The following is a 57671-nucleotide window of genomic DNA, read 5'->3' as shown; positions in this document are numbered from 1 at the left end:
AATTCAGTTGAAGCCATAGTTCATTCCTAATTCTTGAGACTTTTATCACGAAAATCCTTATTTCTTAAATCTACCTTTGGTAAAAAATAAAAGACGATGTTACAATTTATCAAAAATTTATTCGGAATAGGTCCCAAAGTGGATATAAACAAACTTTTGGCTTCCGGCGCAATCCTTGTTGATGTTCGCACCCCCGCTGAATACAAAGACGGTCACGTAAAAGGATCAATTAATCTTCCCTTGCAAACTTTGGGGAACCAAATGAACAAATTAAAGAAAGATCAAGTTATTATTACATGTTGCCGATCGGGTAGTCGGAGCGGTATGGCTCGTCGCCAACTCATTGCTGCCGGATTTACGCATGTTTATAATGGTGGGGCATGGAACTCCATAATGAGGTGAGAGGTTAGAGGTTAGAACTATGAGTTAAGAACTAAGAGTTAAGAACTAAGAGTTAAGAATAATTAAAGACTAGTGACTAGAGACTAGTGACTAGAGACTAAAGACTATATTATGAGCAAATTCGCCGAATTATTAAAATCCACCGAACCCGTACTCGTCGACTTCTCGGCGGAATGGTGCGGGCCATGTAAGCAATTAAAACCGATCCTCGAACAAGTCAAGAGCAAAGTGGGTACCAGTGCTAAAATCATTAAAATCGATGTAGACAAGAACCGCTCTTTGGCCGAAAAATTCCAAATACGTTCGGTACCTACATTAATTCTCTTCAAGGACGGAAAATCCGTTTGGCGACAATCAGGTGTCATTCCTGCCCATACGCTGGAAGGAATAATCAAGCAACATAGCAGTAGGTAGTCAGTAGTCAGTAGTCAGTAGTCAGTAGTCCGAAGTCCGAAGGACACTGTCTCGTTAATTTCTCTTAATTCTTAACTCTTCGTTCTCAATAAAATTTATCATGAAAAAAACACTCACTTCCCTACTCTTCTCGCTATCCCTGCTGGCCTGTTCTACGCAAGAAGGACATAAAGACCTTAGTGCAACCGAATTTCAAAGCGAAATCAAATCCGCAGAGACGGGTCAAATTCTAGATGTTCGTACCGTTGAAGAATACAACAATGGTCACATCGAAGGGGCCGTTTTAGCAGATATTTCAAGCAATTTGTTTCAAGAAGTTACGAGCAAATTAGACAAATCAAAACCCGTTTACGTGTACTGCCTCTCCGGCGGACGCTCGGGGGAAGCAGCTAGTCAGCTCCAACAAATGGGATTCAAATCGGTCATTAATTTATCCGGCGGCATGCTAGCATGGCAGTCGGCAAATTTACCTCTCGCCACCAATGCATCCGGCCCAACAGTATCCGAGGGAATCAGCTTGGCGGATTTTGACCAACAAATCAAAGGCAAAAAGCTAGTCATCGTTGACTATAACGCTACGTGGTGCGGCCCTTGCAAACAATTAAGCCCTGTGTTAGAAGCCTGGGTAAAAGCCCAAAACGGTCAAGTCGAATTAATTAAAATCGATGTAGATGCGAATCAGGGCTTAGCAAAAGCGAAGCAAATTGAATCCATTCCCTATCTAGAATTTTACAAAGACGGGAAATTAGCCGATAAACAAATTGGAATGGGTGAACCGAATGAGATGACGACTAATTGGGCAAAAATACTATTGTAACTCCCCTTTTCATTTTAGGTAAAGACGCGATACATCGCGTCTTTTTTTTGGCCATTAAAGGATAATCTCCCGACAGCTCATTCGTCGCCATACGATTATCGCTGAAGTAACAGTCAATAAGGCAATCACCCAAATTCCCATTTCATAACCAAAATAGTTCAGCAATACACCGGTCATCAAAGCACCCATCGCATAACCTAAATCTCGCCAGAAACGAAAAACACCTAAACTCTTGGCCCGGTCTAATGGATGCGTATAGCTCGAAATAGCGGTTAAAAAAGTGGGATAAACGATGGCTGTACCTAAACCCAAAAAGACCGATAAAATCGCATAATGCGTAAAACTAGACGCATATACAAAACCCATCAACGTGATGCCCTGCGAAAACATCCCCCATTGCAATAATGCCTTGGAACAAATCAAATCAGCCAAACCTCCCGTAAACAATTGAGCCACTCCCCAAACCAACGGATAAATAGCCGTTATCAAACCAATATCCACCAAAGAAAAGCCCTTGGCATGCAGTAACATGGGAAATAAACCCCAAACCATGCCATCATTCAAATTATTCATCAATCCCGCCTGTGTCACAGATCCCAGATTCGGGTGTCGCCACGTCGTATCCCATAAAACGGATTTCAAACGAGGTAAAATACTCGTTTCAGATGCTTGTTGCACGTGCGCACCCGTATCCTGAACAAATAATATGGTCAAAACCAACCCGAAAAAAACAAAAGCAATCCCCAGGTAAAATGGATAGGGTCGTAAGCCATATTGATCCGCCAACCAGCCTGTTAGAAACGCTACGATTCCCACCGAAACATAACCTGCAAATTCATTGATTCCCATGGCTAAACCCCGATTTTGATTCCCCACTAAATCAATTTTCATCGTGACCGTACTCGACCAAGTTAAGCCTTGATTAATACCCAATAAAACATTTGCAGCAACAATCCAGCTCCAAGATGGAGCCCACATGAAAATAAAAGGAATCGGAATGGCGAAAACCCAACCCAACATCAACACATTTTTCCGACCCATTTGATTGGCAAAATGTCCAGCTAAATAATTAAAAAGGGCTTTGGTGATCCCAAAAACGATGATAAAAGAAAAGATGGCTTGCGCTGACTGAATAGCAAAAACTTCATTTGCTAAGCGCGGAAAGATGGACCGTTCTAAACCGATCATTCCACCCACGAGCGCATTGATAAGAACCAATAAACTAAATTGTTGCCAGTTTTGACGTAAGCCGAGTAGATTTTTCATGGTATATTAAATACTCAAGCAATTTGAATATTCCTTACCAGTATCTATTTATCAAATGTTAAATTAGTTCTTCTTGGCCCGAATACGGCTTAAACTCACCTGAGTAATGCCCAGAAAAGAGGCGATGTATTTCAAAGGTGCTCGTCGTAATACCTCTGGCTGATCCTTTGCTAATAGTTCATAACGCTCCTCCGCTGTATGAAACTGTAAATTTTCAATCCGCTGAATCGTCTGTACATAAGAACGTTCAAAAAGACGACTAAATAACCGTTCTAAATCCCGATGATCTTCATATAGCGCAAACAATTGCTTCGTCGAAATTGACCAAACTTCCGAATCCTCAAGTACCTGAATCCCTTTCTTACTTGGAAGACTTCCAAATAAACTCTCAGCTCGAGCAATTAAGCAAAAGGGTTCATAAAAACCTTCCGTCACATCGATACCCTCATGAAAATAGTAGATTCTCGCCAAGCCCGATTTAAGGAAATAAAGCGTCTGACAGGTCTTACCTATCGATTGTAATTCCTCGTTCTTTGGGATAGACTGTAATTTAATCAGCGAATACAATAATTTTTCAGACTCCTCTGAAAGACTTGAAATTTGCTTGAAACGATCAACTAAGTCCTTAGGCATTGGGTAAATTAATTTTTCTCAAATCCCAAGGATACGGAATTGACACAATAACGTAATCCCGTCTCTGTGGGCCCATCATCAAAAACATGACCTAAATGTCCACCACACTTGGCACAGGTTATTTCGATACGTCGCATTCCCAACGTTAAATCGGGTGTTTCTTTGATTACACCTGCTTTGATTTCCTTATCAAAGGAAGGCCAACCACAATGCGAATCAAACTTGGAATCCGATTTGAATAAACGTGTTCCACAGCCTCTGCAGGTATAAAAACCGTTTTCATTATGCATCAAAAACTTCCCAGTATAGGGGCGTTCTGTGCCCTTTTGACGTAATATATAATATTCTTCCTCCGTTAGCTTTTGCTTCCACTCTGCCTCGGACGTAGGTAATTTAGCATCCATGTTGTTTGATGTTTTCGGCGCTTGGCTACACGCTTGGAATGCCAAGGCCATACTAATTAGGAAATAGGAAAATGATTTCATCGTTTTTCGTTTCAGAATAAACGAAATTTCTACCCAATTGTTTTACTCAATCAAATCACCCAAAAACATCAAATACGGTGTTTCTGCTGGCGCATCAATATCCTTGTAGCGGTGATAATTCCCCAATATCAGATTTTGAATCGTCTTTTTCAATCGCTTCCAACGCGCCTCGGGTAAATTGGCCCGACGGTCCCAATAATCAATTCGAGTGTCCAAAGGTTCAAACCGTTGATTCGGAAATTTCTCCGAAACCGCCTTCCGTAACTCAACCAAAAACTCCAATTTCTTTCGATAAGGCCCTACCTTGTCCTCATGGGGTCGCTGAATGCGTTCCCATAAGGATGGAGGTGTTCCTTGGTTGCCCTTTACACCTACCTGTTGCTCCGAATGTAGACGATATTGCACATAAGTCGCTGGAATAAAATCAATCTTATTTTCCAAAGCAGCTGCTAATCCCATCCAGGCATCATGCAAAAAATAGCTCGGTAAATTCGTTGGAAATGGCGTTATCCGATCCAAAAAGCGCTTACGTACGCCCATCGTACATCCCGTTACCCGATTCCCATCCAATAAAATATCAACAGATTTCCCCATCTTCCAATCTCGCTGTTGCTCCTCCCGAAAACGGAATGTAGACCATAATCGTTTCCCCGATATTTGGCCAAATTCATCCACCAAAACCGCATCCGTAAATACCACTTCGGCATTTTCATGGTGATTGAAATAAGTTGCAATTCGCTCGATTTTCTGGGGATCCCAAAAATCATCCTGATCCGCCGGGAAAATATAATCCCCCGTGCAAAGCGTTAATGCCTTCTGAAAATTTTGATAAGTACCTAAGCGTGTCTCATTTTGGTGTATCTGCAAAGGCAAACGATCCTTAAATTGCTCAAGAATCAATAGGGTACGATCCGAAGAACCCTCATCACACACAATGACCTCGTCGGGCGGTAAGGTCTGATCAACCAAACTACTCAACTGCGTACGGAGAAATTTTTCTCCGTTCAAGGTACAAAGTGCAACCGATATCTTCAAAACTTATCCATTAATGGGCCTCCAACCAGTTCATTCCAACCCCAATGCCCGTCTCAATCTTCACGCCTAAATCCAAGGCCTGACACATAATTTGATCAATATTCGTACGAAGGTAATCAATTTCTGAAACATGCGCATCAAATACCAATTCATCATGCACCGTCAAAATCATCCGAGATTTCAAATTCTCCTGCTCAATAAATGCCTGAATCTGTATCATCGCCACCTTAATCATATCCGCAGCCGAGCCCTGAATCGGTGCATTAATCGCATTTCGTTCCGCAAAAGAACGCTCATTCATGTTGGAAGACAGGATATCCCGTAAATACCGACGACGCCCTAAAACCGTTTCCACATAGCCTAACTCGCGTGCTTGTGTAATTGTATTGTCCATAAAGGCCTTCACGCCAGGAAACTCAACAAAATACTGGTCGATAATCTCCTTCGCTTCCGTTCGCGAAATTCCGAGTGAGCCCGATAAGCCGAAGGCCGACTGACCATAAATAATTCCGAAATTGACCGCTTTCGCACGTCGGCGTAATTCCGAAGTCACCTCATCCAAACTTACTTTGAATATTTTGGCTGCCGTGGCTTTGTGCACATCAATTCCCTGATTAAAGGCATTCAACATGGCCTCATCCTTCGCAAAAGCCGCCATGATTCGTAACTCGATCTGCGAATAATCGGCCGATAAAATCTGGAAGTTCTCGTCCCTTGGGATAAAGGCCTTGCGAATCTCCCGACCACGTGGTGTTCGAATCGGGATGTTTTGCAAATTGGGATCCTTCGAAGACAATCGTCCCGTCGCCGTAACCGCTTGCATGAAAGAGGTATGTATACGTCCTGTTTTCGGTGAAATCAGTTGGGGCAAAGCGTCTACATAGGTCGACTTCAATTTCTGCAATTCCCGGAAATCTAAAATCAAACGCGCAATCTCATGTTCAGTTTCCAATTTGGACAAAACCTCCTCACCCGTCATGTATTGACCAGTTTTCGTCTTCTTCGCCTTCGGATCTAATTTTAATTTTTCAAATAATATCTCACCCAATTGCTTCGGTGATGCTACATTAAATTCTTGCCCCGCCGCCTCAAATATCTTTTGTTGGACCTCCCGCGAATCCGCCTCCAAGGTCTTCGACATCTCCTGTAAAAAGGACACATCTAAATTCACCCCTTCACACTCAATCTTTGATAATACACGCGCCAAAGGCATCTCTACCTCGTTCAACAGTTCAATTGCCTTCGGGTTTTTGGTCAATAGGCCATCCAAAATCGGCTTCAATTGTAGCGTCACATCCGCATCCTCTGCTGCATATTCCTTGATATCTTCCAAGGCCACATCCCGCATGTTTCCTTGCTTAATCCCTTTTTTACCAATCAATGTCTCGATCGACAAAGGTTCATAATTCAGGTAAGCCATTGATAAAGCATCCATGTTGTGCCGCTTTTCGGGTTCGATGAGGTAATGGGCCAACATGGTGTCGTAACTGCTTCCTTTAATTTCAATCCCATAATTCGCCAAGACACTCAAATCATACTTGATATTTTGAGCGACTTTCTGAATGGCCTCATTGGCAAACAAATCCTTAAACAAATCGACCTGAGATTGCGCCTCCGCTTGGTTCTCTGGGAACGGAACATAGAAGGCCTCCCCTTTACGATAGGCAAAAGACATCCCAACTAATTCCGCCTCCACTGCCGTTAAACTCGTGGTTTCCGTATCGAAACAGAAAGTGCTTTGTCGGCCCAAAAACCCAATCAATGACTTAATCGCTGCCTCGCCCTGCACCAAATGGTATTGATGTGCCGTATTCGATAAATTACTAAAATGAGATACTTTTTCGTCTTCCTCTTCGGCCATCATGAAATCTGCTGGCGCTGCCGCAGGTGATCCAAACATGTCCATCTGATTTGAAGCTACTTTCGGACTTGCCTTCGCTTTCGGCGCGGAAGGTTCAGGGTCTTCGCCTAATATTCGTCGACGTAAGGTTCGAAATTCCAATTCATCCAACAAAGGTTCTAACAATTCCTTTTTAGGAGCGGTGATGACCAATTTATCTTCTTCGTATTCGATGGGAACTTCACATAAAATCGTCGCCAAATGGCGCGAAAGCATGCCTTGCTCCTGGAAATTCTCCAGGTTTTCACGCAATTTACCTTTGAGCTTATCCGTATTCTTAAATAGGTTCTCCATGGAACCAAATTCCTCGATTAATTTTTGAGCCGTCTTCTCCCCAACCCCCGGAACACCTGGAATATTATCCACCGCATCACCCATCAAACCCAGCATATCGATGACCTGTTCGACGTTCTGAATATTCCATTTCGCACAAACCTCTTTCGGGCCCAAAACCTCGACGCCTTTACCCATGAAGGCCGGCTTATACATTTTAATTCTTTCCTCGACCAATTGCCCATAATCCTTATCAGGAGTCATCATGTAGACCTCAATATCGGGATTCGCGCGCACTGCTTTCTTGGCAATTGTACCGATGATGTCATCGGCCTCATAGCCATCCATAATCAAAATGGGAATATCCATGGCCTCCACCAATTTCTTCACATAGGGAATCGCCACCGTAATATCCTCGGGCTGTTCTTGGCGTTGAGCTTTGTAAGGCGTATACTCGACATGACGAAAAGTTGGGGCAGAAGTATCAAAAGCTACCCCCAAATAATCCGGTTTTTCCTTTTGAATGACTTCCAAAATCGTGTTCGTAAATCCAAACACAGCACTTGTATTTAAGCCTTTTGATGAAATACGGGGAGTTTTAGCGAACGCAAAGTGGGCCCGATAAATCAGCGCCATCGCATCAAAAAGGAATAATTTTTTCATAGAAATTGACTAAATTTGAACGAGCAGAAAGCCCGCTCAAAGATAAGAAATAAATATTCTGAATTATGAATTTAGCTGCCCTTCGTGAGAATTATCAAAAAGGTGAACTCCTGGAATCCTCGGTGCATGTTGACCCCATCGAACAATTCAAAATCTGGTTCCAAGAGGCACAAAACTCCCAAGTTCTCGAACCGAATGCGATGTTTCTGAGCACGGTAGGGCATGACCATAAACCCGCAGGGAGGATAGTCTTATTAAAACACGTCAATGAAGGATTTTCCTTTTTCACCAATTACCATTCCCGCAAAGGCGCTGAACTCGCCCATCATGGCCATGCGTCCTTGACCTTCTTTTGGGGGGAATTGGAACGCCAAGTACGCATCGAGGGGAATGTTCATAAGATGTCGGAGGTACTTTCCACCGAATATTTCCACCAACGTCCCCGTGAATCGCAGTTAGGCGCCTGGGTCTCCGACCAAAGTTCACGCGTCGAATCCCGCGAATATTTGGAACAACGCTATGCCGAATTAGCCAAACAATACGAGGGAAAAGAAATCCCTAAACCTGCACATTGGGGCGGCTACGAACTCATCCCCGATTATTTCGAATTCTGGCAAGGTAGACCCTCTCGTTTGCATGACCGGATTGTGTATGAGAAAGCAGGGCAGCGTTGGGAACGGTATCGGATAGCTCCTTAAATAGGTTAGAGGTTAGAACTAAATTAGACTAGAGACTCCGGCCCACCTTCGGACTACTTTACTACTGCCCACTGACTACTGATTACTGACTACTGATTACTGATTACTGATTACTGACTACTGATTACTGACTTCTACACCCTCTCCCTCGGACTTCGGACTACTGACTACTGACTACTGATTACTGACTACTGATTACTGACTACTGATTACTGACATTCAACTTTTTATCAGTTTTTTAGTCATTTTCTGAATTAGACTTTTTTGCTTTTGCCACTATGTTTGTTTTCAAATAAACTCCTCATGCAAAAGCCCCCAAATTACTGTCCAAATCCGCTACTTAACATCAATAATCCGATATTAGAAGATCCACAACACCCGATGATACCTGGTTGGCACAAAATCATTGTCGCCGAACGCCTCCGGAATCGAAACAAACCCAATAACCTAGATATCCCTTGGGATGAAATAATCCAAAGACTTAAAGATCAACATGAAAATCTATAATATCATTTCGACACCTCAATTGTATGTCGAAATGAATGAAAGCATTTTGTGGTATAATAGTCATGTTAAAAATCTTGGTAGCCATCTTCTTAAGCAGATTTCCATATCCACTGAATTCTTAAGTCGATTTCCACATATAACATTCATTCGGTACGCTCCTTATATTCGATGCTGCATAATTTCTCAATTTCCTTATATGATCCATTACCAGGTTAACGAAGCAACACAATCTATTTACATTATTGCCATTCTTCATATGAGGCGGAGAAGCTTGAATTAGGTTAGAGGTAAGAACTAAGAGTTAAGAACTAAGAGCTAAAAGTTAAGAATTAAATTAGACTAGAGACTAGAGACTTCGCCTTCGGACTACTGACTACTGACTACTGACTACTGACTACTGACTACTGATTACTGACTACTGATTACTGACTAATGCCCACTGACTTACACCTCTCACTCTCACCTCTTACCTCTAACCTCTTAGCTCCTCCTCGGATCCACCCGCCAACCCAGCTTCCGTAATTGTTGTACCCGCAAACTACGGTGCCCAAACTCCTCCATCACCACCCCCTGCATCCAATACACTCCATTTCCCCGAAACGAATACTTTTTCAAATCCGCCGGAAAATGCACCGTATCAAAAAACTCCCCACGAACATCTACGAAATATCCGAAGTACATGCGGTCGCCCGACTTCGTGCGCGTCGGCTTCAAGGTCACCAAATAACCCAAAATATCCCCCCGATCATACCTAAAATCCGCATTCAATAACGTTTGGGGTAAATCCGACACCAAATCAAAAGGCGAACAAAGCGGAAAACCCAGAATCTCCCACTGATCGAAAGCATCCTCCGCCGGATCATGCACCAATTCCGGCAATACCCCCAAATCCGACACCTCATCCCCAAACAATTCCATCGACACCACCGGTGCCGCCTTGCCCTGAAAACGCGCATGCGCCTCCCACAACAAAGGCTTCTTCTCCATCCCCAAATTCCGAAAAGCCCCCACGCGAATCAACAACACCGCCTGCTCCAAACCCAAAGACACCCGATGCGCAAAATCCTCCCAAGACCGAAAAGGCCCTCCCTGCCTACGCGCCTCCAACAAATCCTGTATCACACGCTTCTCCAATCCCTTCACATGCACCCAACCCATCCATACCACCGACCCCCGAATCGAGGTTAAGTAATCACTCGCATTGATTTCAGGTGCCTCCACCTGTGCCCCACAACGCCTTGCCTCATGCACATAAAACTCCGTCCGGTAAAAGCCCCCAAAATTATTAATCACCGCCACCATAAACTCCAGTGGATAATAAGTCTTCAAATACAAACTTTGGAAACTCTCCACCGCAAACGACGCCGAATGCGCCTTCGAAAACGAATAACCCGAAAAACTCTCCATCTGTCGCCACACCTCCCGAGCCACTACCTCCTCATAACCCTTCGCCGCACAATTCACGAAAAAAGCCTCCCGGATTCGCTCAAACTCCATCCGCGAACGGGATTTGCCCGACATCCCCCGACGCAATACATCCGCCTCCGCTAAACTCAATCCCGCAAAATAATGCGCCACCTTAATCACATCCTCCTGATACACCATCACCCCATAAGTCTCCTTCATCAACTCCCCCATCAGCGGATGCACCGGCTCATACGAATCCGGCGCATGATAACGCTCAATATAAGCCTTCATCATGCCCGATGACGCAACACCCGGTCGGATAATCGACGAAGCCGCTACCAGAGTCAAATAATCCTGACACTCCAACTTCTTCAAGAGCTGACGCATCGCCGGCGATTCAATGTAAAAACAACCCATCGTCTCGTGCCGCATCAACTGCTTGCGCACCTCCTCATCCCGCATAAAATCCTGCACCCGATGAATATCCACATCCACCCCACGATTCGCACGAATAATATCCACCGACTCCTTGATATGCCCCAAACCCCGCTGCGACAAAATATCAAACTTCGCAAAACCAATCTCCTCCGCCACATGCATATCAAACTGGCATATCGGAAAACCCTTGGGCATCGGCTCCAAAGCCGTGTAGGCAAATAAGGGCTCATCCGAAATCAAAATTCCACCCGCATGAATGCTTAAGTAATTCGGGAAGTCCAACAACAAATTCCCATACTTCACAATCAGTCCCTGAATCTCCGAACTCACCTCCCGCATCGCCGTGGCAGGGTCTAACCACGCATCAATCTCCGCCTTCGGTAACCCAAAAACTTTGGCTAATTCCCGGTAAATCGACTTATCCCGAAACGTCACATAAGTCGCGAGCAAACATACGTGCTTCGCCCCATACCGCTTAAAAATATAATCGATGATGTCATTGCGCTCATCCCAAGAAAAATCGATATCAAAATCCGGTGGACTCGTCCGATGCGGATTAATAAAACGCTCAAAATACAAATCCAAAGCCACCGGATCCACATCCGTAATCCCCAGACAATAGGCCACAATCGAATTCGCCCCCGAACCCCGTCCCACATGAAAATAGCCCCGCGACCGCGCATAGCGGATAATATCCCAAGTAATCAGAAAATAGGCATCAAAATGCAATTCATGAATCACCTTCAGCTCCTTCTCCACCCGCACCTTCGCCTCCCGGTCCGAACGCGGATAGCGATAACGCAAACCCTCATAAGCCAATTTGGTCAATAAAGCCAAATCATCCTCCCGACTCGACCCAAAAAGCTTGCGGTTTTTCGGTAATTTAAAATCAAAAGAAAAGGTGCAGTCGGCCAACAAACGCTCCGCCTCCTCCAACAAACCCGGATAATCCCGGCAGACCTCCCGCAACTCCTCCGGACTGTAGAACCGTTCATCCGCCTGCGCCTGGTCCTTGGGCGAAAGCTTGCTCAACAAGACATTCTGGTCGATCGCCCGCAACAAACGATGCATCGAAAAACCCTGCTTGTTCAAAAAGGTAACCGGTTGGCACCACAGCATCCCACTCAAATCCTTCACATTCCACAGCGATTTCAGATCACTCCCGCGAACTCCCCAGCGTTCGTTTGGACCTAGGCTGCGTAAAACCTTTCGCCGACTGTACGGAAAGATGGTCCAAACATCCGCCCATTCCGGTGGACGATCGGGCCAATGACCGCCCGATAATAAGATTTGAGTCGCAAAAGCATTGATTTGAGCTAAACCCGTTGGATTACGGGCCAAGCAGATATAACCTTTGGAAAATTCCATCCCCACGACCGGCTTAATACCAGCCGCCGTGCAGGCCTGCACAAAATCGAAAATCCCGGATGTTCGGTGGATATCGGTAAGCGCCAACACACGTATACCACGCGCCACGGCCGCTTCCACCAGCTGCTCGGGCGAAAGCGTTCCGTAACGGAGGCTATAATACGAATGACAATTCAGGTACATAGCTATTCCGATTTGGGTCCTAAAGCATTCCGACGCTCCCCGCGTTCCATTAAACCACTGGCGCGCAACACCGACAAATCGCCATAACGATTCCGCAACAAATCCATCGCCCCATACAAAGGCACTAAACGCGCCCCATCATCAAACAGACTCAATTGCTCCTGCCCCTGCAATAATTTAGAAAAGCGCACCCCGATTAAGCGAATCAATAAACGACGGTCGTACAATTTCTCGAACAACTCATGCACCGCCGGAATCAAACGGTGATCACTCGCCGAAGCCGGAATACTGATTTGTCGGGTATGTGTATCGAAATTCGAATAACGTAACTTGACCGTGATGCAAGAGGTGCATTGCCCCATTTTTCGTAGGTCATAGGCTAATTGCTCGGTTAAGGAGCCCAGAATACGTCGGAGCAGCGTCACATCCGTCGTGTCTTGCTCAAAGGTAATCTCCTTGGAAAGTGATTTTTGCTCGGAATAAGGAACCACAGGTCGCGAATCGATGCCGTTCGCACGCTCCCACAACATGACCCCAGACTTCCCAAAGGTGCGCTCTAAAACCTTCAGTGGCATTTGACTCAGGGTACCCACATGCACGATGCCCATGTTGCGCAGAGTTTGGGCGGTGACGGCTCCGATCATGGGAATCTTCCCAACGGGCATCGGGGCCAAAAAGGCACGCTCTTCGCCCGGCATGACCTGAAACTGTCCGGCGGGTTTGACGTGATTCGTCGCTACTTTAGAAACCGTTTTATTGACGGATAGGCCAAAGGAAATCTGCAAACCCGTTTCCGTCTGAATCCGTTTCCGCAGATCGGTCGCAAACTGGTACGAACCAAAAAAGCGCTCCATCCCCGTCATATCCAAATAAAACTCATCAATCGACGCCTTCTCTACTACCGGGGCACGATCCATAATCATCCGCGTCACCCAATCCGAATGCTGCGCATAAGCCTCAAAATCCCCGCGCAACACAATCGCATCCGGACACAACTTCAGCGCCATGCGCATCGGCATCGCCGACCGAACCCCAAAGGCTCGCGTCTCATAACTGCAAGCTGCTACTACCCCACGGTCCGACAAGCCACCCACAATGACCGGCTTACCCACGAGACGAGAATCCCGGAGTCGCTCAACCGAGACAAAGAACGAGTCTAAGTCCATGTGCACAATGGCGCGATCTTGCATAAATTTGGTAGCTATTTGTGAATTTCGAATACCTTTCGTAACTTCGATGAGTATACGATAATATTTTGGATACGAATTTTATTCATTTTAATTAAATAAGCAAATCGCATGAGCACTTTTTTTAGTCAGAATTTACGTTTTTTACGCAGCAAGATGCCCGAGAAAACATCCCAAGAAAAACTGGCTGAATTAATCAACATCAAGAAACCCACCTTAGGCTCCTACGAGTCTGGACGAGCCGAACCTAAATATGCGGATTTGATCCAAATCGCGGACTTTTTCAAGGTTGAGGTCGACGAATTGCTCAAAGAAGATTTATCCAAAAGATTACCCGGCATGGGCAATAAACCCAAGCTACGTATTTTAGCTACGACGGTTGATTCGAACAACGAGGAGAACATTGAGATGGTACCTGTCAAGGCTTTGGCAGGATACACCGCCTCCTACGATGACATCGAGTTTATTCAAGAATTACCTACATTCCAGGTACCCTTCTTACCTAGCGATAAAAAATACCGCGTATTCCCCATCAAAGGCGACTCAATGTTACCCTTGCAACCTGGCTCCCTGGTCTTCGCAGAATACGTAGAAGATTGGACATCCATCAAAGACGGCACCATTTGCATCGTCGTGACACGCGAAGACGGCGTAGTCCTTAAGCAGGTCATTAACCACTTGGCAGAACGTAAGGTCTTAATCCTCAACTCGACCAACAAGACCTACGACCCCTACCCGATCCTCGGCGCTGAAATCCAAGAAATCTGGAAGTTTGCGGGGTATTTTCACAATGAGTTTCCGAATGCGGAATAAAGTCGCTAGTCACTAGTCACCAGTCACTAGTCGCTTGTCACTAGTGAGAAGGCGAAAAAAGTCCCGGGCAATAAGACAAACTAAAATCTTTCCACATGGACTTCGACCCCCTTACCTTTTAATTCTTAGTTCTTAATTCTTACCTCTAACCCATGTATTCAAAAATAGCTTCCGCCCTCGGCATCCAAGAAAATCAAGTTCGAAAAACCATCGAATTACTCGATGAAGGCGGAACGATCCCTTTTATCTCACGTTATCGCAAGGAAGCGACTGGCAGTCTCGACGAAGTTCAAGTGGGCCAGATACGCGATCTACGCGATCAATATGTGGAACTGGAGAAACGAAGAGAGGCCATCTTGAAGTCCCTCAAAGAATTAGAAAAACTCACTCCCGAACTCGAAAAAGCCGTTCGTAGTGCCGAAACGCTCACCAAACTGGAGGACATCTACTTGCCCTACAAACCCAAGCGCAAAACCCGCGCCATGGCTGCTAGAGAAAAAGGATTACAGGCTTTAGCTGATAAACTTTTCGAACAACGCATGTTGGATCCCGAAGTGCTCGCCGCAGAATTCCTCGAAGATCCCGAAGAAGCCCTAGCCGGCGCACGTGATATCCTTGCCGAAGAAATGATGGAGACAGCGGAAGCGCGTGAAGAGACCCGACAGCTCTTTGCCCGAAAAACCGTCGTCAAATCCACCGTTGCCAAAGGCAAACAAGAAGCCGGAATCAAATACAAAGACTATTTTGATTGGTCGGAGTCATTAGCCCAAGCACCCTCCCATCGTATCCTCGCACTATTTAGAGGTGAAAACGAAGGAATCTTAAACCTAAACCTTGCTGGACCCGATCAAGACGTACTCGATAAACTCGACCGACGCTTCATCAAGGGAACTAATGCCTGCGCAAGACAAGTCGAGCTAGCCATCCAAGATGGCTACAAGCGCCTCTTGATGCCTGCCATGGAAAATGAAATGCGCGCCGAGGCGAAAAAACGGGCGGATGAGGAAGCGATTCGCGTCTTTGCGGAGAATGTGCGTCAATTACTCTTGGCGGCACCCCTCGGACAAAAGCGCGTATTAGCACTAGACCCGGGTTTTCGAACAGGATGTAAATTAGTTTGTTTGGACCAACAAGGCACATTGCTCGACAATACGGCGGTTTATCCCCATACAGGACCGGGACAAGCCCAAGAGGCCGCCCATACGATTACTGCCTGGGTGAAAAAATACCAAGTACAAGCAATTGCCATCGGAAACGGAACGGCCGGCCGGGAAACAGAAGCCTTCGTCCGAAACCTCAAACTCGAAGGAATCACCATCATCATGGTCAACGAGAGTGGAGCATCGATATATTCAGCCTCCGAAGCTGCTCGTGAAGAATTCCCGGATAAAGATATTACGGTACGTGGAGCGGTGTCGATAGGGCGCCGACTCATGGATCCCTTAGCCGAATTAGTTAAAATTGACCCGAAATCGATTGGGGTTGGACAATACCAACATGATGTCGATCAAAAGAAATTACAGGCATCCTTGGATGATACGGTTATTTCTTGCGTAAACTCGGTTGGGGTGGAGCTCAACACAGCCTCGAAACAAATTCTCGCCTATGTATCCGGCCTAGGTCCACAATTGGCTCAGAATATTATTGATTACCGGACGAAGAATGGGCCTTTCATTAAACGCTCCGACTTGAAAAAAGTCGCGCGTTTGGGCGAAAAGGCCTATGAACAAGCTGCCGCATTTTTGCGCATTCGAAACGCAAAAAACCCCTTGGATGCAAGTGCCGTTCATCCAGAGCGCTATGAAATCGTAGAACAAATGGCCAAAGACCTGAATTGTAAAGTGGGAGATTTACTCGCCAATGAATCCTTGCGCAAGCAAATACCCTTACAAAAATATGTTTCGAAAGACGTGGGAATGCCAACGTTAACCGATATCCTATCCGAATTAGCTAAACCGGGTCGTGACCCGCGTGAACAATTCGAGGCATTTGAATTTACGGAGGGCGTCAATGAAATAAAGGACCTACGCGTCGGGATGAAATTACCGGGTATCGTTACCAATATCACGAATTTCGGTGCCTTCGTGGATATCGGCGTGCATCAGGATGGTTTGGTCCACGTGAGCCAATTGGCCGATAAATTCGTCAAAGACCCCAATGAAATCGTCAAGGTCGCCCAGAAAGTCATGGTCACCGTCACCGAGGTAGATGAGGCACGCAAACGAATAGCTCTGAGCATGAAGAAATAAAAAAAGGCCATCCTTAATTGTTGGATGGCCTTTTTCAATTACTTTTTACAGCAATTGGGGAGCTTATCGTAGCTTTTCTTAATGGCTTTGACCTCATCGGCGTCATAGCCCGTTTCCGCTATAACTTGCTTAATCTTCGCCACATCTATCTTTTCTGGATTATAAACAACCGTGATATTGGATTGATCCTCGAGATTCAAATCCGACTTTTCGATTCCTTTCGTTAAAGCGAGATTCTTCTCGATGCGTTCTTTACACATTTCACAAATCGCAGAGGTCTTGATCTTAACGGTCTGCGTAGGTCCTGCCAATAACCCGAAAGGCAGGAGTAGAAATAATAATATATGTTTCATCCGATTATTTTTAACCCTAGGCTTCAGCCTAGGGAAGTTAAACTATTTCTTAACAACTTTTAAATCCATGGTACAAGCAGGACACTTACCCTTTTTCGAATAGGTCTTTGTTCCTTCGCATTTCATAGGACATTGATAAACTTCTTTTTTCTCTTCTTGTTTCGCCTTCTTCGTTGTAGGAGTCTGTGCAAATGTTCCAAACATTGCCAAAACCATTCCGGTCATTAATAGGTACTTTTTCATAGACTTATTATTTAGTTGATTTTATATCTTAAACCCGTGTAAACCATTCGCCCGGCCACTGGGCCCCAAACCATGGTTGCATCAAACTCCTTCACAAACGGATCCGAAGCATTCATAATAGGATTGGGTTGTGTAAAATTAAAAAGATTTTCCACGCCTAAATACATTTCCCATTTTTTAAATTGGCGTGTAACCTGTCCATAGACCATCGAGAAAGCAGGCGCTGTCGCCACAGGCGCGTCACCTGAGTGGACATAAGCATTGGGAATCCGTCGAGGTCCACTCCACTGCCAAGTCAAATCAAACTTCCAAATATCGTACTTGGTGGCATAAGCTAAATTAACCAATACCCGATCCTTATTCAAAAAGGGTTTGGAAAGGCGGCGTAAACCACCATTACTACCGAGGTAATCAGCCGCTACATCCTGGTAACGGTAAGCCACTTTCCACTCCAAACGCGGTAAAGGACTATAATTCACCTCTACTTGCGCACTCTTGGAAAAAGAGACACCCGGGCTGCTATACATGCGAATCGAATGCGCGATCTCCATGTCCACCATCCATTGATGCGTAAAATCCGTTTGGAAATAATCAAAAACGATATTCCCTTTTCGAGTCCCCAGCGTAAAATCATGTGTCAGACTCATTCCATAATTCCAAGCTTCCTCTAAAGGATTAAGATTTCCGACCAATTGGATATATCGACTATTCGCCAAAAATCCCATATTCTCCGCCAAGGGATTCACCCGACGCCAACCTTTTCCCAAAGAGGCGCGAGCCATCCAATTAGTTGCAACATCCCATTTGGCATGAAATCGAGGTACCCATTTGGTGCCTAATTGATTATGAAAATCGATTCGATTTCCAATGACAACCGTCAACTTATTGGGTACTGTCCAGGTATATTCACCAAAGAAACCAGGAACTATTTCCGTCCGAGCATAGCTCGAATCAATGTATCGCTCCTGGTAGGAATCATACAAAAAACTAGTTCCTGCCTTCCAAGTATGATTCGTATTATCAATCATCGACTGATAAATCAAATTACCAAACATACTCTGCTCACGACCCATGTAGTTCTTGAATGAAAAATAGGCATCGTTTTGATGTTGGCTTGTCGATAAAATCAAGCCCACCCCTTTCCAAGGCTTTGTCGGAAATAACCTTGCTATCTTGGCAAATGCTTCAAACCGTCCCGTATTACTGCCAAATCCATAGGTCAAATAACGATTCGAACTCTTCTCCGAAAAACCCAATTGACCAGCCAAACGATCTTCTTGCAGATAGCTAACCCCTGCCTGCATCATCCAATGTTCCGAGGCGTATTTCCAACGGTTCATGACATTTACCAATTGAAACAAAGGTAAATCCATGAAACCATCCTTATTTCCATCGAGGCGATAGGCTTGTTGGGAATAATGTGTCAATAATGCCGTGGAAAGCTTGGCATTGAATTTATGTGCCGCATGTTGATTAAGCTCAAATCGCCCTTGCGAATTCCCATAGGCATTTAAGAAATAAACCTCCGATGTATCGGGTTTGGCCAGCTCCATGTTGATGGCTCCGGTCATCGACTCATATCCATTGGCGACGGAGCTCTGCCCTTTGGCTAAATCGATGGATCGAATCCAGGTACCAGGAATGTAATTGAGACCGTAAGTTGATTTTAGACCTCGAATGGAAGGAACATTCTCGACTTGAGTTTGTACATAAGTACCCGAGAGACCCAAAAGCGATATTTGTTTTGCCCCAGTCACGGCATCGCTAAAGTTGACCGATACACTCGCATTCGTCTCAAAACTCTCTGAAAGATTACAGCAAGCGGCCTTAGCCAAGGTTTTCATCGTGAGGATCTCCCTACTTTGAATCGATTGCACATCGTGGCCGCCTGGACTCGCCAAAACCTTTACCTCATTCAATTCAGAGGTATTTGCCTTCAAATGTACGTGCACAAACTGCGGCTTAGTAACCCATATGGAATCAGAATCAAATCCGACGGAACGAACGAAAAGCCAACCGGGGAATTGCTGAACTTTCAGGGAGAATAAGCCATTCGTCCCAACTACTGTTCCTTTTTTTTCGGGTTGGTAATAAACCGTAGCGCCCGGTAAATCCTCCATTTTCCCTTGGGAATCCAGGCTCATGACCCGACCGGTAATTTCCTGCGACAATGCGGGAAAGCTCAATAAACAAAGCAAACAAATATATTTAGTAAACATGATTTCGAACATTTAGATGAATGAAAAGTCAAATGCTTTTCAATCCTAAATCCGATAAATCTGTAAAAAGGCCCTTCGAACGCTGGGTAAAAGTATTTTTTGATCTAGTGAACCTAAAGGATTATCAACCTTAAATGAATGAATAAGATGACGAAAAGAAACCGTTGTGTTTTTTACCCACAAGTCCGAAATAAGAGCTTGCTTTTCAAGGACAAAAGAGGCTTGAAGTTTTACCTGAAAATGTTTGTAATGACAACAAGAAGCTCGGGAAAAAGTGGTTTTATGATCCGGATTTTGTGATGTTTTTTTCCCACAGCAATTTGCCTTGTATTGCCAAGACGTTTTCTGAATACCGGTAAAAAGGCAAGTTGATTGACTCCATGCAAAACCTACGTTGGCAACCAAGAGCCAGGCAGCCAATAAAAGACAAAATCCTTTATTTAGGTTATTTCGCATGTGAAAACTTGAAAAAATCAATAAACAAAACGAATAAATCCGGTTTTTTGTTCGAATTAAATGTAAAAATAGCTAATTTGGCCCAACCAAACTGTGTTCAAGTCATTAAATTCGTATCGATTATTCTTTTATTTAGTATCCTTCAAGGCGCATTTGCTCAAGGAACCACTACCCCCCAATACCGATACCTGATTTTATTTAAAGACAAAGCATCCACGAACTTTTCGGTCAACAATCCCCAAGCATTCCTAAGCCAAAGAGCAATTACTCGTCGGCAAAAAATGCAAATTAAAGTCACAGAGCAAGATTTACCCGTTAATTCGTCGTATTTATCGCAAATCTCTAACCAAGGGGTACAGATTCTTTATCCCCTTAAATGGGTCAATGGAGCTGTCATAAAGACGGATCCCATCAAGCTAAAAAAGGTTTTAAGCCTACCAGCGGTTAAGGGTTATTACAAAAACATGGCACTCGATTCTACGAGTGGCATTCAAGGAAATTCATTGAATCGAAGCCTGGCCGAGGAATCCATATCCGATTATGGTGCTTCATTTGCGCAGTTAACTCAGATTGGGGCAGATATTATGCATCAAAATGGCTTCAAAGGAGAAAATGTCCTCATTACGCTACTCGATGATGGTTATTTAGATGCCAATACGAGTCCGGTTTTAAGTCCTATTTTTCAAGAAAAACGCATCAATGCCACACTGATTACGGACCCAACCATAAAAAATGTGTTTAAGGGAGGCTCCCATGGCACCGAGGTATTAAGTACAATGGCTGGACAAGCCCCAGGTAAGCTTTTTGGAACGGCCTACTTGGCAAATTTTGCTTTAGCACAAACGGAAGAAAGTCAGCATGAATTATTGATTGAAGAAGTGAATTGGCTGCGTGGGGCTGAATGGGCAGATAGCCTGGGAACGGATATCATTAGCTCTTCGTTGGGTTACACTACTTTTGATAATCCTAAATACAACCATGCATATAAAGACATGGATGGAAAAACAGCCATCAGTACCCAAGCGGCAGTTTGGGCCAGTCAAAGGGGGATTATCTGTACTGTTTCTGCCGGAAATGAAGGATCCTCTTCATGGAAATACATTTCATCACCCGCCGATGCTGATTCTATTATCAGCGTCGCAGCAGTTGACCGAACAGGTATTCGGGCATCCTTTAGTTCCTTGGGACCAAGTTTTGACAACCGGATTAAACCCGATATCGCAGCGATGGGACTCGGGACAATTACCGGAAGATCAGATGGGACAATTAGTGCCGTTAGTGGAACTTCTTTTTCAGCGCCATTAATTGCGGGGATCGCAGCTGGACTCGTGCAAGCGCATCCGACAAAAAGTGCCTGGGAAATTATGCGCGCTTTACGAATGTCTGGTACCCTCGCGATGAATCCCAATACCAATTTAGGCTATGGAATTCCTCATTTCGATCGAGCGAGCAAGATTATTAACCCAATTTTAGCCATCGAACCCCAGGTCAATCATTCGACACGTATTTACCCAAATCCAATTACCATTGGCCAAAGCTTGCGCATTGAACATCAGAAAAAAACACCTGTCAACTTGGAAATAATTTCCCCGCAAGGTGCTGTTGTACAAACACTTAGCAATCTGCCTGAACAATCAGAAATTTCACTCCCTCCTTTCGTTTCTGGGAAATATTATTTTAGATTTACATCAGAAACGGGAATCGAAACTTTGCCCGTGATGCTAAACCTATCAAAATGAAAACGAGATTTCTTTCATTAGACATCCTGCGAGGAATTACGTTGGCTTGTATGATTTTAGTTAATACTTCCGGCAATGGAGATTTCACATACAGCTTACTTCAACATGCCAATTGGCATGGATTTACACCCACTGATTTAGTCTTTCCTACTTTTTTATTCATGGTGGGGGTTGCCATGCGATTCTCATTCAAATCCTTTAATTACAATCTGACACCTCGTGTCAGAACGAAAATTATCCGAAGAACTATTCTGCTCTTTCTGATCAATTATTTGATATTTTATTTCCCTTTCACAGAATTCAGCCTCGAAAAGCTTCGAATCCTAAATGTCCTACCGAGAATTGCCCTATCCTACTGTGCCGTTTCGTTTATTACCTTAAGCGTCCCTGCCAATTGGTTAACACGCATCAATATCCTGATTTTACTAGCCTATTGGGCAATTATGTACATTTTTGGCGACTCCGGAATACCCTATGAATTAAGTTCGAATGCCGTCTTGAAATTGGATCTATTTTTATTGGGTCCTAATCATCTATATCATGGAAATGGGATCCCATTTGACCCAGAGGGACTTCTCAGCACACTGCCAGCCATCTCGACCTGTTTATTGGGTTATCAGGCCAGCATGTTTTTAGAAAAACAACGTGCGATTAATAAATCGCCCTTAACTAATTTGTTGATCTACGGCATACTATTAATTACGCTAGCATTACTTTGGGACAAGGCTTTTCCCATCAACAAGAAATTATGGACTAGCTCTTTTGTCCTCTTATGTGCCGGAATTGACTTTATTTTAATCGGTTTGTTGAGTTGGTGGATAGAAACCAAAGAAAATAGCTTTGCCAATAAATTCTTTTTGGTTTTTGGAACCAATTCCATATTGGCATATGCCATTTCAGAGGTTCTTGCCATTCAAATGGGCAATATTTCCATCACGGAGGGAAACGGTCAAATTGGCCTGAATGATTGGATTTATTGGCACATTTTCGAACCTGTATTTGGTAAATTCAACGGTTCACTCGCATTCGCCATCAGCTTTGTGCTAATATGCTGGAGCTTTTGCTACGTCTTCTACCGCAAAAAATGGTTCTTAAAAGTTTAAGCAAATAACATTGCTGCCCCGAAAACACCTGCACTATCCCCTAATTTGGGTTTAACAATCGGCGTGAACACCTCACCCGAATTAAAGATGTATTTACGAATACGGTTATATCCCTCAGAATAAAGCAAATCGATATTCCCTAAGCCTCCTCCAATCACAATCACGTCGGGATCAATCACGTTGATTAACGTAGAAACCGCGCGACCGAAATTTTCCAACATCCTTTCTACGGTAGCAATCGCCACCTCATCCGATTTCTCCTTGTATAAGCGCATAATCTCTGGCATCCTCTTGGATTGACCACTTTTTGAATGGTAAAAATGCTCCAAAGCGGGGCCTGAGAGAACATGTTCTACGCAGCCCGACTTACCACAATAGCAATCCAAACCATCCTCCTCCAATATATTATGTCCCCACTCGCCGCCGATCCCATGTAAACCTTGAACAACTTTTCCATGGGCAACTAAACCTCCGCCAACACCTGTTCCCATGATGATTCCAAAAACCATTTCGGCCTTGGGATTAATGTCTTGAACGGCGCCCAACAAAGTTTCGGCCAATGCAAAACAATTCGCATCGTTGGCTAATTTCACTTCACATCCAAGAATTTGAGCTAAATCAACGGCCATTGGTTTGCCATTCATGGAGACCGTATTGCAATTTTTCATGGTTTGTGTGCGCGGATTCAAAACTCCAGGCGTCGCAAAACCAATTCGACTGGGACGAATTCCCAAGTTATCCGAAACGCGATCCACTAAAATTTTAACCTGACTTAAAATATGGTCATAGCCCTTTTGAGCTTCAGTATCTATTCGTTCACGAATGAGCACTTTCAAAGGGTCTTGGGCATCTAAAACTGCACATTCAATCTTGGTTCCGCCCAAGTCGATTCCCCATAAATTAGCGTCGGTTGTCTTCATTATCGAATATACTTAAATAACTTAAATACCGACTCGTTGCGATCTCTCCTTCATCAACCGCCTTTCGGACAGCACAAGATGGCTCTGAAAGATGTAAACAATTATTGAATTTACATTCTCCTAAAAGCGCACGCATCTCGGGAAAATAGTGCGCCAACTCCGCTTTCTCCACTTCATAAACGCCCATCTCATTAATACCCGGGCTATCAATCAAATAAGTGCCCGGATTCATCTCCCACATGGTTGCATAGGTCGTGGTATGAACGCCTTTTTGGGCAAAATCAGATATTTCCTTCGTCTTAATCTGTAAACCCGGCGCGACCAAATTCATCAAACTCGATTTTCCTACCCCAGAATGACCCGTCAATAGCGAAACTTTTTGTTGGAAAATAGCACGAAACTCCTCCACTCCCTCATTTTTCGGAATTGAGGTGAACAAAATTCCATATCCTAACTCCTGGTATAAGGCGGCATATTCGAATACCTTATCTTGCTCTTCCTCGCTTAACAAATCCATTTTATTAAACACGATTTGAACAGGAATCCGAAAGGCCTCGGCGGTAACCAAAAAACGATCCAAAAAACCCAGGGAGGTTTTAGGGGATTTCAAGGTCATGACAAATATGGCTTGATCAACGTTCGCAGCCATTAATTGGCCTTGCGCTGTTTTATGGACCGACTTCCGAATCAGGTAATTCGTCCGAGGTAAAATATCTTCGATAACAACAGTCTGATTTGCCTCATCCTCCATGGCATACATGACATGGTCGCCTACGGCGATAGGATTGGACGTTTTAGGACCTTTCAATTTGAACTTTCCCTTCAGTCGGCCAGCATACACCTTGCCTGATTCTGAACGAATTTCATACCAGGAACCCGTTGAACGCATAATGAGTCCTTTACTTAATTCCATGATGATGTTCTTTTAGGTAACTCATAATTCGCTCCGTTGCTCCAGCTTGTAGTGCAACAAAGGTACGTGCTTGAACCTGTTTATTGACAAACTCCTCATCGGAATCATAAATTTCTCGCATCTTTTTTGCCAAAGAATCCGTATCCGAAATTGGATAGGCCAGACCAAACTCTACTAAATCCCGGGCTTCCTTAAACTTGCTATAGTTTTTGTTTCCAAAAAAAACGGTTGGCCCATACACACTCGCCTCCAAGGTATTGTGTAATCCTGCCCCAAAAGCACCTCCAATGTAGGCAAAAGTAGCCCCTCGATAAATCTGAGAAAGGTATCCGATTTGATCCACTATCAACACTTGAGCATCCTCAACGGTTTCTTTGGTCGAGAATTGAACGGGTAGTACAATCTGTGAAGCCCACCGACTCAACTCATCGGGATGTATTTCATGCGGCACAATCACCCATTTAAACGGAAAAGCCTTCGAATTGATCAAGGGAATCAATACATCCATATCGGCCTGCCAAGCAGACCCAATCACCATAAATTCTTGTTGATTGATAAATTGATTCAAAACATCCCAGGGTTTCGGTTGGCGTAAATGCTGAACCACTCGATCAAAACGCGTATCTCCACCGATTTGAACATGCCTTATTTCGATGGACTCCAATAAATTTTTGGATGCCTCTTCTTGAACAAAAATTTGGGTAAAGCACGTGAGAATATCCCGAAAAAACCCGCCATACCAAGCGAAAAAAGCCTGATTTGGGCGAAAAATGGCAGAAATCAACAGGATTGGAATGTTACGATTATGAAGCCCATTCAAGTAAAAATACCAGAATTCATACTTGACAAAAATCGCCACTTTAGGTTTTACTAAATCTAAAAAACGAGCACTGGATTTAAATCCATCCAAGGGCAAATAACTCACGAAATCTATATCCTTTGCATTTTTACGAATCTCATATCCTGAGGGAGAGAAAAAAGTAACCAATGTAAAATGATTGGGGTATTGCTCCCGAAATGCCTCGATCACAGGCTTACCCTGTTCAAATTCACCTAAGGACGCCGTATGAAACCAAGCCACCGGCCGATCATTCGTAGCCAATGCCCTTTCCAATCCATCCCAAACATGAATTTGCCCTTCGTTCCACAAATTCGCCTTCAACTGAAATAGCGAAACCACGCGAACGAGTTGGCGATATAAAAACAAGGCAAAAGAATACAACCAAACTCTCAAGTTTTTACTAAATTTGATGTTGAATCAATAAAATTACTAAATAAGCATCACACTGCCTCAACAAATGCAATGGATTCCCCTAACTAGCGAAACACAACTCGATGAAATCGTAGGCCAGTCTGCCTCGAAGCCCGTAGTTATTTTTAAACATAGTACCCGTTGTTCCATCTCATCGACGGCCTTGAGCCGGCTAGAGCGTGCCTGGAACGCCGAGGAAACACCTGCTTATTATTTAGACTTGATTGCTTATCGCCCCATCTCGGCAGCGATCGCTGAAAAATTTGATGTAGAACATCAGTCGCCACAAGTATTGGTCATTAATCAGGGCGCTTGTACTTATTCTGCAACACATTGGGACATTGCTTTTGATGAAATAAACCCTCATTTATAATTAAATATGCGGTATTGCATCCTTCTTTCCTGCCTATTGATATCCCTAAGCAGCTATGCACAGCGGAAAGCGACTTCGGCGGAGAGCACTTTGCAAATACCGAGTAAAAAAAGCCCAAAAACGAGTACGACGAATTTGCCTACAGAAGCATTAAAAAGTACTTGGGCAATCGGAATAAGCACAAGTACCAATTCAGGGATCATTGGAGGATTCAGCTACCGAAAATTATGGCTAAATGAACAAAGTAGCCAATCATTTATTCAATTAGATGCTGATTTAATCAAAGATTACCGAGAATTCACTTCCCCTTATTCGTTCAATGGACGTACCTATTTGGAGGGAAAGCTGAATCAATTAGTTGTCCTCCGACCGATGTATGGACGTTCGATGACACTTTTCCGAAAAACCGCCGAGGGAGGTCCCGCTTTACGAGGTATTGTTGCGACAGGACCCAGTATTGGTATGCAAAAGCCTTATTACGTTGATATTTCCTATACGAATACAGCGACCAATCAAACGTTAACAACGGCGGTACCTTATGCCAAAACGCTAGACAATAGTTACCCAAAAGCTTACATTATCGGAAGTGCCGGTATTATAAACGGCTTTCCGGAATCTAAAATTGTCCCGGGTTGGCACCTTAAATCGGCTTTAAACCTTGAATTAGAATCATTTAGACAAAATCACATGAGTGTTGAACTTGGATTTTGTTTGGATTATTTTACTCAACCCATTGAAATGTTAAACCAAACGCCCGGTCGGAGTGTTTACACCACCGGATACCTGACTGTCTTCTTCGGAAAAAGTCATTAAAAGCGCCTATAAAATGATTGAATTACCACAAGTAAATCCCGCCCCAACAAATCGTAAACCTGATTGGCTACGTGTCAAATTACCGATCGGTGAAAATTACAGTAAGGTTCGGAAACTCGTTGACGAATATAAATTACACACCATCTGCCAATCCGGTAATTGCCCTAATATGGGGGAATGCTGGGGCGAGGGAACAGCGACTTTCATGATTTTAGGTAATGTATGTACCCGTTCATGTACATTTTGTGCCGTAGCAACCGGTCGGCCACAAGAATATGACGAAGATGAACCTCGTCGGGTGGCTGAAGCTATCCAACTGATGCAAGTAAAACATGCGGTTATTACCTCGGTAAACCGTGATGAACTGAAGGATAAAGGGGCTGAAATTTGGTACCAAACGGTCCGTGCAGTCAAAGAAACTACACCTGCCACGACAATAGAAACCTTAATCCCCGATGTCAAAGCGAATTGGGATGCCTTGATTCGCATGATCGAAGGAGGACAGGAGGTCGTTTCACATAATATGGAAACGGTAGCCCGATTATACCGCTATGTGCGTCCACAGGCGAAATACGAGCGTAGCTTGGAACAAATCAAACGTACCAAGGAATTTGGCAAACGGAACAAATCAGGCATTATGTTAGGCTTAGGCGAAACTCAGGATGAGGTTTTCCAAGCCATGGATGATTTAGTGGCGAATGGATTGGACGTATTGACATTAGGACAATACTTACAGCCGACCAAAATGCACCATGAGGTAATCGAATGGATACATCCAGATAAATTTGCCATGTACAAAGAAGAGGGATTGAAAAGAGGCTTAGCCTACGTGGAATCAGGCGCATTGGTTCGTTCGAGCTACCATGCAGAAAGACACATCTAGATGATGGAAAACGCGAACTCAAGTCCCAAGCAATATACCTACATCATCGCAGGTGGTGGTATGGCGGGGCTTTCGCTCGCATCCTATTTAGCTGAGAGTAATCTCTCTTTCGAGTCTGTTTTGGTAATCGATCTAGGTGTCGATCACCCCAAATCATGGTCTTATTGGTCAGACCAAAACCATAGCTTTGATTCTTTCGCTGAACACCAATGGAAGGACTTGCAGGTTCATACCTTTCAAAATAAATGTATGGATTTAAGCATTTCACCCTTTGTGTATCGGAAAATTGATAGTCAACATTGGTCAAAAACGGTTCGTGAACAAATCCAAAAACACCCCAAATTCGAATTCTTACAAGCTAAAATCGAATCATTTCAATATGAGGGGAAATATACCCAGGTAAAAACCGACTTGGGGATTTTTGAGGCAACGCAAAAAATCTTTGACAGTATTAGCCCCTACCCTTGCGACTTGACAAATCCCAAGGATTTGAAACAGCATTTTGTTGGCCTGAGTATCGAAACAAACTTCCCATTATTTGACCCTACCAAAGCTATACTCTTCGATTTTCGAATCGCCTTTACGAAGGCCTGTGAGTTCATGTACGTTCTTCCCACGAGCAGTAAGGTGGCGCTTTTTGAACATACATTTTTCTCAGGGGAACTCCTAAAGGAGGAAGAATACCTAGAGAAAATCAAGGCCTATTTATTGGCTTATTACGGATTAGGGGAAGATGATTACCGAGTTGTTGCCACTGAGAAAGGAATCATCCCGATGAACTACTTGGATATTCCTCAAAATCTACATCAGAAACATATCAAAATCGGCACAGCGGGCGGATTTGTAAAAGCGAGTACGGGCTATTCGTTTTTCAGAACACAGCATTTATTAAAAAAATTAGTTCAAAACCTTGAAAAAGGCCGATACGATGTATGGCTTATCCCTCCAAACAAATTCAAAATTCTATTGGATCGGATATTAATCCAAGTACTCGTCGACCAAGAAATCGAAGGTAGCCAAGTTTTTGAGTTATTGTTCCAGAAAAATAGCGCCCAAAAAATGCTTCGCTTTTTAGATGAGAAAACGAGTGTATGGGAAGATTTTACTTTAATGCGTACAGTACCAACCTGGACATTTATGAAAGCCTTTTTCAAAATTGCATTTAAAAGAAAAAGCTTTTCGAAATAATGGTTTGTGCCCCGAGATAATAATCTTAAATTTGCACGATTTTTAACATAAAAATAAATAAAGAATGGCTTATCTATTTACGTCTGAATCAGTATCTGAAGGACATCCCGATAAAGTAGCTGACCAAATTTCGGATGCGTTAATTGACCATTTTATGGCTTTTGACCCAACTTCCAAAGTGGCTTGTGAGACTTTAGTAACCACCGGACAGGTCGTTTTAGCAGGTGAGGTTAATACCAAAACGTATTTAGATGTTCAAGCCATCACGCGGGAAGTAATTCGCAAAATCGGTTACACGAAGTCGGAGTACATGTTTGAAGCAAACTCATGCGGTATCCTATCGGCGATTCATGAGCAGTCGGCCGACATTAACCAAGGGGTCGACCGAGCAAAACCGGAAGAACAAGGCGCAGGTGACCAAGGAATGATGTTTGGTTTCGCGACGAAAGAAACAGAAAACTACATGCCTTTGGCATTGGATTTAGCACACAAGATCTTGCAAGAACTTTCCTATATCCGCAACAACGAGCCTAATTTGATTGGCTATTTACGTCCAGATGCAAAATCTCAAGTAACGATTGAATACAGCGACGACCACACGCCTCAGCGCATCGATACGATTGTGGTATCTACGCAACATGATGATTTTGCGACGGAAGCAGATATGTTGGCGAAAATCAAGAAAGACATCGTTGAAATCGTTATTCCACGTGTGAAAGCTAAATTGAAGCCTGAATTACAGGCATTGTTCAACGATGCGATTACCTACCACATCAACCCAACGGGTAAATTTGTTATTGGGGGGCCGCATGGAGATACGGGTTTGACAGGCCGTAAAATCATCGTAGATACCTATGGTGGTAAAGGAGCTCACGGTGGTGGAGCATTTTCGGGAAAGGATCCATCCAAGGTAGACCGTTCAGCAGCTTATGCGACGCGCCACATTGCGAAAAACTTAGTAGCAGCAGGTCTTTGTGACCAGGTATTGGTGCAGGTTTCTTACGCGATCGGAGTAGCAAAACCATGTGGTTTATTTATTGATACGTACGGAACGTCAAAAGTGAACTTGAGTGACGGAGAGATCGCACGCAAGGTGGAGGCAATATTCGACATGCGTCCTTACTTTATCGAACAACGTTTGAAATTACGTAACCCGATTTATTCAGAGACCGCTGCTTATGGCCACATGGGTCGTAAGAACGAGGTAGTTACCAAGACATTCCAGGGTCCTGGAGGACAATCAGTTACGAAAGAAGTAGAATTGTTTACTTGGGAAAAATTAGATTATGTAGATGCGGTAAAATCGGCATTTGGTATTTAATCCAATCGAATTGATATGTAGAAGGTGCTCCCACAAGAGCACCTTTTTTTATGAATTAATCTACTTAACTTGAACAAATATCACCTGAATGGGGTTACTAAATCTATGAGCAACACAAGTAGGAAAGGTTTTTATTTCAAAGAATTCGAGGAAAAAAGCGTCTCCCCTTTCGATAAGCTTTTTGGCATATTTAAAGAACTTATCACGCATACCGCTGGGGATTTTGATGAGGCCATCGATTGGTTGCGGGAATTGGACAAGGAATACGAATTGACCGATGAAAATTATACCATCGACGATTTCATCGAAGATTTAAAAGCCAAAGGGTATATCCGCGAGGAAATCGATGAGAATGGCTCATCGGGCATGGGCATCACCCCGAAGACAGAGCGTGCGATCCGCCAAACCGCCTTGGAAAATATCTTCGGAAATTTAAATAAAAGTGGAGCCGGCAACCACAAAACCAAGGCATCTGGCCAAGGTGATGAATTGACCGGAGAATTTCGTTCCTATCACTTCGGGGATAGCTTGGAAAAAATATCCCTGACGGAAAGTTTAAAAAATGCTCAAATCAATCATGGAATAGGTGAATTCGAACTCATCGAAGATGATTTGGTCGTGGAAGACACGCAATACAAATCCCAAATGAGCACGGTCTTAATGATCGACATCAGCCACTCGATGATTCTGTATGGCGAGGATCGAATTACCCCCGCAAAAAAGGTGGCTATGGCTTTGGCCGAATTAATCACCACGCGTTACCCCAAAGATACCATCGATATATTGGTCTTTGGAAATGATGCCTGGAGCATTTCAATCAAAGATATACCCTACCTGAAAGTTGGACCCTACCATACCAATACCGTAGCTGGCCTACAATTGGCGATGGATATCTTACGAAGAAAGCGGAATACGAATAAGCAGATTTTCATGATTACCGACGGGAAACCAAGTTGTGTCCGTGAAAAGGATGGCACCTATTACATGAACAGCAATGGACTAGATCCCTACGTAACCGAAAAATGTTACACACAGGCAGCTCAAGCCCGAAAATTACATATCCCGATCACAACCTTCATGATCGCGCGCGATCCTTATTTGCAGCAATTTGTGGATAAATTCACGGAGGCCAATCAAGGGAAGGCCTTTTACACGGGATTGCGCGGTTTAGGGGAAATGATATTCCAAGATTACGAAACGAACAGAAAGAAAAGACTCAAATAAAATGATCAATAATTTAGGTGAATTAAAAGCCTCAGGCTACCAAAGTAAATCCATCAAAGATGAATTACGCGATAATTTAATCCAGCACATGCAAGCGGGCACAAGCGTTTTCGAAGGTGTGCATGGATTTGAAAATTCGGTTATTCCAGAGTTAGAGCGTGCGATATTATCCCGCCACAACATCAATTTATTAGGACTTCGTGGACAGGCCAAAACACGGCTAGCACGTCTCATGGTAAATTTATTGGATGAATATATCCCCTACGTGGCGGGTTCAGAAATCAATGATGATCCCTTGAATCCCATTTCTCGATACGCCATCAATTTAATTGCAGAAAAGGGAGATCAAACGCCAATCGCCTGGTTGCATCGCTCCGACCGCTTTGCGGAAAAATTAGCGACACCTGATGTAACAGTAGCCGATTTAATTGGCGATGTGGATCCTATCAAGGCAGCTAATTTGAAGTTATCCTACGCAGACGACCGCGTGATTCATTTCGGAATGATTCCACGCGCCAATCGTTGCATCTTTGTCATCAATGAAATTCCGGATTTACAAGCCCGGATTCAAGTAGCCCTGTTCAATATTTTACAAGAGGGTGACATCCAGATTCGCGGTTTCAAACTACGCTTACCGCTCGATGTCCAATTTATATTCACGGCCAATCCCGAAGATTATACGAATCGGGGAAGCATTGTTACACCACTCAAGGACCGTATTGGGTCACAAATCCTGACGCATTACCCGGAAAGCATCGCCATTGCACGCAAGATATCATCTCAAGAGGCGCGAATCAATCAATCGCAAGCGGAACGTGTTTACATTCCCAATCTTGCTTATGACTTATTAGAACAAATTATTTTCGAGGCTAGATCAAGCGAATACATTGACATCAAGAGTGGCGTCAGTGCCCGAATGAGTATATCGATGCTAGAGAGTTTGGTGAGCACCGCCGAGCGACGTGCATTATTGAATAAAGAAACCCACACAACGGTTCGTTTAGCTGACTTTATGGGTATTATACCAGCGATTACCGGCAAGGTGGAGTTGGTCTATGAAGGAGAACAAGAAGGAGCCGCATTCGTTGCGGAGCAATTAATCGGCTCAGCTATTAAAACCTTCCTACCGGGTATGTTCCCGAAAATCGAGAAATTGAGTAAGAAAATTGAGGAAAGCCCTTACAGCGAATTATTGGAAGCTATTTTCTCGGATGGTGGATTGGTCTTGTACGACGAAAGTCCATCAAAGGAATATCAGTTGGCCTTAGATGCCATCCCTAGTTTAGAGGCTTTGTTGAAAAAATACCAACCCGACACAGCTAAAGAAGACAAATATTTCGTAAAGGAATTTGTGCTTTGGGCCCTGGCGGAGCATCATAAATTGGGTAAAGAACGCCTCCAAGATGGTTTCCAATTCAAAGATTTACTGGGGATTCTGTAATAAAAAAAGCGCCCGAATGGGGCGCTTTTCTTTTTTATTCGAGGGAAAGATTGAGCTTATCCGATTTAACTTGATGGGTTTTTGATTTAAAGCGTTTAATCTGTTCAGCTAAAGCATTCAGGGCGAGATCTAAGGCTTCTTCGAAGGATCGAGCTGTCTCCTTGACAAACAGAACAGCCCCAGGAACTGCAATTTTAATTTCCAACAACTTCTCTCGCATTTTGCCTTCGCCTTTGGCCAATTTAAGGAATACCTCTCCGCTGGTTATTCGATCATAAAAAGTATCTAATTTATTCAACTTAGCTTGAATGCTATCCAACAATTTACGATCAGCACTGAAGTGAATGGCGTGTACTTGCACTTTCATAATCATTAAAATTAAAGGGTGAATAAGATGCTTTGGGAATCTTAGCAAAGCCACCGAAAAACAGAACGTTTTAGATTCATTGAAAAGGTATATTTTTTTCGAACCCTTGTCAAGCAATTAACAAATTTTTATTTCCACACGACTCGGATCAACTGAAAGCTTATCCCTAAATCGGCGAAGGCATCATGCCAAAAATGCTGAATAGCGGATAAATGGTCATTGGGGGACTTTACTTCGACAAATGCATACGAATCATCTTTCGTGATAAATAAGTCCGGGAAACCTTTGGCATGGGTAGATAAACGAGACCACATCAGCCGTAAAACCTGTTGGACCGCAGATGTTTCTACCTTTTCTAAGACCCGCTCAATCAATTCCCAATTCAAATGCATCCAATCCACCAGCGGGTTGATTTGCCCCTGATGTTGTTCTGCCGTTGAACGCATTTTTTCCAAAGCCAAAGGGAGATCCAAAAGCGTATCTATTAATTGGGTAAAACGCACGGAATTGACTTGGGTAAAATCAACGGTCGGCGCATACTGAAAGGGATGATGAAAACCAGCGCTACGATCCTCGTAAATTAACTCCCAAGTCAAAAGACCTAACATATTCTTCCAAACCCCATTTTCAGCAAATGCAGCATAATAGCCTTGGCTTTGGTAGTAATCAATGACACCCTGTTCCACGCGTCCTTGATAAGATCCATCAATCTCAATTTTATCCGCCTTTTTTAAACGAGCGGTCACTTGTTTGATTTGAAGCTTAGAGGCTTGTCGGGCCAAAAAATCCTGAAAAAAATGTAACTCCGTCGGATTCTGCACATATTCTTTTCCGAATTCCGCCCAATATACCGCTTCCTCCAATCGCTTTAATTTGGCTAAAATACGAACACGACGCTCTAAGGATGGAGCAGAGGCTGAAAGCTCGTATACCTCCAAGGCATGTTCCAGAAAAGTTTGACGTTCGAGGTGTCGGCCAACTTGAAAAAGTACCCGCTCATAGGCAGGAATGGCCAATTCCGACAAGTTTTCAGCGAGCGGAACGAGCGACTCAACCAATGATTTTTGCAAATGCACGGGATCGAGTAAATCCTTTTGCTCAAAAAACCATTCCCGCCAAAGGCTGATTTGCCATTTATCCTCGATCTCCTTTCGCGTCGTAAAATAGGGGCTAAAATCATCTTCACTTATTTCTACATATTGACGGTGTCCGAGGTCTCTGACAACAAATTCCGTCAAATCTCGGTGCTTGCTACCAAAAAACAAAAACATCACAAAAGCATAGTATTCGGCTTGCAAAGGACGAATCCAAGCCTTGGGAACAAAACTCGAAGGGATGGAAAGATCGGTCAACAATTCTACTAATTCTGCTTTCGACAAAGACTTAAAAGATGATTTTGTTTGATCGCCGGATAAGAGATCTAGGCAGGTTTGTTTCGTGAAAACGTGTAAAAGACTTGGAGTAAAAACTTGTTCGTCATAAATGCCTATAAATTTCTCCTCGATCAATTCCTGAATGGCGCCGGATAAATCAGTTATTTCCGGATATTTTAACTGGTTGCGATTGAACCAAGCCACACGCCGACCGCATAACCGTAAAAACAAACATTGGGCTGAAAAAGACAGCTGAGAAAATGAAGAGATAAATTGGGATTCAGCCGGATTTAGCAAATTTTTATAATGCTTATCCAAGTATCGCAAAACATATTGAAAGTAATCCCAATAATAAGTTGGAGAAAAATTGGTTGATTCAGGGTTCTCCATGTTTTGGACATAAATATTTTAAACGAAAATAGGACTATTTGAGTATAAATTTCAAGATTTTCAACAGAAAATTAGATTTTTTCAACAATTTCAGAAATGATGTTATATTTGTAAGCCTGAAATTTTTCAGGTTTATCACTAGATATAACGAAACAAAATTTATGCAAACGGTTTCAAATTTCAACTTTGCTGGTAAAAAAGCATTAGTTCGTGTGGACTTCAACGTACCTCTTAATGAGCGATTTGAAATTACAGATGATACGCGTATTAAAGCGACGATTCCTACAATCCAAAAGATTTTAAAGGATGGTGGTTCGGCGATTTTGATGTCACACTTGGGAAGACCGAAAGATGGTCCAACGGAGAAGTATTCATTGAAACACTTAGTTACTCCCCTGTCATTAGTTTTTGGGGTAAAGGTAAAGTTTGCAACGGATTGCATCGGCGAGGATGCGGTTGCATTAGCCGCTGATCTACAAGCGGGTGAAATTCTCTTGTTAGAGAATTTGCGTTTCTACAAAGAAGAAGAGAAAGGAGATGAGGCATTTGCACAGAAATTAGCTCGTTTGGGCAATGTATGGGTAAATGATGCCTTTGGAACTGCACACCGTGCACATGCCTCTACGGCAGTAATGGGTAAATTCTTTACTGATAAAGTAGCAGGCTATGTGATGCAAGCGGAAATTGAAAATGCACAAAAAATTCTTGAATATTCTGAGCGTCCATTTACAGCGATCATGGGAGGTTCAAAAATATCGGATAAAATCTTGATCATTGAGCGCTTGTTGGATAAGGTTGACAACTTGATTATTGGGGGTGGAATGACCTATACTTTCTCGCTAGCAGAAGGAGGCAAGATTGGAAAATCAATCTCAGAACCTGATAAAGTAGAATTAGCCAAAGCATTAATCGAAAAAGCAAAAGCTAAAGGTGTGAATCTTATCATGCCTGTAGATAATGTTTGTGCAGATGATTTCAACAACAATGCTAATCGCCAAACGGTTAATCGCGGTGAAATTCCAGACGGCTGGGAAGGCTTGGACATTGGCCCTGAATCGGTAAAATTATTCCAAGATGTGGTTTCTAAATCGAAAACTATCCTTTGGAATGGTCCTATGGGCGTATTTGAATTCCCTAACTTCGCGATTGGTACCAATGCGATCGCTGATGCAGTTGTTAAGGCAACGGAGGAAAATGGGGCATTCTCCTTAATTGGAGGAGGTGATTCAGCATCCGCTGTCAACAATGCGGGTTATGGAGATCGCGTCTCTTATGTTTCTACGGGAGGCGGAGCCTTATTGGAATACATGGAAGGTAAAATTTTACCAGGAGTAGCTGCATTAGAAGCTTAATTCGTACAACAGATTTATTTTAAAAGGCGAGGAATTGTTTCCTCGCCTTTTTGTATTTTAGTCTTTTGTTCAGCCATAGCATATGATATATCCCAACGAGCCCGTTCAATTAAAATCGACATACATTAGTTTAGACAGTCGGCAAATCTATGAACCCGCTGAAACAGCATTTTTTGCGGTTCGAGGCTTGCATCACGACGGGCATCAATTCGTAGAATCCCTGTATCAAAAAGGTGTTCGAGAATTTATTGTGGAAAAATCAGCTTGGAATGGCCCCTTAGCAGAAAAAGCCCAAAGCTGGCCTAATACTTCTATTTGGATTGTTTCTAATGCGATAAAAACACTGCAACATATTGCACACCTACACCGCATTGCCTTTGGGTTACCCGTGGTAGGAATAACAGGCTCCAACGGAAAAACCACCTGCAAAGAATGGCTATACACCCTAACCAAGAACAAATTTAAAGTTGTCCGAAGCCCGAAAAGCTTTAATTCCCAAATTGGCGTACCCCTCTCCATTTGGGGCATAAAAGCCCATCACAGCCTTGGAATATTCGAAGCTGGAATATCTCAGATGAACGAGATGCAGCGCTTAGAACCTATTGTAAAGCCCGAATTTGGGATATTAACGCATATGGGAGAAGCGCATGGCAAAAACTTCGAGTCTGATGAGGAAAAGCTTCGTGAAAAACTACAACTCTTTAGGCATACCAAGCACTTAATTTACCGAGCAAGTAGCAATACGATTCCGATCGTATCCGAAGAAATAAAAAAAATAAATCCGAATTGTGAGTTAATTAGTTGGAGCACCACAGACCCCAACCAATCGATATTCGTTTATTGGAAGATACAGGGTAAAATTAGCCAACTCAAGTTTCAGAAGCGAAATCAATCGGAAGCTTTTCTTTCGGTGCAATGCCAATTACATGATGAGGCTTCGTTGGAAAACTTAACGCACTGTTTGATACAAGCGCATTTGTTGGGCATGACGCAAGAAGAAATCAATCAAGCTATACCAGGAATCAAATCGATCTCCATGCGCTTGGAGATTAAGGAAGGTTTGCGAAATAACCAATTAATTGACGACTCCTACAACAATGATATCGATGGACTAAAGTTAGCCTTACCCTTATTCAAAAGATATGAGGAGAAAAGCAAAGTATTGATAATCAGTGATTTCATAGATACAGGAATTGAAGAATCCTCTTTATACCAACAAATCGCACAATTAATCGCAAACCAACGAATCGAAAAGATCATTGGTGTAGGAAGCCAAATAGAAAGGAATAAGCACCATTTTAATCAGATAGATAGCTACGCAAGTACTGACTCCCTAATAGAATCTGGAGATCTAAACAATTTAAAAGATTCCATCATTCTATTAAAAGGCGCCAGACGATTCGAATTTGAAAAGATTGTCAATGCACTTGAAACTAAAACACATTGCACTAAGTTGGAAATCAATTTAGACGCTTTACAACACAATCTGGGGCATTACCGCAAAGTGCTTGGGAATCAAACCAAAATCATGGGAATGGTTAAGGCACAAGCCTATGGAGCCGGCGCAGTCGAAATCGCGAAATTATTGCAATCACAAGGTATTGAATACCTAACGGTAGCGTATACAGACGAAGGAGTATTATTGCGAAATAATGGCATATATACACCAATCATGGTAATGAATCCCCAAGTCGAAGAATTCGACAAGATGGTTTCCTATTCATTGGAACCTCAGATATATAATTTCAGCATGCTTAATGCGATAGATGAATACAGCAATCATCAGAATAAAAACATCAAGATCCACATCAAATTAGATACAGGTATGAAACGCTTGGGATTTGAGATGCAAGATATTAATTCCCTAACGGAACAATTAAGCCAAATGCCCCAGTTATGGATCGTCAGTATATTGAGCCATTTAGCAGCCTCGGAAAACCCCAAACACAAAGATTTTACTGAGTTTCAAATCAATCAATTTAATGAAGCTGCAACGGCCATTAGCAATAGCCTAGCTTACCGCCCCTTATGGCATATCGCTAACTCCGCTGCTATCCATAATTACCCCGAAGCAAGGCATGATATGGTCAGATTGGGCATCAGTATGTATGGAATTTCGGGTAATTCGGACGAAAAAAAATCACTTGAAAACGTATTAACCTTAAAAACCTATGTATCTCAAGTTAAAAATGTCAAAAAAGGGGAAACAGTCGGCTATGGAAGAATAGGACAATTTCAAGAAGATGGCAAAATTGCAACACTTGCTATTGGCTATGCCGATGGCTATTGTCGTACCTTAGGAAGCGGCCAAGGACAATTCGAAATTAACGGTGTATTATGCCCGACCGTTGGCAGTATTTGTATGGACATGTGTATGGTAGATGTTAGTCATTTACCCACAATCAAAGAGGGTGATGAAGCTATCGTATTTGGCGGAAAAATACAATTAGGAGCACTAGCCAAATCGGCACAAACGATACCCTATGAAATGATGACAAGCATCTCAACACGCGTAAAAAGAATCTACGTGCGCGACTAAGATAAGCACTAAAAATAACTACATACGAGCTAGCCAGGTGAATGAATCACTTGGCTATTTTTTTTGCATTAAAGCCAATCGGTAAGCTGTAAATCAAAGTAAAAACGAAGCAATAAGCCACTCAAAAGATCTTCTGAACTTATTTACATTTATTAAGCTATTAAGCTAATTATATTTGTGCTTCATGCTAAATAAATAGCTTAATCGCTAAATATTAATTAGTATTATTGCTAAATAATTAGCTGAGCAAACAAATGGTGTCATATATGCTTAAAAGAAGCAATTTTGATAAGTAATTAGAATATATTAAATTAGCTAATTAAGTAATCAATACATGACAATCGAAGCGATAAGTAAGGCTATTGGGGATGAGTCTCGACGTAAGATTATCGAGATGCTGAAAGATGGGGAGTTACCTGCAAGTAGCATTTTTGATCAATTTGACTATGCAGCTCCGACTATTTCGAGGCACTTGTCGGTACTTAAGGAGGCGGGTATTGTCTGTACAAGACGTAACGGCGTCTTCATCTATTACTCCTTGGACAAACAGGTTTTAGCCGAGCTAGCTAACTGGTTAACTCCCCTACTCCCTGCGAGCCAGGCAGCCCCTAAATCACCTCCCAAAGAACGCGTTGTCAGAGCCCCGAAAGTGAAAGCAGAGAACCCATTTGACAAATTTCAAAGTGAGTTTTAAAATTAGAATAATACAATTTATATGAAACGATTTGTGATCATTATTCGTGGACCCGTAGAGGGAATATCAGGAGCTAATAGCCTAGCATCGACGGAAGAATTGGAACAAATTCGTACCTGGCTGAAATCGGTCAAAGAGCAATACCAAGACATGCTTTACCAAAAATTCTCAGGCCAAACGATGTATTTAGGAGCCAGTGGAAAAATTGAACAAAAGATAGTTCAGTTGATCGACGGCGGAGAGATTTCACAAGTCATCACATTGATCATGTCATCCTGGGAGGAAGCGACGCGTGTCGCGGAGAGTTTTCCCTTCCCTAACCCGTTTTACACCATCGAATTACGCGAAATGGCATAAAAATGCCCCATACGTATCGTATGAGGCATTTTAAAGGTAATCGCACGAGAATCGCGTATTTTTTTCTTCCTTATACGTTGATCTCACCTACCATATTCTCAGGGCGTACCCACGCATCAAACTCCTCAGCGGTCAAATATCCCAAGGCAATAGCTGTTTCTTTTAATGTTGAGCCATTTTTATGGGCCGTTTGAGCGATTTCTGCTGCTTTGTAATAACCAATTTTGGTATTCAAGGCAGTCACGAGCATCAACGAATTATTTACGTGTTTGGCAATGTTATCATGCAAAGGTTCGATACCTACAGCACACTTATCATTAAATGCCACACAAACGTCTCCAATTAGGCGAGCTGAATGCAAGAAGTTGTAAATCATCACGGGCTTAAATACGTTTAATTCGAAGTGACCCGATGCACCACCGATATTAATCGCAACGTCATTCCCCAATACTTGCGCTGCCACCATAGTCATCGCCTCGCACTGCGTAGGATTAACTTTCCCTGGCATGATGGATGAGCCTGGTTCGTTATCTGGAATGTAAATCTCTCCAATACCCGAACGCGGACCTGAAGACAACATGCGCACGTCATTACCAATCTTCATTAAGCTAACTGCTACTGTTTTTAAAGCGCCGTGCGCCTCCACAATGGCATCGTGTGCTGCCAAGGCCTCAAACTTGTTTTCAGCCGTTCTAAAGGGCAATCCGGTTAGGTTCGCAATGTGCTTTGCAACGTTTTCTGAATAACCTTTAGGGGTATTAATTCCAGTACCTACAGCTGTCCCTCCTAAAGCCAACTCAGCTAAGTGATCTAAGCAATTATTGATGGCCTTTAAGCCATGGTTTAATTGAGAAACATAGCCTGAAAACTCCTGACCTAAGGTCAAAGGGGTGGCATCCATAAAGTGGGTCCGTCCGATCTTTACGACGTTTTTAAACGCCTTTGCTTTTGCGTCTAGCGTATCTCTTAATTTCGTAATTCCAGGGATTGTTACTTCAATGAGGGCTTGATATGCAGCGATGTGCATGGCCGTTGGGAAGGTATCATTCGATGACTGCGACTTATTTACATCATCGTTCGGATGTACAAACTTCAGCTCATCCATCAAACTACCGCCTTGAAGTACATGCGCGCGGTAAGCAATCACCTCATTGCAATTCATATTCGACTGTGTACCTGAACCCGTTTGCCAAACCACCAAAGGGAATTGATCAGCCAATTGACCCGCTAAAATCTCATCACAAACCTGTGCAATTAAATTTTTCTTCGCCTCTTCCAAAACACCCGCCTCAAAATTGGTGATGGCTGCCGCCTTTTTCAAATAAGCAAACGCACGAATAATTTCCTTCGGCATCTTGTTGATATCCTGAGCAATCGGGAAGTTTTCGATCGAACGCTGCGTCTGCGCGCCCCAATATACATGTGCAGGCACGTTTACCTTACCCATCGTATCTTTTTCAATTCTATATTCCATACGGCTATTTGTGTTATTTTTGTATTCAATTCACAAAAATACCACCAAAAGCAACAAGGTGGGAACATTTTAACTAAAAATTAACATGCTGACGATCTACGGAATTCCTGCCTGCAATACCATGAAAAAAACCTTTGAATTTCTACAAGAAAAAGGTATCCCTTTCGAATTCCATAACTATAAGAAACAAGGTATTAGCCCCAGCATTTTACAAAGCTTTATCGATGAACTCGGAATCGAAAAAGTATTAAACAAACAAGGCTCCACCTATCGCCAATTGGACGAGGCAACAAAGACGAAAATGAACGATCCCCAAGAGGCATTCAAGTTCCTCTTAGAAAAAAATTCGGCGATTAAACGCCCCATCCTTCAAGATGAAAAACGACTAATCGCCGGGTTTAATCCAAATGATTTAGATAAATGGCTAAATACCTAATTAACCTTGATAAAACAGCCATTTAGCGAGTTCCCTCCAGGTCACTTTCTTGCCATACATCAATATTCCCACGCGATAAATGCGGGCGGAAAGCCAACTGCAAGCTAGAAAACCGAGTACCAATAAAGCCATAGAAACCGCCAATTCCCATACAGGAACACCATAAGGTAAACGGACCATCATATTGATCGGCGACGTAAAGGGTATCATCGAAGCCCAAAATGCGATCGTACTATCCGGATCCTGCATCGTATACTGAGCCAATAAAAATGACAGGATAATCGGAATCATAACAATAAAAGTAAACTGCTGCGCCTCGGTGGGGCTCTCCACCGCAGATCCAATCGCCGCAAAAAGCGAGCTGTACAACAAATAACCTACAAAGAAATAGAACAAAAAAGACAGCAAGATCAATGGGATATTGGTACTTTCAAGCACCTTGGTCACCTCCCCCATAGGGGAATCCTGCATCGCTTTATTCATCTCTACGGAGGCATTTCCTTGACTTAGCTCAACAGCCGCTTTCGCTTTCGAAGCATAAAACTTACCTGTGACTTGCGTCAATCCAATCGTTAATACAATCCATAAAACGAATTGTGTCAGCCCCACGAGTCCAACCCCAATAATCTTACCTAACATCAATTGATAAGGCTTTACCGACGAAATAATCACCTCAATGATTCGATTACTCTTTTCTTCAATCACCCCATTCATGACCTGTGATCCATACAACAAAAGAGTCACATAGAGTATTAAGCCCATTACCCCAGCCAAAATCATGGCTCCAGCCGAACTTGAATTCGTCTCATCTCCCGTCTCAGAAATTGTGATGGTTTCACTGTCTACATCCACTTGAGTATCCTCGTAAACCTTCGCTGAAATCCCAGCCTTATACATTAATTCTTGTCGGACCTTATTCTGAATCAATCGCTCTACCGATTCTTTCAATGAAAGCCCTATATTCTTCGAAGAATAAATATGTAGTCCTTTGGGATTCGTTAATACATCGCCCGGCACACTCACAAACGCATCATAGCCTTCGGCGGCAAACTGGGTTTTAAACGCTACTTCCGGTTTAGAAACAAACGTAAATGCCAGCTCCTTGTCCTGCAAATCCGACGCTTTCCACAAATGACTTTGGTCCAAAATGGCTACCTTTTTTACTTCCTTATCCTTCATGGCCAACCAGATCGGAATCGCATAAATGGCAGTTATTAATACGGGGGCTAAAAGAGACGAAATCCAGAAGGATTTTTTCAAAACACGGGTCATGTATTCCCGTTGGATGACTAAAAATATCTTATTCATTAGGCGTTCGTTTCGTTGACAACTTGGATAAAAATTTCATTAAAGGAAGGGATTAACTCCTTGAATTCCAGCAAATTGACCTGGTGCATGATACGAGTAATTGCATCGTTGGTCGACAAGCCTTCTGCAAAGCGTAAAACTGCGCTACCTGCCTCCTTCGACAATACCTCGACTCCATCCAAAGAATCCAATTCGCCACGATAACGAATCGAATACTGGTTCTTTTTATACCGACTTTGAACCTCAGTCTTATTGCCTGAAAGTACCACTTCGGCATGATTGATCAAGGCAATTTCATCGCATAACTCCTCGACGGACTCCATACGATGTGTAGAGAAAAGAACTGTTGTTCCGCGTTCCTTTAAGGCCAAAATCTCATCCTTTAACATATTCGCATTGATCGGATCAAAACCCGAAAACGGCTCATCCAAGATTAATAATTTAGGTTCATGCACCACCGTTGCAATAAATTGCGTCTTTTGCTGCATTCCCTTCGACAAATCATTCACCGGCTTATTCCACCACTCCTTAATGTCCAGACGAATAAACCAATCCTTTAATTTAGCCAATGCCTCCTCTCGTTTCATTCCCTTCAATTGAGCCAAATACAACAACTGCTCACCCACCTTCATTTTCTTGTACAAACCTCGCTCTTCGGGCAAATAACCAATTTGATCGGCATGTTCCAAGCGCAGGGGTTCACCATCAAAATAGATCTCCCCCGCATCCGGTCCGGTGATTTGCGTAATGATCCGAATTAAAGAGGTTTTACCCGCCCCGTTGGGACCCAACAAACCAAAAATAACTCCCTTGGGAATCTCCAAACTAACACCACGTAGGGCAACGTGCTCCGCGTAATGTTTTTCTACCTGTCGTATCGATAATAACATAGGCTGATATATTTCAAAATCAAAGATAAAAAAAAGCGTTCAGCCCAAATGGATATTGGGATGAACGCTTCTTAAAAAGGATGAATGTCCCTTATTTTTTGACCGCTTTCGCTTTCGGCTTGGCAGCACTTTTTGTCGCCGATTTCGCTGGTGCGGGAGCTGCCTCCTTGGCCATCAATTGGGCAACTTTCTTGATCTCCGCAGCTTTTTTCGCTAGCTTTTCTTTCTTTTTCGCTTCCTTCTCTGCTGCTTTTTTCTTTAAATGATCAGCTTTCGCTTTCGCTTTGGCCGCCTCTTTTTCTTGCTCTTGAACCAACTTTACATATTTCTTTGCAATATCTCCAGTAGCTTTCTCTACAGTAGCTAATACCTTTTTTGCGTTTTTCTCAGACAAACCTTTGAGTTTCGGCAAAACGATTGCGACTAATTGGTTTGATAATGTTTTTTTCTGACCGTTCATTATGTAATTGTTAAATTTTTAATAAATCTAGGCAAACAATTGAAAACTAAAAATTTATCTGTGTTAAGTTTTCTGGTAAGCCTAAAAATTTAATATTAAAAAGCTAAAACTGCGATTTGCTAACGTAATCCCAAGCGACTACTCCCATCGTAACTGACACATTCAACGAGTGCTTCGTACCAAACTGAGGAATCTCCAAACTTCCCTCGGCATGGTCGATCCAATAATCATTAACTCCGAAAACCTCATTCCCAAATACAAATGCATAACGCTTGTCCGCTTGCGGAACAAAGTCTTGCAAGGCAATGGATTGATCCACTTGCTCGATGCAATACACCTTATAAGAATGGGATTTCAAATGTTCATAACAAGCTTCGGCCGACTCAAAATAAGTCCAATCAACCGATTCATCTGCCCCCAATGCCGTCTTACTTATTTCCCGGTGGGGAGGCTGTGCTGTTATCCCCACCAAATACACATGCGCACATCGAAATGCATCCGCCGTACGAAATGCAGAACCAATATTATTCATACTGCGAATATCATCCAGCACAAATACATAGCGGAATTTCTCGACCGATTTATAGGACGTAACATCGAGCCGATTTAGCTCATCCAACGATAATTTTTGGGGCATAACTAAACAATCCAGCTAAACGGATAAGCCAATTCGGGCACTTTGACGCGCTCGGCTAATCGCTCCAAACGCGCTGGTAAAGCCATCACATAATCGCGTGCCTTTTCAGCCTGATCATTCAATCCACGTACACTTTCCAAATCCCAATCCTGAATCAAACCACGCATGATCGTTGTATAATCAGCCGTAGTGTAAACACCGATACGTTGAGCCGCATCCGAAAAATGATCAAACAAAGAACTCTTTACACCATTGATTTCCCGCAAGAAATGCGCAGGCATCACAATCTTCTTCTTCATCATGTCGGCAAATGCTAACATCATTTCCGAAGCATCTAATTTAAATATCTCGGAAACAAAAGCCTTGTAGGCCTTTGCATGACGCAATTCATCAGCCGCAATTTGCGCACACATACGCGACAAATTAGAATTACCATGTTGCTTGGCCAATGAAGCCGTTCTACGATGCGAGATATTCGTTGCCCATTCCTGGAACGATGTATACACAAAATTACGGTAGGGATCACCTGTAGTTCCAATATCAAAACCATCCGCAATCAAATACTGCGTCGAAATAGCAACGGCCTTCATGTCCACTTTACCCGATAAATACAGGTAAGTTCCCAACAAATTTCCGTGGCGATTTTCTTCTGCGGTCCAACTGCGAATCCATTTCACCCAGCCATTTTCTTGATCCAAATGATCCACGGTATCCATGCCCAACAACCAAGACTCATACGTAGGCAAGGCCTCTTCGGTGATGGTATCACCGATTAAAACCGCCCAATAATCATAAGGCAATTCATTCGCAGCCTCTTGCAACAATTTCACCTCTTCAAAGAAATTCTCCTTCGTAGAATCTGGAAGCATATCAGCAGGTTGCCAGTTGGAGTCAATCGGATTCAAAAAATCCTTCATATAGCCATCCATATTTTTGGCTAGCTCTGACATAACTTCTAAACGGGTGTGAAATTGAGACATAATTCGATTGGTTAACAAATGAGTTATGAAGATACACAAAAAATCAAGAATTTGGCTGAAAACGCACAAAATCAAGACCTTTATCACCAATTTTTAGCACATAAGCATTTTTATATGCCGGTGCAAACCAATCTCCTAAGTTGTAATAGTTAATCCCCTTGCCCAAATCAAAAGCAATGGGATGATGACGATGACCGAAAACATAAGCTTCAATCAAGCGGTTTTCCCGCTGATCGACCACAAAACGCGCGCGAATCGCCGATAAAATATAATCCGTCGCTGGATCAAAAGGCACCTCACCTGCTTTAATCGTAGAACTCTTTCGAGTACCCGACCAGGCATGTGCTAATCGGACACCTAAATCAGGGTGTAGCCACGCAAACAAGAACTTTGCCAATGGATTCACAAATACCTTTTTCAAGGCCTTGTAACCATAATCCCCAGGTCCCATTCCATCCCCATGACCCATACAAACGCGGGTTGTTTTCCCAGAAAACTGAAACTCAAATTCAGTAGGCTCATAATAGATACTAGCCCCTAACTCCTCAACAAAATAATCTTTCATCCAGAGGTCATGATTCCCAACGAAGATATGTAAACGTACCCCTCGATCAGCTAATTCAGCCAAAGCACCTAGAATTCGAACAAAACCCTTAGGAACTACCTTTTTGTATTCAAACCAAAAATCGAATACATCTCCCAATAAAAAAAGATCATTGATATCTGATTCCACTTGTTTTATCCACTCAATCAGCACAGCCTCCCGAGCACGCGAAGTGGTAGCATCTGGAAATCCCAAATGCATATCCGATAGGCAATAAACGTGTTTCCCTGGGGGAATAATGATTGACTTCATAAATAGCAAAAATGGGGAGGGAACTCCCACCCCATTCGGTTAATCTTCTTTCTTTGGACTACGTTTTCTCGGCGCCGGCTTCTTCTTTTCAACAGGCTCCTCCTTCGCAACAGATGGCTTTTTAGCAGCTCGCTTTTCAGTCTCTGCCAATTCCCGCTCATCCTTTGCATCTTGGCGTTTCTTTTCCGTCTCACCCTTGATAAACTCTTGATAAGAGGTCAATTGCTCAAAGGGTCTCGGCCCTACTAATTCTTCCAAATCATTTTGGAACAACACTTCCTTCTTTAATAATTGCTCCGCCAAAATCGTCAACTTATCCTTTTTCGATGTCAATAATTTCTTCGTACGAGCATAAGCCTCCGCGATGATTTTACGAACTTCCTCATCAATCTCACGCGCCGTAGTCTCCGAATAAGGTTTGCTAAACTGATAATCAGAGCCTTTGGAATCGTAATACGAAATATTGCCCAACTTATCATTCATCCCGTAAACGGTCACCATCGAATAAGCTAATTTGGTAATACGCTCCAAATCATTTTGAGCACCTGTTGATATTTTACCAAACACAATCTCCTCCGCTGCACGGCCCCCTAAGGTTACGCACATCTCATCCATCAACTGCTCGGTACGGTATAAAAACTGCTCTTTCGGTAAGTATTGCGCATACCCTAAAGCCGCTACACCACGAGGCACAATCGAAACCTTAACCAAAGGATTCGCATGCTCCAAGAACCAGCCTGCAATCGCATGACCCGCCTCATGATAAGCAACAATCTTCTTCTCCAATGGGTTGATAATCTTATTCTTCTTCTCCAAACCTCCAATTACACGGTCCATCGCCTCTTGGAAATCATCCATATCCACAGCCGACTTACTACGACGCGCAGCAATCAAGGCAGCCTCATTACATACGTTGGCAATTTCTGCCCCCGCAAATCCTGGAGTTTGTGCTGATAATTCTTTTGGATCAATATCCGCTGCTAATTTTAGCGGCTTCAAGTGAACCTTAAATATCGCTTCCCGACCAATAATATCGGGCTTATCAATCGAAATTTGGCGATCAAAACGACCTGGACGCAATAAAGCCGCGTCCAATACATCCGGACGGTTAGTCGCCGCCATGATAATAATTCCCGAATCCGTCGCAAACCCATCCATTTCAACTAACAGCGAGTTCAACGTATTCTCACGCTCATCATTGGATCCCGGCATTTGACCTCTTCCACGTGAACGACCCACCGCATCAATCTCATCAATGAAGATGATACACGGTGCTTTTTCCTTCGCTTGCTTAAACAAATCACGTACACGCGCCGCACCTACACCCACAAACATCTCCACAAAATCAGAACCTGAAAGCGAGAAGAATGGAACGCCAGCCTCGCCCGCTACCGCTTTCGCTAATAAGGTTTTACCCGTTCCCGGAGGGCCTACTAACAAGGCACCCTTCGGAATTTTACCACCCAAATCAGTGAATTTCTTCGGAAATTTCAAGAACTCGACAATCTCCTGAATCTCTTCCTTAGCCTCATCCAAACCTGCCACATCATCAAACGTGACACGTACTTTGGACTCCCCTTCGATAAGTGTGGCTTTGCTCCGACCAATGTTAAATAATTGGCCACCACCGCCGCCACCGCCGCCCATGCGGAAAAATAAGAAGTAAAAACTCAAGCCCATCAAGATGAAAAAGCCCCATGTTCCTAACCAATCCAATGGCCCAGTACGTGTCTCAGGTGTTGCGAAAATGCGCTCATTACGCGGAAAATCTTTTTGACGCTCCTCTAGAAAATGTTCAAATCCTTCTTTGGAAATGATTGGAAATTCAAAGTGTGGACCTTGATTGACCGACACTAAACCCTGAGGAGATTTTTTAAAATACTTGGATACGAAGGCTGGCTTCAAGCTTACTTCAACCAACTTATCGTTGACAATTACAACAGATTGCACCTCTTTTTGAATCACCATGGACTCAAATTGACGCTGATCAATCGACTGCAAGGTATGTTGTTTCGTAAAGAAAAACATACTCACCATCGCAATGACAAGACCGATGATCATCCAACTTTGCATACCACCTGCCGGCTTTTTCGGCATGCGGGGCTGAATTCCAGAACGTCTTGGGTTTTTACTATTACCTTGTTTTGCCATTAGAATAATTTGTTTGGGCTATTAACACTAAGGATGACTAAAAAAGTTCGAAATAATCAAATTATTCAGCAATGTGGGTAAACTTGGCATCGCCCCATAGTTCCTCCAACTTGAAAAAATCGCGTTTATCTTTCAAAAATACGTGTACAATCACATCGTAATAATCCATCAATATCCACTCTCGGTTTGCTTTTCCTTCCATCGCGTGCACATGAATCTTACCTGACTCCCACACTTCTTTATCTACCGAATCTGCAATCGCTTCAATCTGTGTATCCGAAGTACCTGATGCAACCACAAAAAAATCCGTAAAAGCATTAGCGACACCGCGCATATCCATCACCACGATCTCTTGAGCCTTCTTTTCCTGCATACCCTTCACTACCCACTGTACTAACTCTTCAGATGCATCTTTCGTAGTGGCTTTCTTTGTGCTTTTGCTCATATTGTTTGTTTAAAATCGAATTATCGAACCTTGTTGAAGTCCTAATAACGAATAAAAAATTAAATTTGTTTCTTGTAAACCTAAAATTACAAATAAAAGTTGAACAATTACCAAGCCCCAACCCGCTTCGTCGGCAAAAAAACGAAATATCTAGATTGCTGCGAATCGACTAACCTCCTCGGCTTTCAAGAGGCTCTGAACGGAGACGTCCCTGAGGGATTTGCTTGGATAGCTGGCCAACAAACAGCGGGTAAAGGCCAACGGGGTAATATTTGGCATGCACAAGCCAATCAAAACCTATTGGCTTCCTATTTGCTCAAACCTGACCACGAATTGCTTTCCTCTCAATTTTACCTAAGCAAAGCTGCCGCCATTGGCATTGTTCAAGGCTTACAGCTTTGGGCAACTGAAATTCTAGGAGACAAATTACCCCTCGCCATCAAATGGCCGAACGACATCTACCTCGATGGGCAAAAACTGGGTGGTATCCTCATCGAAAGCAATTTCCAGTCGGGAAAATGGGCATTTAGCATCCTAGGTCTTGGCCTAAACATTAATCAGATAGCGTTCGATGGACTGCGGGCAACCTCGCTTCGAAAATGGATGCAAAACCCGCAATTAATTGACATAAGCTCCATTTTTAATTATGTATCCTTAGGCATTGAAGAAAGCTATCAAGCCTTTATCAATCAATCATTTACGAAGCTTGACACAAACTACCATCAACTCTTATTTCGACTAAATCAATGGCATTTATTTGAAGACAAAAATGGAACATTTGAAGGCAAAATTGTATGCGTCAATGAACAAGGTCTCATCGAAATTGAAAAAAACGATGGTCTCGAAAGCTATGATATCAAAGAATTAAGTTTTATTTTTAAGGATTAACCTCGAAAAAACCTTGATTGAAACTTACCAAAGCAACCTTGAAAACTTCCTTCATTGGGCAGTAAACAGTCCGCAAAATGCTTATTTAAAGCAACCCGTCGGCGGAGTCTACCAAACATACTCTTATCAAGATTCGTTAACGAGTGTCAAAAAGATAGGGTCTTATTTGCATAAGCAACTGTCAGACCAACAACCCAAGCATGTTGGGATTTTATCAAAAAACAGTGCCCATTGGATACTTTCCGACTTAGCTATCGCTTATGCCGGTGCTATTTCCGTTCCTTTTTATGCCACGCTAACTGCCGATCAACTCAATCAAGTTCTAGTCCATTCGGAGTGTCAAATTTTGATTGTTGGGAAACTCGACCAATGGGAGCAAATGAAGGCGGGCATTCCGGACCATGTTCAAATCATTTATACCCCAGATAGCGCTTGCACAACCGGAGTTTCTTGGGAAAGTATTATGAAGGAGCAATCTGATTGCATAGAACCCATCCTCCCTAAAAAGGAAGATCTAGCAACCATCGTATATACCTCTGGAACTACGGGTGTACCGAAAGGTGTCATGATTACCAATGAATCCATTGGCATTGCACTAAACCTCGCTCGAAAAATCGCGCATTTAGACAGACCTAACACACGATTCATTTCGTACTTACCCCTGTGCCATATCGCGGAACGAAACTTCGTCGAATTCGCTAGTACAGCGGCGGGCGGAACCATTCATTTTGTAGAGAGTTTAGACACATTCCAGCGGGATTTAGTTCAAGCGAGACCCAGTCACTTTTTAGCTGTTCCTCGTATTTGGGCGAAATTCCAGGAAGGCATTCTACAAAAAATTGGTGGACAGAAAAAACTTGGTTTATTGCTTTCTATCCCCCTCGTGAGACGATTTATCCAGAAAAAAATTCAAAAAGGACTTGGTTTAGACCAAACTTGCATGGTCATCACGGGGGCAGCCCCAATACCGCAGGAATTGACAGCCTGGTTTCAAACAATTGGCCTGTTTATTCAAGAGGCATACGGCATGACCGAAAACCTGGGATTAAATAGCCTCATGCCACGCGACCAAATCAAACTTGGAACGGTGGGACGAATCCACGAACAATGCACCACCCGGATTGACCCTGAAACGGGTGAAATTCAGATGAAGGCTCATTACAATTGTCTGGGCTATTACAAAAATCCAGAACAAACAGCCGCATTATTCGATGGGCCTTGGTTGAAGACAGGAGATATGGGCCAATTGGACGCAGATAATTACCTCAGCATCGTTGGACGCGTTAAAGACAATTTCAAAACCGCCAAAGGGCAATATGTTTCCCCTGCCCCCATTGAAAATGCCTTGTCCTTACACACCTATGTGGAAGTATCCTGTGTCGTGGGGGTCAATTTACCACAACCTTTGGGATTGATCATTTTAAGCCCAACCGCCAATGATGTCGCGAAAGAAGATCTTGTCGCCGAATTACAAAATCATCTTCAAGCCACAAATCCGCAATTCAAAAGATACGAGTATTTGAAAAAACTCATCATTATGCGGGAGCCGTGGACCGTTGAGAATGCATGCCTAACACCCACACTGAAAATCAGACGGATGGAAATTGAACGATTGGTCGAATCGCGCATCGAATCCTGGTATGAGTCAAAAGAAACAATCATTTTCGAATAAGGTCATTTAAAATTGCCTCCTTTTGCGTATCTTGAACAGATGCGCCACTATTTGATACTTATATTTTTCATTTTGATTACCCAAAGCTTTCAAGGCTTTGGGCAATCGATGCGAGTGGATTCCATCCACTTTCAAGGAAATGAAAAAACGCGCGAAAATATCCTCCGACGGGAGCTCGATTTTCAGGAGCTTGACTCCTTAAAGATTGAGGATCTGAACGAGCGCATCGAATTTAACCGAAGGAAATTGATGAATACGAATCTATTCATCTGGGTAAAAGCCGATTATCACCAGCTGCCCAACGGTAATTTATCCATCCAATATGAGTTCTTGGAACAATGGTATATCCTCGGATTACCGATTATCCAATTGGCCGACCGCAATTTAAACGATTGGTGGTCACGCGGCCATGATTTTGGACGAGTGATGTACGGAGCACATTTCTTACACAATAACTTTATGGGTAGAAATGAAAAACTAATCATAAAGGCTGAAACAGGATTTACGCAAAAGGCTGAAATTAACTACCAAAATCCATACATTGACCCTCAAAAAACGCTCGGCCTAACGATTAACCTGGCTTACAGTACTCAAAAAAACATAGCCTACAAGACCCAAAATGACACCTTGGCTTTCTTAAATTCAGATAAGCTGTTGGGAGAAAAATGGACCGGGGGGATACAATTTAGAAAGCGCTTTCGTTTTTATGATTTCCAAACGATTGACCTGAAATACAATCACTCCATCATTTCAGATACGATTGCCCAATTAAACCCAACTTATTTTGGGGCAGGCAGAACGGAACTCAATTATGCCCAATTAGGCTATGCCTTCTCATATGATTTCCGGGATTTCATCACGTATCCCTTAAGAGGCAGAAAAATTGATGCAAGTTTTACTAAATATGGTTTATTAAAATCGGACCATGTAGATTATTGGGAAGCAATTGCCTCGGCGGCTTTCTTCTTTGACTTAGGCAGTAAATTCTTTTTAGCCTCACAGGCTAAAGTAAAACTGAGTCAAGATGGATTTATCCCCTATGTTAACACACGTGGCCTCGGATATGGAAGTGACTTGGTAAGGGGCTATGAATTAAATGTCATCGATGGAACAAATTTTTTCCTTTGGAGAAATACATTTAAATATCAATTGCTAAATACAATAATTCGCATTCCATTTATCAAGTTTAAACAATTTAATCAAATGCCATTAGCGATTTATCCCACAGCCTTTATGGATTTGGGCTATGTATATAATGCCAATAATGAAGCTCGCAATCGCAGCAATCAGTGGCTTATGGGCTCAGGATTAGGATTTGATTTGGTTACTTATTACAATTTGGTTTGTAAAATAGGATTTCCAGTAACCAATGGAGGAAAAACAGGAATGGTGGTTAGTATAGGACGTGAATTTTAAGCAAAAAAAAACCAGTCACAGACCGGCTTCTTTTTAAAATACCTAACCACTAATAGTCTTAAATATATTTATGCTTAATTCATTAAATTCTCAGATAATTTCAAAAATAAGAATATTTTCATTAACAATGATTCAGGCCTGAGCGAATTTATTTATTTTTGATTTATACGAAAAGGAAGGAAACCATGAAAAGATCCCACAGTTTCATTTATTTATTGGCAGGATGCTTATTATTTAGCGCTTGTACCCAGGAGACAAATTCGTCCGAAAATGCAAAAATAAGTCTATCTCCTGAACAAGTAAAAATTAAAGAAGCCTGGAAATCAAGCCATGATTGGGTAAAACAAATAACTTCCAGCGATACATTAATTATTCGTAATACCCAATGGGGCGTTGCGATCGATGAAATCAATGAGAAGATTGAACTATCGGAATCACAGCCTGAACACGGCAAATCCTATTCTTTGTATTTCGACGATAGCGACTTAAACTTTGTTGATATTTCTTACATCCCCAACAACGACGGCAAGCTCAATGAAATTGATTTGGATATTTATGTGGAGGAAATGCCGCAAGTTGGGCAATTAAGACAAAGCCTCAGCTCCTACTTCGACGTTAAATTCGGCCCATCTGTTTCCAAGGGAACTAAAACCCTTTGGAATCAAAATAAAAATACCCAGGTCGAATTAGAGGATGTAAGCACCTCCAAGGACCCGGGTATCAAAGTAATTTTAAAGTCGAAATCTTAGACTTTCCAAATCCATCCGCGCGTGTCTGCTACCTCACCAAGACGGATTTGATTGATTTCATTGTAAACGCGAACCGAAAAATCTGAATCTTTGCGCTCAGGCAATTCATAATCTTTCCCCTCAAAACCGATGGTCGCTATCGGAGCGATCACCGCCGCAGTTCCGGCACCAAATGCCTCTGTCACTGAACCGTTTTGAATACCCTCAATCAACTCCTTAACGGCTAATTGACGCTCCTGAACCTCGATCCCCCAATCCTTTGCAATTTGCATCACAGATTTACGCGTCACACCATCCAAGATCGTATCGCCCGTGGCAGCAGTTACCAAAGCACCATCAATGACAAACATTAGGTTCATGGTACCCGCTTCCTCGACATACTGATGAGTAGCCGCATCCGTCCAGATAATTTGATCATAACCATCCTTGATTGCATTTTGTGTAGGGAACAAAGAACCGCCATAATTTCCGGCATTTTTTGCAAAACCTACCCCCCCTTTAGCAGCACGAATATATTCCGTTTCGACGCGGACACGCAAGGGCTTGGAATAATATGACCCTACTGGGCAATTAAAGATGATAAATTTATAGGTTGTAGAGGGTGTAACGCCTACATACTCATCCGTTGCAAACATGAAAGGACGTATGTAGAGTGAGCAACCTTCTTTGTTAGGCACCCACGCCTGATCTAGCTTTAATAATTCACGTAAGCCCCCCAAGAAAATCTCCTCCGGCACCTCTGGCATGCACATGCGCGTAGCTGATTTATTGAAGCGCTTCAAATTCTCTTGTGGACGAAATACCTGAATATCTCCATCTTTGGAACGATACCCTTTCATCCCCTCAAAAATTGCTTGACCATAATGCAAAGACATCATAGCGGGCTGATATTCCAAAGGTCCGTAGGGTTGAATTGTTACCGACTGCCATGCACCATCGGCGTATTCAGCCACAAGCATATGGTCTGCAAAACTGCGACCAAAGGCAAGGGTATCAAAATTTACTTGATCAATTCGAGATTGAGCGACAGGTTGAATGTGGATTTGCATAATAATTAATTTATTTTCCTGAATTCCATGGAATTTCAGGGATACCTAGGCTATGGTGCAAATAGCGACACACCATAAATAAGTAATCAGATAATCGATTCAAATAAGCCATTGCAATTTCATAATCCGTATGTTCAGTGGCTTGTACCCAACGAATGAGGCTTCGTTCGGCTCGCCGACAAACAGTCCGAGTGATTTGAGCAATTGCAATGGTTGGGTGTCCACCCGGAAGTATAAAAAAGCGCATCGGAGCTAATTGAGCATCCATGGAGTCAATATTTTCCTCCAAAGCCACGATGTCATTTAATGAGATCAATTCCATGTTACCAAGAGCTTGCTTTGAGTCACTTGCTACATGCGCACCCAAAACAAATAAGCTGCTTTGTATGGCTTGTAATTTGGAAGCTAAATCTTCATTGACATGACAAATTAACAATCCGATGTGTGAATTTAATTCATCAATATCTCCAATCGCCTCCAAACGAAAATCGGATTTTGACAATCCAATTCCATCTGCCAAACGAGTAAAGCCCTTATCACCTTGTTTTGTGTAGATCTTCATATTTACAAAAATAGTTTTTTCGGCCTTGAATCCAAAGAAAAGCATCCATTAATCAAATTCCATTAAAGATTAGGCACTTCGGCGTGTATGAACTAATTTTGGGGACATTTTGAATCCTATGTCGATAGATTATTTCGTTTCGCGTGTTTGGCGCATCGTTTCCATGGTAGCCTTTGGCATCACCTTGTTATTCGTTTATCGTGGATTACCGGATCCAGCTGCCGTTCATTTCGGCGAAACAGGCCGTGGTGATGGTTTTTTACCGAAAGAAGAGATTTTCTATTTGACGGCGGGAATCGTCACAATCCTAAATGTCCTTGCACTCTTGTTGATAAAAAGTGTAGATAATGTGTCAGCGCAGGTTTGGGGGAATTTTTTTGAGGTATTTGCCGACAAGGGTGAAGATACAATCAAAAAGACCCTAATTAACTGGCTGCATTTTTTACCGGCGTTGATCAACAGTTTTTTAATTATTGTATTTAGGGTTTTGTTGTTGTTAAATGATCAACGAACCTACAATGAGGATTACACTTATGTACCCAAATTAGGCATTGTGTTACTTTTAGTATGGTTACTATATTTCCCAATTCGTTTAATTTTATCGCCTAAGTTTATTTCAGAAGAATCATGATACACCGCATGCCGGATATTTCCATTCAGGCGTTTGATTATCATTTACCCGATTCCCAAATTGCATTTTTCCCGAGCGAAGAACGCGACGGATCTAAGTTGTTCGTGCACAATCAAGGAATCAATCAACATCATGCCTTTCGAGAATTACCCGAATTAGTCCCCAATGATAGCATGTTCGTATTTAATAATACGAAAGTAATTCCCGCTCGAATTCAATTGCAAAAATCATCTGGAACCACGATTGAAATATTTCTCTTGAAACCTTTATTGGACAATGTTCCCACGCAACAAATGATGGAGCAGACGGGCGAGGTCATCTGGGAAAGTCTAATCGGCAACAAAAAACGTTGGAAAGCGGATGAAACGCTTGAGAAATCATTAAATATAGATGGTAACAATGTCCTTTTAAGCATTCAATGGTTTGATCGAGAAGAAAACAAAGTAAAAATTACCTGGAATAGCGCGCATTCTTTTGCGGCTATTTTAACGGAAATTGGAAAAATTCCATTGCCACCTTATATGGAAAGAGATTCGGAATTATCGGATCAGGATCGTTACCAAACGGTTTTTTCCAAGGAGCTTGGGGCGGTCGCCGCACCCACGGCGAGCTTACACTTCACTTCGGAAATCCTTTCAAGATTAGAAAAACAAGGAAAAAAATCCTGCTATTTGACACTTCATGTGGGTGCGGGCACCTTTTTGCCTGTCAAGGAAGATGAGGTACGCAATCACCCAATGCATAGGGAACAATTAATTTTTGAGAGGGAATTGATTACCCAGTTGATGCAACATCAAGGAGCCTTTATTCCGGTAG

General features: G+C 42.8%; 55 protein-coding genes (2 of these 55 only partly in view). 27 read left to right on the top strand and 28 right to left on the bottom strand.

Going from position 1 to position 57671, the window contains the following annotated elements; genetic code table 11:
- A protein-coding gene (locus ACMH5P_RS00305) for a DUF202 domain-containing protein (protein WP_459492307.1) crosses the window boundary here: on the bottom strand, positions 1-17 show its start. The gene continues 268 nt to the left of window position 1, outside the view; the window shows 17 of its 285 coding nt (coding positions 1-17); the start codon lies at positions 15-17; its stop codon lies beyond the left edge, outside the window.
- 79 nt (positions 18-96) lie between these two features.
- Between ACMH5P_RS00305 and ACMH5P_RS00300 the strand changes: the two genes are divergently transcribed.
- The 3 genes from ACMH5P_RS00300 (at position 97) to ACMH5P_RS00290 (ending at position 1633) form a co-directional block, all read left to right on the top strand.
- Positions 97-402, top strand: a complete 306-nt coding sequence (locus ACMH5P_RS00300) for a rhodanese-like domain-containing protein (protein ID WP_459492306.1) — start codon at positions 97-99, stop codon at positions 400-402.
- Between the two features lie 111 nt (positions 403-513).
- Positions 514-816 (top strand): thioredoxin, encoded by a 303-nt coding sequence (gene trxA / locus ACMH5P_RS00295; protein WP_459492304.1) that lies wholly within the window; start codon positions 514-516, stop codon positions 814-816.
- 100 nt (positions 817-916) lie between these two features.
- Positions 917-1633 carry a thioredoxin domain-containing protein gene (locus ACMH5P_RS00290; protein ID WP_459492303.1) on the top strand — a complete coding sequence of 239 codons (717 nt, stop codon included), beginning with the start codon at positions 917-919 and terminating at the stop codon, positions 1631-1633.
- Between the two features lie 54 nt (positions 1634-1687).
- On the opposite strand, the gene ACMH5P_RS00285 is transcribed toward ACMH5P_RS00290, so the two are convergent.
- From ACMH5P_RS00285 to polA, 5 genes are all read right to left on the bottom strand, one after another.
- On the bottom strand, positions 1688-2899 hold the full coding sequence (locus ACMH5P_RS00285) for an MFS transporter (protein WP_459492302.1): 1212 nt from the start codon (positions 2897-2899) through the stop codon (positions 1688-1690).
- A 63-nt stretch (positions 2900-2962) separates the two neighbouring features.
- On the bottom strand, positions 2963-3532 hold the full coding sequence (locus ACMH5P_RS00280) for a Crp/Fnr family transcriptional regulator (protein WP_459492301.1): 570 nt from the start codon (positions 3530-3532) through the stop codon (positions 2963-2965).
- An 8-nt stretch (positions 3533-3540) separates the two neighbouring features.
- The gene (gene msrB, locus ACMH5P_RS00275) at positions 3541-4017 is read right to left on the bottom strand and encodes a peptide-methionine (R)-S-oxide reductase MsrB (RefSeq protein ID WP_459492300.1); all 477 of its coding nucleotides are present in this window, start codon (positions 4015-4017) and stop codon (positions 3541-3543) included.
- 42 nt (positions 4018-4059) lie between these two features.
- Entirely contained in the window at positions 4060-5052 is a 993-nt protein-coding gene (locus tag ACMH5P_RS00270) for a glycosyltransferase family 2 protein (RefSeq protein ID WP_459492298.1), read from the bottom strand.
- A gap of 10 nt (positions 5053-5062) precedes the next feature.
- The gene (gene polA / locus ACMH5P_RS00265; protein ID WP_459492297.1) at positions 5063-7888 is read right to left on the bottom strand and encodes a DNA polymerase I; all 2826 of its coding nucleotides are present in this window, start codon (positions 7886-7888) and stop codon (positions 5063-5065) included.
- 65 nt (positions 7889-7953) lie between these two features.
- On the opposite strand from polA, the gene pdxH reads away from it, so the two are divergent.
- Complete coding sequence (gene pdxH / locus ACMH5P_RS00260) at positions 7954-8586, top strand: pyridoxamine 5'-phosphate oxidase (protein ID WP_459492296.1); 633 nt, start codon at positions 7954-7956, stop codon at positions 8584-8586.
- 303 nt (positions 8587-8889) lie between these two features.
- Positions 8890-9093 (top strand): hypothetical protein, encoded by a 204-nt coding sequence (locus tag ACMH5P_RS00255; protein WP_459492295.1) that lies wholly within the window; start codon positions 8890-8892, stop codon positions 9091-9093.
- 480 nt (positions 9094-9573) lie between these two features.
- Here the strand turns inward: ACMH5P_RS00255 and ACMH5P_RS00250 are convergent, their stop codons facing one another.
- Together ACMH5P_RS00250 and dinB are read right to left on the bottom strand one after the other, a co-directional pair.
- Positions 9574-12489 (bottom strand): DNA polymerase III subunit alpha, encoded by a 2916-nt coding sequence (locus tag ACMH5P_RS00250; protein ID WP_459492294.1) that lies wholly within the window; start codon positions 12487-12489, stop codon positions 9574-9576.
- A gap of 2 nt (positions 12490-12491) precedes the next feature.
- Positions 12492-13679: a DNA polymerase IV gene (gene dinB, locus ACMH5P_RS00245; RefSeq protein WP_459492293.1), complete on the bottom strand. Its 1188-nt coding sequence runs from the start codon at positions 13677-13679 to the stop codon at positions 12492-12494.
- Between the two features lie 108 nt (positions 13680-13787).
- Here dinB and ACMH5P_RS00240 point away from each other — a divergent pair, with 108 nt between their 5' ends.
- Entirely contained in the window at positions 13788-14489 is a 702-nt protein-coding gene (locus ACMH5P_RS00240; RefSeq protein ID WP_459492291.1) for an XRE family transcriptional regulator, read from the top strand.
- 152 nt (positions 14490-14641) lie between these two features.
- On the top strand, positions 14642-16738 hold the full coding sequence (locus ACMH5P_RS00235; RefSeq protein WP_459492290.1) for a Tex family protein: 2097 nt from the start codon (positions 14642-14644) through the stop codon (positions 16736-16738).
- Positions 16739-16776: 38 nt separating this feature from the next.
- Here the strand turns inward: ACMH5P_RS00235 and ACMH5P_RS00230 are convergent, their stop codons facing one another.
- Genes ACMH5P_RS00230 through ACMH5P_RS00215 form a run of 4 tightly spaced genes read right to left on the bottom strand, consistent with a single transcriptional unit; the run spans position 16777 to position 20009 of the window.
- Entirely contained in the window at positions 16777-17091 is a 315-nt protein-coding gene (locus ACMH5P_RS00230; protein ID WP_459492289.1) for a heavy-metal-associated domain-containing protein, read from the bottom strand.
- A 42-nt stretch (positions 17092-17133) separates the two neighbouring features.
- Positions 17134-17334, bottom strand: coding sequence for a heavy metal-binding domain-containing protein (locus ACMH5P_RS00225; protein WP_459492288.1), 201 nt, complete (start codon positions 17332-17334; stop codon positions 17134-17136).
- Between the two features lie 11 nt (positions 17335-17345).
- Entirely contained in the window at positions 17346-19553 is a 2208-nt protein-coding gene (locus ACMH5P_RS00220; protein WP_459492286.1) for a TonB-dependent receptor, read from the bottom strand.
- Positions 19554-19598: 45 nt separating this feature from the next.
- Positions 19599-20009, bottom strand: coding sequence for an HYC_CC_PP family protein (locus ACMH5P_RS00215; protein ID WP_459492285.1), 411 nt, complete (start codon positions 20007-20009; stop codon positions 19599-19601).
- 8 nt (positions 20010-20017) lie between these two features.
- On the opposite strand from ACMH5P_RS00215, the gene ACMH5P_RS00210 reads away from it, so the two are divergent.
- Together ACMH5P_RS00210 and ACMH5P_RS00205 are read left to right on the top strand one after the other, a co-directional pair.
- Complete coding sequence (locus ACMH5P_RS00210) at positions 20018-21748, top strand: S8 family serine peptidase (protein WP_459492284.1); 1731 nt, start codon at positions 20018-20020, stop codon at positions 21746-21748.
- Positions 21745-22851: an acyltransferase family protein gene (locus ACMH5P_RS00205; protein ID WP_459492283.1), complete on the top strand. Its 1107-nt coding sequence runs from the start codon at positions 21745-21747 to the stop codon at positions 22849-22851. The genes ACMH5P_RS00210 and ACMH5P_RS00205 overlap by 4 nt, the downstream gene beginning before the upstream one ends.
- Here the strand turns inward: ACMH5P_RS00205 and ACMH5P_RS00200 are convergent.
- Genes ACMH5P_RS00200 through ACMH5P_RS00190 form a run of 3 tightly spaced genes read right to left on the bottom strand, consistent with a single transcriptional unit; the run spans position 22848 to position 25918 of the window.
- Positions 22848-23771, bottom strand: coding sequence for an ROK family protein (locus tag ACMH5P_RS00200; RefSeq protein ID WP_459492282.1), 924 nt, complete (start codon positions 23769-23771; stop codon positions 22848-22850). The genes ACMH5P_RS00205 and ACMH5P_RS00200 overlap by 4 nt on opposite strands.
- A complete protein-coding gene (rsgA, locus tag ACMH5P_RS00195; protein ID WP_459492281.1) occupies positions 23752-24684 on the bottom strand; it encodes a ribosome small subunit-dependent GTPase A in 933 nt (310 codons plus the stop codon). Before rsgA ends, ACMH5P_RS00200 begins: the two co-directional genes overlap by 20 nt.
- A complete protein-coding gene (locus tag ACMH5P_RS00190; protein ID WP_459492280.1) occupies positions 24671-25918 on the bottom strand; it encodes a 3-deoxy-D-manno-octulosonic acid transferase in 1248 nt (415 codons plus the stop codon). Before ACMH5P_RS00190 ends, rsgA begins: the two co-directional genes overlap by 14 nt.
- Positions 25919-25982: 64 nt before the next feature.
- Here ACMH5P_RS00190 and ytxJ point away from each other — a divergent pair, with 64 nt between their 5' ends.
- The 7 genes from ytxJ to ACMH5P_RS00155 all read left to right on the top strand — a co-directional run bounded on the left by ytxJ (position 25983) and on the right by ACMH5P_RS00155 (position 33179).
- Positions 25983-26309 carry a bacillithiol system redox-active protein YtxJ gene (ytxJ, locus tag ACMH5P_RS00185; RefSeq protein ID WP_459492279.1) on the top strand — a complete coding sequence of 109 codons (327 nt, stop codon included), beginning with the start codon at positions 25983-25985 and terminating at the stop codon, positions 26307-26309.
- Between the two features lie 6 nt (positions 26310-26315).
- Positions 26316-27122, top strand: coding sequence for a hypothetical protein (locus ACMH5P_RS00180; protein ID WP_459492278.1), 807 nt, complete (start codon positions 26316-26318; stop codon positions 27120-27122).
- Between the two features lie 13 nt (positions 27123-27135).
- Positions 27136-28005: a lipoyl synthase gene (lipA, locus tag ACMH5P_RS00175; RefSeq protein ID WP_459492277.1), complete on the top strand. Its 870-nt coding sequence runs from the start codon at positions 27136-27138 to the stop codon at positions 28003-28005.
- Positions 28006-29193: a lycopene cyclase family protein gene (locus tag ACMH5P_RS00170; RefSeq protein WP_459492276.1), complete on the top strand. Its 1188-nt coding sequence runs from the start codon at positions 28006-28008 to the stop codon at positions 29191-29193.
- Positions 29194-29257: 64 nt separating this feature from the next.
- Positions 29258-30514 (top strand): methionine adenosyltransferase, encoded by a 1257-nt coding sequence (gene metK / locus ACMH5P_RS00165; protein ID WP_459492275.1) that lies wholly within the window; start codon positions 29258-29260, stop codon positions 30512-30514.
- 105 nt (positions 30515-30619) lie between these two features.
- The gene (locus tag ACMH5P_RS00160) at positions 30620-31738 is read left to right on the top strand and encodes a vWA domain-containing protein (protein WP_459492274.1); all 1119 of its coding nucleotides are present in this window, start codon (positions 30620-30622) and stop codon (positions 31736-31738) included.
- Between the two features lies 1 nt (position 31739).
- Positions 31740-33179, top strand: coding sequence for an AAA family ATPase (locus ACMH5P_RS00155; RefSeq protein WP_459492273.1), 1440 nt, complete (start codon positions 31740-31742; stop codon positions 33177-33179).
- 34 nt (positions 33180-33213) lie between these two features.
- On the opposite strand, the gene ACMH5P_RS00150 is transcribed toward ACMH5P_RS00155, so the two are convergent.
- Together ACMH5P_RS00150 and ACMH5P_RS00145 are read right to left on the bottom strand one after the other, a co-directional pair.
- A complete protein-coding gene (locus tag ACMH5P_RS00150) occupies positions 33214-33546 on the bottom strand; it encodes an HPF/RaiA family ribosome-associated protein (protein ID WP_459492272.1) in 333 nt (110 codons plus the stop codon).
- Between the two features lie 128 nt (positions 33547-33674).
- Positions 33675-35309, bottom strand: coding sequence for a VRR-NUC domain-containing protein (locus ACMH5P_RS00145; protein ID WP_459492271.1), 1635 nt, complete (start codon positions 35307-35309; stop codon positions 33675-33677).
- 161 nt (positions 35310-35470) lie between these two features.
- Here ACMH5P_RS00145 and ACMH5P_RS00140 point away from each other — a divergent pair, with 161 nt between their 5' ends.
- The 4 genes from ACMH5P_RS00140 (at position 35471) to ACMH5P_RS00125 (ending at position 40251) form a co-directional block, all read left to right on the top strand.
- Positions 35471-36661, top strand: coding sequence for a phosphoglycerate kinase (locus tag ACMH5P_RS00140; RefSeq protein ID WP_459492270.1), 1191 nt, complete (start codon positions 35471-35473; stop codon positions 36659-36661).
- Between the two features lie 82 nt (positions 36662-36743).
- Positions 36744-39200: a bifunctional UDP-N-acetylmuramoyl-tripeptide:D-alanyl-D-alanine ligase/alanine racemase gene (locus tag ACMH5P_RS00135; RefSeq protein ID WP_459492269.1), complete on the top strand. Its 2457-nt coding sequence runs from the start codon at positions 36744-36746 to the stop codon at positions 39198-39200.
- A 334-nt stretch (positions 39201-39534) separates the two neighbouring features.
- Complete coding sequence (locus tag ACMH5P_RS00130; protein WP_459492268.1) at positions 39535-39894, top strand: metalloregulator ArsR/SmtB family transcription factor; 360 nt, start codon at positions 39535-39537, stop codon at positions 39892-39894.
- 21 nt (positions 39895-39915) lie between these two features.
- Complete coding sequence (locus tag ACMH5P_RS00125; protein WP_459492266.1) at positions 39916-40251, top strand: hypothetical protein; 336 nt, start codon at positions 39916-39918, stop codon at positions 40249-40251.
- Between the two features lie 70 nt (positions 40252-40321).
- Here the strand turns inward: ACMH5P_RS00125 and fumC are convergent, their stop codons facing one another.
- On the bottom strand, positions 40322-41725 hold the full coding sequence (fumC, locus tag ACMH5P_RS00120; protein ID WP_459492265.1) for a class II fumarate hydratase: 1404 nt from the start codon (positions 41723-41725) through the stop codon (positions 40322-40324).
- Between the two features lie 85 nt (positions 41726-41810).
- Between fumC and ACMH5P_RS00115 the strand changes: the two genes are divergently transcribed.
- Entirely contained in the window at positions 41811-42161 is a 351-nt protein-coding gene (locus ACMH5P_RS00115; protein WP_459492264.1) for an arsenate reductase family protein, read from the top strand.
- Here ACMH5P_RS00115 and ACMH5P_RS00110 read toward each other — a convergent pair whose 3' ends face one another.
- From ACMH5P_RS00110 to rsfS, 8 genes are all read right to left on the bottom strand, one after another.
- Positions 42162-43469: an ABC transporter permease gene (locus ACMH5P_RS00110; RefSeq protein WP_459492263.1), complete on the bottom strand. Its 1308-nt coding sequence runs from the start codon at positions 43467-43469 to the stop codon at positions 42162-42164.
- A complete protein-coding gene (locus tag ACMH5P_RS00105) occupies positions 43469-44359 on the bottom strand; it encodes an ABC transporter ATP-binding protein (RefSeq protein ID WP_459492262.1) in 891 nt (296 codons plus the stop codon). The genes ACMH5P_RS00110 and ACMH5P_RS00105 overlap by 1 nt, the downstream gene beginning before the upstream one ends.
- A gap of 91 nt (positions 44360-44450) precedes the next feature.
- Positions 44451-44819: a hypothetical protein gene (locus tag ACMH5P_RS00100; protein ID WP_459492261.1), complete on the bottom strand. Its 369-nt coding sequence runs from the start codon at positions 44817-44819 to the stop codon at positions 44451-44453.
- Between the two features lie 103 nt (positions 44820-44922).
- Complete coding sequence (locus tag ACMH5P_RS00095; RefSeq protein ID WP_459492260.1) at positions 44923-45456, bottom strand: TrmH family RNA methyltransferase; 534 nt, start codon at positions 45454-45456, stop codon at positions 44923-44925.
- Between the two features lie 2 nt (positions 45457-45458).
- Positions 45459-46436 (bottom strand): acyl-ACP desaturase, encoded by a 978-nt coding sequence (locus ACMH5P_RS00090; RefSeq protein ID WP_459492259.1) that lies wholly within the window; start codon positions 46434-46436, stop codon positions 45459-45461.
- Between the two features lie 43 nt (positions 46437-46479).
- Positions 46480-47292: a UDP-2,3-diacylglucosamine diphosphatase gene (locus tag ACMH5P_RS00085; protein WP_459492258.1), complete on the bottom strand. Its 813-nt coding sequence runs from the start codon at positions 47290-47292 to the stop codon at positions 46480-46482.
- A gap of 39 nt (positions 47293-47331) precedes the next feature.
- The gene (ftsH, locus tag ACMH5P_RS00080; protein WP_459492257.1) at positions 47332-49443 is read right to left on the bottom strand and encodes an ATP-dependent zinc metalloprotease FtsH; all 2112 of its coding nucleotides are present in this window, start codon (positions 49441-49443) and stop codon (positions 47332-47334) included.
- A gap of 61 nt (positions 49444-49504) precedes the next feature.
- Positions 49505-49888, bottom strand: a complete 384-nt coding sequence (gene rsfS / locus ACMH5P_RS00075; protein ID WP_459492256.1) for a ribosome silencing factor — start codon at positions 49886-49888, stop codon at positions 49505-49507.
- 99 nt (positions 49889-49987) lie between these two features.
- On the opposite strand from rsfS, the gene ACMH5P_RS00070 reads away from it, so the two are divergent.
- The 4 genes from ACMH5P_RS00070 to ACMH5P_RS00055 all read left to right on the top strand — a co-directional run bounded on the left by ACMH5P_RS00070 (position 49988) and on the right by ACMH5P_RS00055 (position 54613).
- Positions 49988-50776, top strand: coding sequence for a biotin--[acetyl-CoA-carboxylase] ligase (locus tag ACMH5P_RS00070; RefSeq protein WP_459492255.1), 789 nt, complete (start codon positions 49988-49990; stop codon positions 50774-50776).
- Positions 50777-50789: 13 nt separating this feature from the next.
- Positions 50790-52448, top strand: coding sequence for an AMP-binding protein (locus ACMH5P_RS00065; RefSeq protein WP_459492254.1), 1659 nt, complete (start codon positions 50790-50792; stop codon positions 52446-52448).
- A 39-nt stretch (positions 52449-52487) separates the two neighbouring features.
- Complete coding sequence (locus ACMH5P_RS00060) at positions 52488-53864, top strand: BamA/TamA family outer membrane protein (protein ID WP_459492253.1); 1377 nt, start codon at positions 52488-52490, stop codon at positions 53862-53864.
- 185 nt (positions 53865-54049) lie between these two features.
- Positions 54050-54613 (top strand): hypothetical protein, encoded by a 564-nt coding sequence (locus ACMH5P_RS00055; RefSeq protein WP_459492252.1) that lies wholly within the window; start codon positions 54050-54052, stop codon positions 54611-54613.
- On the opposite strand, the gene ACMH5P_RS00050 is transcribed toward ACMH5P_RS00055, so the two are convergent.
- Positions 54610-55662 (bottom strand): branched-chain amino acid aminotransferase, encoded by a 1053-nt coding sequence (locus ACMH5P_RS00050; RefSeq protein WP_459492251.1) that lies wholly within the window; start codon positions 55660-55662, stop codon positions 54610-54612. The two genes, ACMH5P_RS00055 and ACMH5P_RS00050, sit on opposite strands and share 4 nt — an antisense overlap.
- Positions 55663-55672: 10 nt before the next feature.
- Positions 55673-56224, bottom strand: coding sequence for a cob(I)yrinic acid a,c-diamide adenosyltransferase (locus tag ACMH5P_RS00045; protein WP_459492250.1), 552 nt, complete (start codon positions 56222-56224; stop codon positions 55673-55675).
- Positions 56225-56342: 118 nt separating this feature from the next.
- Between ACMH5P_RS00045 and ACMH5P_RS00040 the strand changes: the two genes are divergently transcribed.
- Positions 56343-56855, top strand: coding sequence for a hypothetical protein (locus ACMH5P_RS00040; protein WP_459492249.1), 513 nt, complete (start codon positions 56343-56345; stop codon positions 56853-56855).
- Positions 56852-57671 carry the 5' portion of an S-adenosylmethionine:tRNA ribosyltransferase-isomerase gene (locus ACMH5P_RS00035; RefSeq protein ID WP_459492248.1) on the top strand. The gene runs 407 nt beyond the window's last position, so the window shows 820 of its 1227 coding nt (coding positions 1-820); it begins with the start codon at positions 56852-56854; its stop codon lies off the right edge, out of view. Before ACMH5P_RS00040 ends, ACMH5P_RS00035 begins: the two co-directional genes overlap by 4 nt.

Source organism: Aquirufa sp. 5-AUSEE-100C1 (genome assembly GCF_054558655.1).
The sequence above is the reverse complement of the archived record's forward strand: the minus strand, read 5'-3'. Positions and strand labels throughout refer to the sequence as shown.

What these genes read in the sequence shown, in the direction of transcription:
- ACMH5P_RS00300 (WP_459492306.1), top strand. Translation starts at nt 97, where the DNA reads ATGTTACAATTTATCAAAAATTTATTCGGAATAGGTCCCAAAGTGGAT.
- trxA (WP_459492304.1), top strand. Translation starts at nt 514, where the DNA reads ATGAGCAAATTCGCCGAATTATTAAAATCCACCGAACCCGTACTCGTC.
- ACMH5P_RS00290 (WP_459492303.1), top strand. Translation starts at nt 917, where the DNA reads ATGAAAAAAACACTCACTTCCCTACTCTTCTCGCTATCCCTGCTGGCC.
- ACMH5P_RS00285 (WP_459492302.1), bottom strand. Translation starts at nt 2,899, where the DNA reads ATGAAAAATCTACTCGGCTTACGTCAAAACTGGCAACAATTTAGTTTA.
- ACMH5P_RS00280 (WP_459492301.1), bottom strand. Translation starts at nt 3,532, where the DNA reads ATGCCTAAGGACTTAGTTGATCGTTTCAAGCAAATTTCAAGTCTTTCA.
- msrB (WP_459492300.1), bottom strand. Translation starts at nt 4,017, where the DNA reads ATGAAATCATTTTCCTATTTCCTAATTAGTATGGCCTTGGCATTCCAA.
- polA (WP_459492297.1), bottom strand. Translation starts at nt 7,888, where the DNA reads ATGAAAAAATTATTCCTTTTTGATGCGATGGCGCTGATTTATCGGGCC.
- pdxH (WP_459492296.1), top strand. Translation starts at nt 7,954, where the DNA reads ATGAATTTAGCTGCCCTTCGTGAGAATTATCAAAAAGGTGAACTCCTG.
- ACMH5P_RS00255 (WP_459492295.1), top strand. Translation starts at nt 8,890, where the DNA reads ATGCAAAAGCCCCCAAATTACTGTCCAAATCCGCTACTTAACATCAAT.
- ACMH5P_RS00250 (WP_459492294.1), bottom strand. Translation starts at nt 12,489, where the DNA reads ATGTACCTGAATTGTCATTCGTATTATAGCCTCCGTTACGGAACGCTT.
- dinB (WP_459492293.1), bottom strand. Translation starts at nt 13,679, where the DNA reads ATGCAAGATCGCGCCATTGTGCACATGGACTTAGACTCGTTCTTTGTC.
- ACMH5P_RS00240 (WP_459492291.1), top strand. Translation starts at nt 13,788, where the DNA reads ATGAGCACTTTTTTTAGTCAGAATTTACGTTTTTTACGCAGCAAGATG.
- ACMH5P_RS00235 (WP_459492290.1), top strand. Translation starts at nt 14,642, where the DNA reads ATGTATTCAAAAATAGCTTCCGCCCTCGGCATCCAAGAAAATCAAGTT.
- ACMH5P_RS00230 (WP_459492289.1), bottom strand. Translation starts at nt 17,091, where the DNA reads ATGAAACATATATTATTATTTCTACTCCTGCCTTTCGGGTTATTGGCA.
- ACMH5P_RS00225 (WP_459492288.1), bottom strand. Translation starts at nt 17,334, where the DNA reads ATGAAAAAGTACCTATTAATGACCGGAATGGTTTTGGCAATGTTTGGA.
- ACMH5P_RS00220 (WP_459492286.1), bottom strand. Translation starts at nt 19,553, where the DNA reads ATGTTTACTAAATATATTTGTTTGCTTTGTTTATTGAGCTTTCCCGCA.
- ACMH5P_RS00215 (WP_459492285.1), bottom strand. Translation starts at nt 20,009, where the DNA reads ATGCGAAATAACCTAAATAAAGGATTTTGTCTTTTATTGGCTGCCTGG.
- ACMH5P_RS00205 (WP_459492283.1), top strand. Translation starts at nt 21,745, where the DNA reads ATGAAAACGAGATTTCTTTCATTAGACATCCTGCGAGGAATTACGTTG.
- ACMH5P_RS00200 (WP_459492282.1), bottom strand. Translation starts at nt 23,771, where the DNA reads ATGAAGACAACCGACGCTAATTTATGGGGAATCGACTTGGGCGGAACC.
- rsgA (WP_459492281.1), bottom strand. Translation starts at nt 24,684, where the DNA reads ATGGAATTAAGTAAAGGACTCATTATGCGTTCAACGGGTTCCTGGTAT.
- ytxJ (WP_459492279.1), top strand. Translation starts at nt 25,983, where the DNA reads ATGCAATGGATTCCCCTAACTAGCGAAACACAACTCGATGAAATCGTA.
- ACMH5P_RS00180 (WP_459492278.1), top strand. Translation starts at nt 26,316, where the DNA reads ATGCGGTATTGCATCCTTCTTTCCTGCCTATTGATATCCCTAAGCAGC.
- lipA (WP_459492277.1), top strand. Translation starts at nt 27,136, where the DNA reads ATGATTGAATTACCACAAGTAAATCCCGCCCCAACAAATCGTAAACCT.
- ACMH5P_RS00170 (WP_459492276.1), top strand. Translation starts at nt 28,006, where the DNA reads ATGATGGAAAACGCGAACTCAAGTCCCAAGCAATATACCTACATCATC.
- metK (WP_459492275.1), top strand. Translation starts at nt 29,258, where the DNA reads ATGGCTTATCTATTTACGTCTGAATCAGTATCTGAAGGACATCCCGAT.
- ACMH5P_RS00160 (WP_459492274.1), top strand. Translation starts at nt 30,620, where the DNA reads ATGAGCAACACAAGTAGGAAAGGTTTTTATTTCAAAGAATTCGAGGAA.
- ACMH5P_RS00155 (WP_459492273.1), top strand. Translation starts at nt 31,740, where the DNA reads ATGATCAATAATTTAGGTGAATTAAAAGCCTCAGGCTACCAAAGTAAA.
- ACMH5P_RS00150 (WP_459492272.1), bottom strand. Translation starts at nt 33,546, where the DNA reads ATGAAAGTGCAAGTACACGCCATTCACTTCAGTGCTGATCGTAAATTG.
- ACMH5P_RS00145 (WP_459492271.1), bottom strand. Translation starts at nt 35,309, where the DNA reads ATGGAGAACCCTGAATCAACCAATTTTTCTCCAACTTATTATTGGGAT.
- ACMH5P_RS00140 (WP_459492270.1), top strand. Translation starts at nt 35,471, where the DNA reads ATGCAAACGGTTTCAAATTTCAACTTTGCTGGTAAAAAAGCATTAGTT.
- ACMH5P_RS00135 (WP_459492269.1), top strand. Translation starts at nt 36,744, where the DNA reads ATGATATATCCCAACGAGCCCGTTCAATTAAAATCGACATACATTAGT.
- ACMH5P_RS00130 (WP_459492268.1), top strand. Translation starts at nt 39,535, where the DNA reads ATGACAATCGAAGCGATAAGTAAGGCTATTGGGGATGAGTCTCGACGT.
- ACMH5P_RS00125 (WP_459492266.1), top strand. Translation starts at nt 39,916, where the DNA reads ATGAAACGATTTGTGATCATTATTCGTGGACCCGTAGAGGGAATATCA.
- fumC (WP_459492265.1), bottom strand. Translation starts at nt 41,725, where the DNA reads ATGGAATATAGAATTGAAAAAGATACGATGGGTAAGGTAAACGTGCCT.
- ACMH5P_RS00115 (WP_459492264.1), top strand. Translation starts at nt 41,811, where the DNA reads ATGCTGACGATCTACGGAATTCCTGCCTGCAATACCATGAAAAAAACC.
- ACMH5P_RS00110 (WP_459492263.1), bottom strand. Translation starts at nt 43,469, where the DNA reads ATGAATAAGATATTTTTAGTCATCCAACGGGAATACATGACCCGTGTT.
- ACMH5P_RS00105 (WP_459492262.1), bottom strand. Translation starts at nt 44,359, where the DNA reads ATGTTATTATCGATACGACAGGTAGAAAAACATTACGCGGAGCACGTT.
- ACMH5P_RS00100 (WP_459492261.1), bottom strand. Translation starts at nt 44,819, where the DNA reads ATGAACGGTCAGAAAAAAACATTATCAAACCAATTAGTCGCAATCGTT.
- ACMH5P_RS00095 (WP_459492260.1), bottom strand. Translation starts at nt 45,456, where the DNA reads ATGCCCCAAAAATTATCGTTGGATGAGCTAAATCGGCTCGATGTTACG.
- ACMH5P_RS00090 (WP_459492259.1), bottom strand. Translation starts at nt 46,436, where the DNA reads ATGTCTCAATTTCACACCCGTTTAGAAGTTATGTCAGAGCTAGCCAAA.
- ACMH5P_RS00085 (WP_459492258.1), bottom strand. Translation starts at nt 47,292, where the DNA reads ATGAAGTCAATCATTATTCCCCCAGGGAAACACGTTTATTGCCTATCG.
- ftsH (WP_459492257.1), bottom strand. Translation starts at nt 49,443, where the DNA reads ATGGCAAAACAAGGTAATAGTAAAAACCCAAGACGTTCTGGAATTCAG.
- rsfS (WP_459492256.1), bottom strand. Translation starts at nt 49,888, where the DNA reads ATGAGCAAAAGCACAAAGAAAGCCACTACGAAAGATGCATCTGAAGAG.
- ACMH5P_RS00060 (WP_459492253.1), top strand. Translation starts at nt 52,488, where the DNA reads ATGCGCCACTATTTGATACTTATATTTTTCATTTTGATTACCCAAAGC.
- ACMH5P_RS00055 (WP_459492252.1), top strand. Translation starts at nt 54,050, where the DNA reads ATGAAAAGATCCCACAGTTTCATTTATTTATTGGCAGGATGCTTATTA.
- ACMH5P_RS00050 (WP_459492251.1), bottom strand. Translation starts at nt 55,662, where the DNA reads ATGCAAATCCACATTCAACCTGTCGCTCAATCTCGAATTGATCAAGTA.
- ACMH5P_RS00045 (WP_459492250.1), bottom strand. Translation starts at nt 56,224, where the DNA reads ATGAAGATCTACACAAAACAAGGTGATAAGGGCTTTACTCGTTTGGCA.
- ACMH5P_RS00040 (WP_459492249.1), top strand. Translation starts at nt 56,343, where the DNA reads ATGTCGATAGATTATTTCGTTTCGCGTGTTTGGCGCATCGTTTCCATG.